This window comes from Selenomonas sp. KH1T6 (genome assembly GCF_900108415.1).
GTDB classification, from domain to species: domain Bacteria; phylum Bacillota; class Negativicutes; order Selenomonadales; family Selenomonadaceae; genus Selenomonas_B; species Selenomonas_B ruminantium_A.
In genome coordinates, this window is record NZ_FNWN01000023.1 from 1 (window position 1) to 49,354 (window position 49,354).

54 protein-coding genes, 1 pseudogene and 1 riboswitch are annotated in these 49,354 nt (G+C 51.7%); of the genes and pseudogenes, 47 read left to right on the forward strand and 8 right to left on the reverse strand.

Annotation, left to right across the window (positions count from 1 at the left end):
- A pseudogene (locus BLW59_RS18000) lies at positions 1-180 on the reverse strand (IS5/IS1182 family transposase); the annotation flags it as partial.
- 250 nt (positions 181-430) lie between these two features.
- Here BLW59_RS18000 and BLW59_RS12275 point away from each other — a divergent pair.
- Positions 431-2,458, forward strand: coding sequence for a S41 family peptidase (locus BLW59_RS12275; RefSeq protein ID WP_074698025.1), 2,028 nt, complete (start codon positions 431-433; stop codon positions 2,456-2,458).
- Positions 2,459-2,532: 74 nt separating this feature from the next.
- Here the strand turns inward: BLW59_RS12275 and BLW59_RS12280 are convergent, their stop codons facing one another.
- The gene (locus tag BLW59_RS12280) at positions 2,533-3,063 is read right to left on the reverse strand and encodes a hypothetical protein (protein WP_074698026.1); all 531 of its coding nucleotides are present in this window, start codon (positions 3,061-3,063) and stop codon (positions 2,533-2,535) included.
- A 134-nt stretch (positions 3,064-3,197) separates the two neighbouring features.
- Between BLW59_RS12280 and BLW59_RS12285 the strand changes: the two genes are divergently transcribed.
- The gene (locus BLW59_RS12285; protein WP_074698027.1) at positions 3,198-3,767 is read left to right on the forward strand and encodes an HD domain-containing protein; all 570 of its coding nucleotides are present in this window, start codon (positions 3,198-3,200) and stop codon (positions 3,765-3,767) included.
- Positions 3,760-4,287 (forward strand): GNAT family N-acetyltransferase, encoded by a 528-nt coding sequence (locus tag BLW59_RS12290; protein ID WP_074698028.1) that lies wholly within the window; start codon positions 3,760-3,762, stop codon positions 4,285-4,287. Before BLW59_RS12285 ends, BLW59_RS12290 begins: the two co-directional genes overlap by 8 nt.
- 14 nt (positions 4,288-4,301) lie before the next feature.
- Here BLW59_RS12290 and BLW59_RS12295 read toward each other — a convergent pair whose 3' ends face one another.
- On the reverse strand, positions 4,302-4,526 hold the full coding sequence (locus BLW59_RS12295) for a hypothetical protein (protein WP_074698029.1): 225 nt from the start codon (positions 4,524-4,526) through the stop codon (positions 4,302-4,304).
- 473 nt (positions 4,527-4,999) lie between these two features.
- Here BLW59_RS12295 and BLW59_RS12300 point away from each other — a divergent pair, with 473 nt between their 5' ends.
- Positions 5,000-6,085: a haloacid dehalogenase-like hydrolase gene (locus BLW59_RS12300; RefSeq protein ID WP_074698030.1), complete on the forward strand. Its 1,086-nt coding sequence runs from the start codon at positions 5,000-5,002 to the stop codon at positions 6,083-6,085.
- Positions 6,086-6,191: 106 nt separating this feature from the next.
- Here BLW59_RS12300 and BLW59_RS12305 read toward each other — a convergent pair whose 3' ends face one another.
- A complete protein-coding gene (locus BLW59_RS12305) occupies positions 6,192-6,797 on the reverse strand; it encodes a DUF1847 domain-containing protein (RefSeq protein ID WP_074698031.1) in 606 nt (201 codons plus the stop codon).
- A gap of 249 nt (positions 6,798-7,046) precedes the next feature.
- Between BLW59_RS12305 and BLW59_RS12310 the strand changes: the two genes are divergently transcribed.
- The 10 genes from BLW59_RS12310 to BLW59_RS12355 all read left to right on the forward strand — a co-directional run bounded on the left by BLW59_RS12310 (position 7,047) and on the right by BLW59_RS12355 (position 13,372).
- On the forward strand, positions 7,047-7,604 hold the full coding sequence (locus BLW59_RS12310) for a hypothetical protein (protein ID WP_318258554.1): 558 nt from the start codon (positions 7,047-7,049) through the stop codon (positions 7,602-7,604).
- 85 nt (positions 7,605-7,689) lie between these two features.
- Positions 7,690-8,136: a YaiI/YqxD family protein gene (locus tag BLW59_RS12315; RefSeq protein WP_074698032.1), complete on the forward strand. Its 447-nt coding sequence runs from the start codon at positions 7,690-7,692 to the stop codon at positions 8,134-8,136.
- Positions 8,137-8,144: 8 nt separating this feature from the next.
- A complete protein-coding gene (locus tag BLW59_RS12320) occupies positions 8,145-8,615 on the forward strand; it encodes a GNAT family N-acetyltransferase (RefSeq protein WP_074698033.1) in 471 nt (156 codons plus the stop codon).
- Positions 8,612-9,313: an MmcQ/YjbR family DNA-binding protein gene (locus BLW59_RS12325; RefSeq protein WP_074698034.1), complete on the forward strand. Its 702-nt coding sequence runs from the start codon at positions 8,612-8,614 to the stop codon at positions 9,311-9,313. Before BLW59_RS12320 ends, BLW59_RS12325 begins: the two co-directional genes overlap by 4 nt.
- A gap of 15 nt (positions 9,314-9,328) precedes the next feature.
- The gene (locus BLW59_RS12330; protein ID WP_074698035.1) at positions 9,329-9,949 is read left to right on the forward strand and encodes a CatA-like O-acetyltransferase, family 2; all 621 of its coding nucleotides are present in this window, start codon (positions 9,329-9,331) and stop codon (positions 9,947-9,949) included.
- A gap of 33 nt (positions 9,950-9,982) precedes the next feature.
- On the forward strand, positions 9,983-10,396 hold the full coding sequence (locus BLW59_RS12335) for a peptide deformylase (protein ID WP_074698036.1): 414 nt from the start codon (positions 9,983-9,985) through the stop codon (positions 10,394-10,396).
- A gap of 48 nt (positions 10,397-10,444) precedes the next feature.
- The gene (locus BLW59_RS12340) at positions 10,445-11,050 is read left to right on the forward strand and encodes an alpha/beta hydrolase (RefSeq protein WP_074698037.1); all 606 of its coding nucleotides are present in this window, start codon (positions 10,445-10,447) and stop codon (positions 11,048-11,050) included.
- Positions 11,051-11,125: 75 nt separating this feature from the next.
- On the forward strand, positions 11,126-11,815 hold the full coding sequence (locus BLW59_RS12345; RefSeq protein ID WP_318258556.1) for a PIN domain-containing protein: 690 nt from the start codon (positions 11,126-11,128) through the stop codon (positions 11,813-11,815).
- Between the two features lie 13 nt (positions 11,816-11,828).
- Positions 11,829-12,623 (forward strand): ElyC/SanA/YdcF family protein, encoded by a 795-nt coding sequence (locus BLW59_RS12350; protein WP_074698038.1) that lies wholly within the window; start codon positions 11,829-11,831, stop codon positions 12,621-12,623.
- A gap of 125 nt (positions 12,624-12,748) precedes the next feature.
- On the forward strand, positions 12,749-13,372 hold the full coding sequence (locus BLW59_RS12355; RefSeq protein ID WP_074698039.1) for an esterase: 624 nt from the start codon (positions 12,749-12,751) through the stop codon (positions 13,370-13,372).
- A 74-nt stretch (positions 13,373-13,446) separates the two neighbouring features.
- Here BLW59_RS12355 and BLW59_RS12360 read toward each other — a convergent pair whose 3' ends face one another.
- On the reverse strand, positions 13,447-13,902 hold the full coding sequence (locus BLW59_RS12360; protein ID WP_074698040.1) for a MarR family winged helix-turn-helix transcriptional regulator: 456 nt from the start codon (positions 13,900-13,902) through the stop codon (positions 13,447-13,449).
- Between the two features lie 157 nt (positions 13,903-14,059).
- Here BLW59_RS12360 and BLW59_RS12365 point away from each other — a divergent pair, with 157 nt between their 5' ends.
- The 4 genes from BLW59_RS12365 to BLW59_RS12380 all read left to right on the forward strand — a co-directional run bounded on the left by BLW59_RS12365 (position 14,060) and on the right by BLW59_RS12380 (position 16,330).
- On the forward strand, positions 14,060-14,599 hold the full coding sequence (locus BLW59_RS12365) for a glutathione peroxidase (protein ID WP_074698041.1): 540 nt from the start codon (positions 14,060-14,062) through the stop codon (positions 14,597-14,599).
- 182 nt (positions 14,600-14,781) lie between these two features.
- Entirely contained in the window at positions 14,782-15,114 is a 333-nt protein-coding gene (locus tag BLW59_RS12370; protein WP_074698069.1) for a hypothetical protein, read from the forward strand.
- 39 nt (positions 15,115-15,153) lie between these two features.
- On the forward strand, positions 15,154-15,771 hold the full coding sequence (locus tag BLW59_RS12375) for a flavodoxin family protein (protein WP_074698042.1): 618 nt from the start codon (positions 15,154-15,156) through the stop codon (positions 15,769-15,771).
- A gap of 16 nt (positions 15,772-15,787) precedes the next feature.
- Positions 15,788-16,330, forward strand: a complete 543-nt coding sequence (locus tag BLW59_RS12380; protein WP_074698043.1) for a rubredoxin-like domain-containing protein — start codon at positions 15,788-15,790, stop codon at positions 16,328-16,330.
- A 100-nt stretch (positions 16,331-16,430) separates the two neighbouring features.
- On the opposite strand, the gene BLW59_RS12385 is transcribed toward BLW59_RS12380, so the two are convergent.
- Positions 16,431-17,816 (reverse strand): pyruvate carboxylase subunit B, encoded by a 1,386-nt coding sequence (locus BLW59_RS12385; protein ID WP_029545060.1) that lies wholly within the window; start codon positions 17,814-17,816, stop codon positions 16,431-16,433.
- 347 nt (positions 17,817-18,163) lie between these two features.
- Between BLW59_RS12385 and BLW59_RS12390 the strand changes: the two genes are divergently transcribed.
- Genes BLW59_RS12390 through BLW59_RS12415 form a run of 6 tightly spaced genes read left to right on the forward strand, consistent with a single transcriptional unit; the run spans position 18,164 to position 22,926 of the window.
- Positions 18,164-18,436: an ACT domain-containing protein gene (locus BLW59_RS12390; RefSeq protein ID WP_029545058.1), complete on the forward strand. Its 273-nt coding sequence runs from the start codon at positions 18,164-18,166 to the stop codon at positions 18,434-18,436.
- Positions 18,437-18,469: 33 nt separating this feature from the next.
- The gene (locus BLW59_RS12395) at positions 18,470-19,831 is read left to right on the forward strand and encodes a PFL family protein (protein ID WP_029545056.1); all 1,362 of its coding nucleotides are present in this window, start codon (positions 18,470-18,472) and stop codon (positions 19,829-19,831) included.
- Position 19,832: 1 nt separating this feature from the next.
- Positions 19,833-20,471, forward strand: coding sequence for an endonuclease III (nth, locus tag BLW59_RS12400; RefSeq protein WP_074698044.1), 639 nt, complete (start codon positions 19,833-19,835; stop codon positions 20,469-20,471).
- 33 nt (positions 20,472-20,504) lie between these two features.
- Complete coding sequence (locus tag BLW59_RS12405; RefSeq protein ID WP_074698045.1) at positions 20,505-20,981, forward strand: N-acetyltransferase; 477 nt, start codon at positions 20,505-20,507, stop codon at positions 20,979-20,981.
- A 29-nt stretch (positions 20,982-21,010) separates the two neighbouring features.
- Positions 21,011-22,024, forward strand: a complete 1,014-nt coding sequence (gene aroF, locus BLW59_RS12410) for a 3-deoxy-7-phosphoheptulonate synthase (protein ID WP_074698046.1) — start codon at positions 21,011-21,013, stop codon at positions 22,022-22,024.
- Entirely contained in the window at positions 22,021-22,926 is a 906-nt protein-coding gene (locus BLW59_RS12415) for a prephenate dehydrogenase (RefSeq protein WP_074698047.1), read from the forward strand. Before aroF ends, BLW59_RS12415 begins: the two co-directional genes overlap by 4 nt.
- 71 nt (positions 22,927-22,997) lie before the next feature.
- On the opposite strand, the gene BLW59_RS12420 is transcribed toward BLW59_RS12415, so the two are convergent.
- On the reverse strand, positions 22,998-24,281 hold the full coding sequence (locus BLW59_RS12420) for a serine hydroxymethyltransferase (RefSeq protein ID WP_074698048.1): 1,284 nt from the start codon (positions 24,279-24,281) through the stop codon (positions 22,998-23,000).
- A 63-nt stretch (positions 24,282-24,344) separates the two neighbouring features.
- Positions 24,345-25,763, reverse strand: coding sequence for a GntP family permease (locus tag BLW59_RS12425; RefSeq protein ID WP_074698049.1), 1,419 nt, complete (start codon positions 25,761-25,763; stop codon positions 24,345-24,347).
- A gap of 349 nt (positions 25,764-26,112) precedes the next feature.
- On the opposite strand from BLW59_RS12425, the gene BLW59_RS12430 reads away from it, so the two are divergent.
- From BLW59_RS12430 to cas2, 23 genes are all read left to right on the forward strand, one after another.
- The gene (locus BLW59_RS12430) at positions 26,113-26,319 is read left to right on the forward strand and encodes a hypothetical protein (RefSeq protein ID WP_029545040.1); all 207 of its coding nucleotides are present in this window, start codon (positions 26,113-26,115) and stop codon (positions 26,317-26,319) included.
- A 77-nt stretch (positions 26,320-26,396) separates the two neighbouring features.
- On the forward strand, positions 26,397-26,696 hold the full coding sequence (locus BLW59_RS12435; protein WP_074698050.1) for an HMA2 domain-containing protein: 300 nt from the start codon (positions 26,397-26,399) through the stop codon (positions 26,694-26,696).
- Positions 26,697-26,700: 4 nt separating this feature from the next.
- Positions 26,701-27,480: an HMA2 domain-containing protein gene (locus tag BLW59_RS12440; protein ID WP_074698051.1), complete on the forward strand. Its 780-nt coding sequence runs from the start codon at positions 26,701-26,703 to the stop codon at positions 27,478-27,480.
- Complete coding sequence (locus BLW59_RS12445) at positions 27,477-29,591, forward strand: heavy metal translocating P-type ATPase (RefSeq protein ID WP_074698052.1); 2,115 nt, start codon at positions 27,477-27,479, stop codon at positions 29,589-29,591. The genes BLW59_RS12440 and BLW59_RS12445 overlap by 4 nt, the downstream gene beginning before the upstream one ends.
- Before the next feature lie 109 nt (positions 29,592-29,700).
- The gene (locus BLW59_RS12450) at positions 29,701-31,038 is read left to right on the forward strand and encodes an MATE family efflux transporter (protein WP_081348526.1); all 1,338 of its coding nucleotides are present in this window, start codon (positions 29,701-29,703) and stop codon (positions 31,036-31,038) included.
- A 59-nt stretch (positions 31,039-31,097) separates the two neighbouring features.
- A riboswitch (cobalamin riboswitch) is annotated at positions 31,098-31,302 on the forward strand.
- 126 nt (positions 31,303-31,428) lie between these two features.
- Positions 31,429-32,343: a nickel ABC transporter permease gene (gene nikB, locus BLW59_RS12455; RefSeq protein WP_074698071.1), complete on the forward strand. Its 915-nt coding sequence runs from the start codon at positions 31,429-31,431 to the stop codon at positions 32,341-32,343.
- Entirely contained in the window at positions 32,343-33,158 is an 816-nt protein-coding gene (gene nikC, locus BLW59_RS12460) for a nickel transporter permease (RefSeq protein ID WP_029545028.1), read from the forward strand. Before nikB ends, nikC begins: the two co-directional genes overlap by 1 nt.
- Before the next feature lie 55 nt (positions 33,159-33,213).
- Positions 33,214-34,782: an ABC transporter substrate-binding protein gene (locus tag BLW59_RS12465; protein WP_074698072.1), complete on the forward strand. Its 1,569-nt coding sequence runs from the start codon at positions 33,214-33,216 to the stop codon at positions 34,780-34,782.
- A 10-nt stretch (positions 34,783-34,792) separates the two neighbouring features.
- Positions 34,793-35,578 carry an ABC transporter ATP-binding protein gene (locus tag BLW59_RS12470; RefSeq protein ID WP_074698053.1) on the forward strand — a complete coding sequence of 262 codons (786 nt, stop codon included), beginning with the start codon at positions 34,793-34,795 and terminating at the stop codon, positions 35,576-35,578.
- Positions 35,571-36,353, forward strand: coding sequence for an ABC transporter ATP-binding protein (locus BLW59_RS12475; RefSeq protein ID WP_074698054.1), 783 nt, complete (start codon positions 35,571-35,573; stop codon positions 36,351-36,353). Before BLW59_RS12470 ends, BLW59_RS12475 begins: the two co-directional genes overlap by 8 nt.
- A gap of 148 nt (positions 36,354-36,501) precedes the next feature.
- On the forward strand, positions 36,502-37,200 hold the full coding sequence (gene cobI, locus BLW59_RS12480; RefSeq protein ID WP_074698055.1) for a precorrin-2 C(20)-methyltransferase: 699 nt from the start codon (positions 36,502-36,504) through the stop codon (positions 37,198-37,200).
- A gap of 117 nt (positions 37,201-37,317) precedes the next feature.
- Positions 37,318-38,268 (forward strand): ABC transporter substrate-binding protein, encoded by a 951-nt coding sequence (locus tag BLW59_RS12485; RefSeq protein WP_074698056.1) that lies wholly within the window; start codon positions 37,318-37,320, stop codon positions 38,266-38,268.
- 32 nt (positions 38,269-38,300) lie between these two features.
- Positions 38,301-39,272, forward strand: a complete 972-nt coding sequence (locus BLW59_RS12490) for a FecCD family ABC transporter permease (protein WP_074698073.1) — start codon at positions 38,301-38,303, stop codon at positions 39,270-39,272.
- A 3-nt stretch (positions 39,273-39,275) separates the two neighbouring features.
- Complete coding sequence (locus tag BLW59_RS12495) at positions 39,276-40,088, forward strand: ABC transporter ATP-binding protein (RefSeq protein WP_074698057.1); 813 nt, start codon at positions 39,276-39,278, stop codon at positions 40,086-40,088.
- A gap of 105 nt (positions 40,089-40,193) precedes the next feature.
- Entirely contained in the window at positions 40,194-40,979 is a 786-nt protein-coding gene (locus BLW59_RS12500) for a Fic family protein (RefSeq protein ID WP_074698058.1), read from the forward strand.
- 55 nt (positions 40,980-41,034) lie between these two features.
- Positions 41,035-41,304, forward strand: coding sequence for a type II toxin-antitoxin system RelB/DinJ family antitoxin (locus BLW59_RS12505; protein ID WP_074698059.1), 270 nt, complete (start codon positions 41,035-41,037; stop codon positions 41,302-41,304).
- A gap of 125 nt (positions 41,305-41,429) precedes the next feature.
- Positions 41,430-43,670 carry a CRISPR-associated helicase/endonuclease Cas3 gene (locus BLW59_RS12510; RefSeq protein WP_074698060.1) on the forward strand — a complete coding sequence of 747 codons (2,241 nt, stop codon included), beginning with the start codon at positions 41,430-41,432 and terminating at the stop codon, positions 43,668-43,670.
- A gap of 215 nt (positions 43,671-43,885) precedes the next feature.
- On the forward strand, positions 43,886-44,545 hold the full coding sequence (cas5c, locus tag BLW59_RS12515) for a type I-C CRISPR-associated protein Cas5c (RefSeq protein ID WP_074698061.1): 660 nt from the start codon (positions 43,886-43,888) through the stop codon (positions 44,543-44,545).
- Entirely contained in the window at positions 44,545-46,311 is a 1,767-nt protein-coding gene (cas8c, locus tag BLW59_RS12520; protein ID WP_074698062.1) for a type I-C CRISPR-associated protein Cas8c/Csd1, read from the forward strand. The genes cas5c and cas8c overlap by 1 nt, the downstream gene beginning before the upstream one ends.
- Positions 46,304-47,197 (forward strand): type I-C CRISPR-associated protein Cas7/Csd2, encoded by an 894-nt coding sequence (gene cas7c, locus BLW59_RS12525; RefSeq protein ID WP_074698063.1) that lies wholly within the window; start codon positions 46,304-46,306, stop codon positions 47,195-47,197. The genes cas8c and cas7c overlap by 8 nt, the downstream gene beginning before the upstream one ends.
- A complete protein-coding gene (gene cas4 / locus BLW59_RS12530) occupies positions 47,194-47,856 on the forward strand; it encodes a CRISPR-associated protein Cas4 (RefSeq protein ID WP_074698064.1) in 663 nt (220 codons plus the stop codon). The genes cas7c and cas4 overlap by 4 nt, the downstream gene beginning before the upstream one ends.
- Before the next feature lies 1 nt (position 47,857).
- Positions 47,858-48,889 carry a type I-C CRISPR-associated endonuclease Cas1c gene (gene cas1c, locus BLW59_RS12535; RefSeq protein WP_074698065.1) on the forward strand — a complete coding sequence of 344 codons (1,032 nt, stop codon included), beginning with the start codon at positions 47,858-47,860 and terminating at the stop codon, positions 48,887-48,889.
- Between the two features lie 8 nt (positions 48,890-48,897).
- On the forward strand, positions 48,898-49,188 hold the full coding sequence (gene cas2 / locus BLW59_RS12540) for a CRISPR-associated endonuclease Cas2 (RefSeq protein WP_074698066.1): 291 nt from the start codon (positions 48,898-48,900) through the stop codon (positions 49,186-49,188).
- The last annotated feature ends 166 nt before the right edge of the window (positions 49,189-49,354 follow it).

Genomic DNA, 49,354 nt, shown 5'->3' on the forward strand with positions numbered 1-49,354 from the left:
ATTTCGATCTATCCTTTGATAGGTCTCCTCCAGTGACTTTATATCCATACCTCCAATGCAGTGGCGAAGCAGGCGGACGGGGTCATCTTTGCTAACCTGAAATTCAAGATTTAAGGGAAGAAACAGTTGATAATTCTCTCCTAAAGACGTATACTCTTTCTGTGAATTTGGTTTTTGCATACCTAAATTCTACACCTAATCCCGGGGCTTGAATGTCCTGGGATTATCTTTTTGCATAAAAATGAGGCTGCTGCACGTTTGGATTACGTGCAACAGCCCCTCTTTGTCTTGGGGAGTTTGGATAGGTGTGTTTATGTATATTTTGCTGGTCAGGCAGGAAAAGCCAAGATCAGGGAGAAATGGCATTATAGGTTTCTATCTGAAATGTTGGGGTGGCAAATCTGCCCCTATTTTGCAGGAGGAATGAAAGATGCACAGGAGAAAACTGCCTAAAAAACTGCTATGCGGCCTGCTGACAGGCTGGCTGCTGCTGTCAGGGGCACCAGCCCTGGGGGAGGCCGCTGAGGTGACGGGGTCCTTTGATTCCCGTATTTATGCCAGCAGACTGGATAGATATGATACTTTGCGGGTCTACAATGTGGCAGGAGAAGAGACTGTTCCCTATGTCTCTGCGCAGGAGTATTTGCGCCTGTTGTATGATGGCAATGTGGCCTTCCAGATGGAGGAGGGCAGCAGCGTCCTTACGGCTGTCCGCAATGGTATCAGGGCGGAGTTTGATGGGGAGCAGGGCATCATTCGCTGTGAGGACTGGGATGCTTTCTTTGGTTCCTATGGGGAGCGGGCTTTGCCCAACGGTATCCTGCTGCCGGGTGAATTCAACGCCCAGGCTGTTTCCAAGAAGCATCCCTCCAGTGAAACCAAAGCAACTGGCTTTGATATCAATCTTTCCTCCTATGGCCTTGCCATGACAGCCTATGAGGGGCAGATGCTGCTGCCCTTTGCCGTATTGCAGAATGTCTTTGCCATGCCCAGTGGGGCCAGTGACCTTTCCTTCAATGGGGACCATTTCTACGATATAGCCCAGCCCATCGGTTATATTTACGGACATGATCTGAATCCTGGCATCCGTCTGAATCCCTATGCCACTGCCTATTATTCCGGCAAGTTTTCCAAGATGAAGGAGATTCCTTCCGCCTATGCGCACTATGCTTATGGTACCACCTGCCTGCTATTTGACCTCTATTATGGTCATAAGAAGGAAAAGGGCATCGAGAGCTTCGACAAATACTTTGAGCAGAACGGGCTGAAGGAGGGACTGCTTTCTACGGATGCCCGGCGCAATTCAGAGGCGTTCCTGGAGGTGGTCTACAAGCTCTTTGACAGCGGCCATGATAGTGTGCAGCTTAGCCATAGCGTATTTGACACAGGTTCCTATATCAATACTGCCAAGGTCATCACGGCCTACGGCGGCATGGAGCCAACTATGAAGGCTTTGCAGAAGCTCACTTACAAAGTGGCGGACAAAGGAGTAGACTTCCTGGCTGGGGAAACAGGCACTTATGGGCAGTATGAGACTGCCTGCAAGGAACTGCAGCTTGATCCCGTCCTGCTGACCTACATTTTCCGTGATGACAGCGGCCAGCCTTTCAAGTACTGGCTGGAGCAGGCTCAGGAATATGTGAAGATCAGGGGCACCAAAGATGAGAATTTCCAATTCAAGCCTGGAGAAGAGAGGAAGCAGAGCGCGGATACAAACCGCCTGTTCGAGATCAAGGAACACATAGAATCCCTCAAACCGGCGGACTTTGGCAACTCAAGGGTGGATATCATCGACGATACGGCCTTCATTTACTTTGAGGGCTTTGAGGAGAACCTTCAGGAGGCTTCTTTCTACTATCGCATGCCAGACGAGAGTGTATATGATACCAGCACCTTCGGGCTTTTCTATGATGCTTTTGCCAAAATCCAGCAGGACCCGAAGGTGAAAAAAGTGGTCATTGACCTGTCCAACAACGGTGGCGGCGCAGTGGGAGCTTTGACTGCTGTGCTTGGGTTCCTGGCTCCTGATGGGGAAGTGAACCTCACCTATTTCCATACCCTGAACCAGAATTACTGTTCCGAGTGGTACCATGTGGACACGAACCTGGATGGCAAATTTGATGCCCGGGACGGCTTTGGCGGCCAGTATGATTTCTACATCCTGACCAGCGGCTTCTCATATTCCTGCGGCAATGCTCTGCCCTTCTTCGCCCAGACGAACGGCCTGGCGAAAATCATCGGTGAGCAGCCGGGCGGCGGCGACTGTGCAGTGGCTCCCTTCCTGGATGCCTACGGCCATGTAGCTAATATGTCAGGCTGGAGCAAATTAGGCAGGATGGAAGATGGCAAGTTTGTCAGCGATGAACACGCGGTAAAGGTAGACTATCCTTTCGGGGATCAGGCTGACAAGTTGTATTTCAACTATAAATCTATTGCTGAATGGCTCAGTAAAAAATAAAGCTGGATAATGAAAAGGGCGGCTGCAGTCGGAAATGGACTGTCAGCCGCTCTATTTGTGCGGGGATTTGACTATCAGAAGTAAATCTTGCTCATCTCCACCAGACCGTTTTTCAGCAGGTGCATGAACTCCGGTTGGCCGATATAGTCGGCGCTGACGGAAAAGAGCATATTGCCGTGGCGCCAATGGGCGGCATAGCCATCCGGGTAGACCTTGCTTTCGGCAGGAACCTGGGCTATGGAGACATCGAGGCCGTCGAGGTTTTCCTTTTCCCATTTTACCCCGTAGATGCCGCTGATATCATCGTTCATCAGCTCCGTGCAGCGGGCAGTGCGCAGGCGGAATTTGGTGGCAATCTGGCCGTCAGCAGTGTATTCGATGTCTATGACATCTCCAGCGATAACCCACACCTGGCTCACATGATAGCCGCTGAGGGAGGGAAGGTACAAGGGGGTGAAACCTGCGGCTTCCTTGGCAGATCCTACATCAGCGTATGCAACCATTGGGTTAGGCATGCCTACAGCTGGCGTTGCAGCTTGGGCAGCAGGGAAGCTGAAGGCGGAAGCGCAGAGGGCGATGGTGAGGGCCAGAGTTCTTTTTTTCATGATCATGCCTCCTTGATAGTTTTCGGTATCAATGATATTATAAGGCCACTGTTCCAGTTTTGCCATAGGCAAAACTGGAACAATGGCCTTATAAGGCTAGGACATTGTAATTTCAACTTTCAGTAGGAGGAGTCATGGATACAAAGGAACTGCTGAAGATAATGCATACGGCAGAGAAACTCAAGGATGCCACCAGACATTGCTATACCTCCGGCGGCAGACGGGAAAGCGTGGCAGAGCACAGCTGGAGAATTTCCCTGCTGGCCTATTTCATCAGGGATGAATATCCAGAGGTTGACATGGACAAGGTCATCAGGATGTGCCTGATTCACGACCTGGGGGAAGCCTTCACCGGGGATATTCCCGCCTTCAAGAAAACCGAGGCCGATTCCCAGCGGGAAAAGCAGCTGCTGTTTGCCTGGGTGGATAGCCTGCCGCAGCCTTTCGCACAGGAGATGCGGGAGCTCTATACTGAGATGGAGGCTATGGAAACAGAGGAGGCAAAGATATATAAGGCCCTGGACAAAGTAGAGGCTATCATCCAGCACAACGAGTCTGACATAAGCACTTGGGCAGAGAATGAGTACGACCTGAACCTGACCTACGGTGTTGAGCAGGCCGCATTCTCTCCCTATCTGAAGAGTTTCAGGGAGGCTGTGCGTGAAGAGACATTGGCGAAGATGGAGGAACCTAAGCATGGATAAGGTACAGATAAGAAAAGCCGAAGTAGGGGACGCAAAAGATATTCTGGCTGTTTACAGCTATTACGTAGAGCATACGGCAATCAGCTTTGAATATGATGTGCCTACGGTGGAAGAGTTTCAGAAGCGTATAGAGAAAACACTGGCAAAATATCCCTATCTGGTGGCAGTGCGTGACGGGAAAATCGTTGGCTATTCGTATGCAGGCCCCTTTGTAGGGAGGGCTGCCTACGATTGGTCGGCAGAATTGACAATTTACCTCAAGCCGGAAGAAAAGGGTCATGGCACGGGCAGAAAGCTTTATGAAACCATGGAAAAAGAGCTGGCTGCTATGGGAATAAAGAACCTGTACGCCTGTATAGGCGACCCCCTGGTGGAGGACGAATACCTTACCAGAAACAGCGAGAACTTCCATGCTCACATGGGCTTTGTCAAAGTAGGTACGTTCCACAAGTGCGGTCATAAGTTTGGCCGTTGGTACAACATGATATGGATGGAGAAAATCATCGGGACGTATGAATGATACTCACCGCATTTTCAGCAGGAACTGTTTCCCAGCACAGGATGCTTGGTCTGTCGCAAGGCCCGCACTCTTATCAGGCGCAGGGCTTCCTGCAGATCTACGTCTGAACGCTGCCCCGTTGTTTCGTAGACGCACATGGGATCGTCTATGCCGATTTCGCTGGCAGGCATATAGACGTATTCTCCAGATTCGTTATCTCCGAAGATAAGGCCAGACTTCAGTTCAGATATGGTTATCATTTAGATTCGCTCCTGTTCAGTAGAATGTATGTCTTCCAGCAGTTTAGCCAGAGTTATCTTAATCAAAATAGGCGCTCATTGTAATACATCGTATGACAATGAGCCTATAACGAGTACAAGATGTACCCCACTTCCATAAGTGGGGGCGGCAAATTACTAACAGGCGGCGAGTTAATATCTCCCGCATCGTTGAAAGGCCAAGAGGAAGTTTTGCCTACGGCAAAACTGGAACAATGGCCTTATAATGTCAATTGAGAGTTGCTGTTCTGCTCCCTCATCATCAGCGGTATATTCTTCCAAGGGATTTTTCCCGCATTTTGCTGCGGCGGTTTTTTACAGGGGGCTTACCCCATAATTTACTCTGACTATGTCTCGTCGATAGATACAATGCTTAAGCAGCAGGATTTTATCTGGATACAGCGAAGAAGACAGCGAATAGTTTCTGCTGTAGTAGGGAATGGAGGATTGACTTCATGAAGAAAAAACTTTTAGCTTGTGCCCTGGCTCTGATGGCAGGGGTTATGGCTCCAGTAAATATGGCTGATGCCATAAGCCGGCAGGAAATAGCTGCGATTCAGGTAAACAGGAGCAGCCAGTTCAGATATTGGCAAAAGGATTCGGCAGCTTATCAGGCTTTGGTATCCTATGTGAAGGATGTGACCAATAAAAAAAGCCCTAACTTTATCCCCGTAAAGGATCGGGTGGCAGTCTTTGACTGTGACGGTACGCTGATGTGTGAAACTGCTCCCTACTATTTCGATGCCATGTTATCCCTTTACCGGGTATTGGATGACAGGAGTTTTTCGGCCAGTCCTCAGGCACGTGCTACAGCTCGGGAGGTCAGGTCATTGCTTTTGAAGCATGAAAAGCTGCCTGCAGATCTGAAGAAAAGTCTTACCAAGGATGTAAAGAGCAACGCTTTTGCAGGGATGACTCCCAGAGAATTTTCTGCTTATGTAAAAAACTATATAAACACAAATTATGAAGCAGGGCTGACCAATCTAAAGGTTGGCGAAGCTTTCTACCTGCCCATGATAGAAGTGGTGTCTTACCTGCAGGCCAATGACTTTAGCGTTTATATCGTCTCAGGCTGTGACAGAGAAATGTTGCGGGTGCTGGCTGATGGCGTTATGAATATTCCACCGGAACGCATCATCGGTACCAATTATTCCTATGTGACAGAAAATCATCCCAGCAGCAAGCTGGATGGCTATAATGTGCTGCCGGGGGAAAAGCTTTTGCGAGGAAATGAGCGTGTTTTCAAAAATACTGAAGCCAATAAAATAGCAGCTATCCAGCGTGAAATTGGCCGTCAGCCCGTCCTGGCCTTCGGTAATAGTGACGGGGATTATAGTATGTTTCAGTACACGATTCATGACAATCCCTATAGAAGTGCCGCTTTCGTGCTCCTTTGTGACGACCTGGAGCGGGACTTTGGCAACAGCAAAAAGGCGGCAGCTACGAAAGCCGCCGCCCAGGAAAATGGCTGGATTCCCGTTTCTATGCGGGATGATTTCAAGACCATCTATGGGGAAAATGTGATTAAGGTTAAGGAATGAGAGGGAGGTAGTTAAGGGGCTGTTGTACTTTGAGGATTGTGCAACAGCCTGCTTTTCCATCAGAAAGGATTTACCGCCTTCAGTATCGGTTTTGACAGACGAATAGTCACACTTCCCCTTCATCCATGATCCCAAGCTTCCTTTTCCAGTAGCGGGAATAGATGGCTCCCAGGGGATTATGTGACAGCAGCCTGTCCTTTACCACCAGGGTGGTGACGGGGCCGGGGCAGCTGGCGTTGAAGATGGTATCGTGGCCTACGCAAAGGCCGCAGGAGATGAAGAGCTCTGTGCCCTTTTCTGCCAGGATGCTGGCCTGGAATTTGGGATTGCACATGGCTTCGTGCTCCAGCTCGGGCTTGACCTGTTTCAGGTCGAGCTCTTTTTTGTTGAAGCTGCAATTCTTGCAGCAGACGCTGTAAAATTCGAAGCCCTGTTGCTCATAATAGCGGGCAATGTAGCGGGCTTCGGCGTTGAGTCCGATGCAGAAGGCCATGCCTAGCTTCTTGTAACCCATGGCCTTGGCAAATTCCGCTGTTTCCTGCAGGCGGGTGATATTACTGTAAAAAGTACCTTCCACGTAGGCAGCTGCCTTCATGATGAGGCGTTCTTCCTCATCATAGGCCCCCAGAATAGTTTCCCGGTCGATGCCGGTGCAGTTGACTCCCTTGGTATAGCAGGCGTGTGTTTTGCAGTTGGCACAATCAGCTTTCATGGTGAAGTCCTCCATTTCTATATGTTGTCAGATTTATTGTACAGGATTTTGTGAGAGTGGGCCACTAGAAAACATAATCGGATCATAAATAACCTGATAGTATTGTTGTGTCATGTTTGTACAGTTTGCCTTGGTTGGAAATATCATAATTTTCTTGTATAATGAAGATAATCTGCATTTCAAGGATAAGTGGGGGAGATTGCTTACGAGTTTATTGGAACAGGCTGCATGCTAGTTAGGAGAACCAATATGATGAACAAGAAAATGGTCAAGAGAGTGTTCCTGTCGGCTGTTCTTTGTACGTTGACTTTGATTGGTCTTGGTGAAGGTGTAGATGCGGTTCCTATTGATGGTGGCGTGACGGATAGGACAGACCACAAGGCATCTAAGGCAATCGTGTCCAAGGACATAACGGATTTCTATGCCAGGTTCTTTCTTTTTGATGAGGGGAGTGACAATGGCGGGGGGGATGTTTATACCTTTGAGATAAAAGAAACTGGCACTGTCCTGATGGCCTCCGAGTCTAGATCTGGCCTCAGTTTTCCAGCAGATAAGAAGCTGCTCCGAAAGCTGCAAGACATCATCGATAAGCATAGCCTGGTAGCATATAATGGTGTTTACGAGATAACTGCCGGGTTGCCCGTGGAGTTCCAGCCCTGCGATTTCACAGCAGGCTATGCCTCGGGAGAAGTGCTGCATTTCACCATGGACAATGATCCTGAGGCAGAATGGGCCAGGGAGGTATACCAGACTTTTGCTGAGTGGTTTGCAAAAAAAGGGGATGCTTCGCTGTTGACGAAGAAATAGTCTATGGTTTGCCATAGGGCGGGGATAGGATTTGGTGACAAAAATTGATGTATGGTAAATACATCGAGGGAGCAATGTACATTTTATGATAATATTTGTTGATGCGGACGCCTGCCCCGTAGTACGGCAGACGGAGGAAGTGGCAAAGAAATACAGCGTGCCGGTCACGCTGCTTTGCGATACCAACCATATATTGCAGTCTGATTATAGTGAGGTCAGGGTCATCGGGGCCGGAGCGGATGCAGTGGACTTTGCCTTGGTCAATCTCTGCCAGGCCGGGGATGTGGTGATTACCCAGGATTATGGGGTCGCAGCTATGGCTTTGGGCAAGCGGGCCTATGCCATGCACCAGAACGGCTGGCAATATACCAATGAAAACATTGAGCGGCTGCTGATGGAACGGCATCTGGCCAAGAAGGCTCGCCGGGCCTATGGAAAGCACCACCTGAAAGGGCCGCGAAAACGTTCGGAGGAAGATGATCTGCAATTCAAGGATAGGTTGGAGAGACTTCTCATGAAATTATTAGGGTAGGGGGATACATGAAGCGTATATCTTTAGAAACAGAGCGTTTACGGCTATATTTAGCATCACAAGCGGAAATGGAGCAATTTATCGAAGGACAGACCGATAGGGAACTTATAAAAGCCTATCAGGAAATGCTGGATGGCTATCTTGCCCATCCTGGGCAGGGAGAGTGGTATGCAATCTGGATGGTGACACGCCATGATGGAGTGCAGGTCGGAGATCTGTCTTTCAAGGGGCTCAATGAAGATGGCTCAGTGGAAATAGGGTATGGTATAAAAGCTGAATTCCAGGGCAGGGGATATGCTGCAGAAGCAGTCACGGCTGCTGTTGATTGGGCTTTGAAGCAGGCTGGAGTGTTGCGTGTAGAGGCCGAAACAGAGCCGGATAATACGGCTTCGCAGCGGGTATTGGCAAAATGCGGCTTTGTCCCCAATGGAATCATTGGCGAGGAAGGGCCTCGCTTTGTGAGGAAGCATTATCAATGATACGTATAGAAGAATGGCATGAATTGGCTGCGGGAGAATTGCCAAAGCTGCTGGCTGGTAAGCTGGAACCCTTTGGTTTTGCCCTTGAGGGTGATGCATATTTCTACGCAGAGGATTTGCTGGCAGGCAGCTTTAAGCTTTATGTGAGGGTTGGGAATAACGGTGTGGTGTCAACCATGCTGCTGGACATGGAATCAGAGGAGCCCTATGTGCTTCATCTGGTGAAGAATGCCCAAGGAGCTTTTGTAGGGGAGGTGCGGGCTGCCTATCAGGCGGTGCTTGACCGCATTGGCGAGGCTTGCGGTGAGCATGGCAGCTTTCATGGGGCTTATGTAGAGGAACTCCTGCGTTATGTGCAGAATACCTACGGCGATGAAATAGAATACCCCTGGAAGGATATGGATGCTGCGGTTATCCGCTCACACTTGTCGAAAAAGTGGTATGCAGTCTTTATGAAAGTACATCCAAGCAAGATTGGTCTTGGGGGCAGTCAGCCCATCCATATTATGAATCTGCATGGGACGGCAGAGCAAGTGACCGCCTTGGTTGATGGGGAGCGGTATTTTCCAGGCTGGCACATGAATCGGAAATATTGGTATACAGTCTGCCTTGATGGCAGCATACCGATGCTGGAGCTTCAGCGAAGAATCGATGAGAGCTTCGAATTGTCCCAGCCCAAGAAACGGTCTGGTGGCTGAAAGGCAGGAGGAAGGATGAAAACTGAGATCTTACCCCAGGAAAGCAGTCGTGCAGAGGCTTTTTCCCTATGGATGTCATCACCCATGCCGATGGTGACCTTGGTAAAGACGCTGAACGTCAGCCCTTTGCTGAAAATGAGAAAAAAGAGCGGCATGAAATTCACGGCACTGATGTGCTGGTGCATCGGCAGGGCCGCCAGCAGGATAGAAGAGTTTTACTTGCTGCCGGAAGCTGGAAAGCTATTTCGTTATGACAAGATGGCTGTAAATGTCATTGTGGCCAACAAACAGGGCGGGATTAACTCTTGCGACATTCCGTTTTCCGATGATTTGGAGCAATTCAATCGGGATTATTTGGAGCTTACCCAAAGGACTGCAGCAGAATGTAAAAGCAGTTTTATTGAGGAATGCATGATTATCGGCACGTCGGCCATGATACAGACAGAACTTGATTGTATTGTGAATCAGTATACGGAAAAGTTCTCCAACCCGCTGGTGATGTGGGGCAAATACCGCAAAGGGATTTTCAAAACGGTCTTGCCCGTGTCCTTACAGTTCCATCATGTGCAGATGGACGGAGGGCATGCGGCAAGATTTTTGGAGCAGTTGCAGGCAGAAATCAAAAAATGTGTTTGAATTTGGTGAGCTTGAGCCAGGCAGGAGGAGAAGATGGTAAAGGAAATTATGAAGGATTTGCTGTTTCTGGGCCAGAAGGCTGAAGCAGCGGCTAAAGAGGATATAGCTATAGCGGAAGATCTGCTGGACACCCTTCGTGCTCACAGGGAACACTGCGTGGGCATGGCAGCCAACATGATTGGGGAGAGGAAGGCAATTATTGCCATGGCAGAGGGAAACAGGCTCACGGCTATGCTGAACCCTGAGGTTGTGAAGAAATCGCCCAGGACTTACAAGGCTGTGGAGGGTTGCCTTTCCATTCCCGGTGAGCGTGAAGTTGAGCGTCATGACTGGATTGAAGTCAAATACCGTGATATGGACTGGCACAAAGCAAAGCGGAAATTCACAGGTTTCGAGGCAGAAATCGTGCAGCATGAGCTGGATCATTTGGAAGGGAAGCTTATCTGATCCGAAGCAGTGCATGGAACAATAGTATGAGTAAGATGGAGAGGGAAAATGCAGATATTATACGTACATGGCAAAGGTGGAACCGCTGAGGAATGCGAGCACTACAAGCCGCTGTTCCCCGGGGATGAAGTAATCGGACTTGATTATCAGACTTTTTCTCCTTGGGAAACGGGAAAGGAAATTCGGGCAGCAGTGGATGAGCTGGTGAAAAAGCATGAGGATATCTGCCTTATTGCTAACAGCATTGGGGCATTTTTCAGCATGAATGCGGAAATAGACGGGCTTATTCAGAAGGCATATTTCATTTCGCCCATTGTGGATATGGAAAAGCTGATTGAGGACATGATGAAATGGGCCAATGTGACGGAGGCGGAACTGGAGGCCCAAGGAATAATACATACCGAGTTCGGCGAGGATCTGTCCTGGGAGTATCTGAGCTATGTCAGAACCCATCCTCTCAAATGGAATGTGCCGACGCAGATCCTGTATGGGGAAAAGGACCAGCTGACGTCGTTGGCGGTTATGAAGGATTTTGCTGGCAAGCACCATGCAGGGTTGACGGTTATGGAAAATGGTGAGCACTGGTTCCATACTGAGGAGCAAATGGAATTCCTGGATGATTGGCTTCGGAGGTACAGTAATTTTGGACATTGAAAGTATGGCATTTGTTGGTCACAGGACGCAGAGAACTATGGCAGCATCATACAGGCTTATGTTGTATACAACAAGATGAAAGAAAAGTTTATTACCTTTGAGGTTATTCCTTACGATTACAGAGGTAAAACTAAAATGAATTATTATCTTATTGACTTTGAAAATGTAAAGTCATCAGGATTTGATGGAGTAGAAAAATTAACTGAGCATGATAAAGTAATAACTTTTTACAGCGTGAATTCAGACACTATTACCATTGACACACACATAAAGATAAACGAGTCAAAGGCGTACATCGAATTTCAAAAAGTAACCGTTGGCGGGAAAAATGCTCTTGATTTTCAACTGTCATCATACCTTGGTTACATCATTCGTGACACCTTGCCTACTGATGATATTGCAGATAGGTGCAATTATTATATAGTTTCCAATGATACAGGTTATGCTTGCCTGTGCAAATATTGGAAAAGCCGAGGTATTGAAGTAAAGATTGTCAGCAATATGTCAGGGGAAAATAAGCTAAAGACTGAAGAAGAAAAAACATCACCAGCCAACATAAATAATCCTAGTAAGAGTGATTTAGAAAAAATGCTGATATCCGTTTTGCCGGACAAAGCAGATGCCCCTGTTGTGGCAAAAATCATAAACCAATATAAAACTAAACAGGGCGTAAACAATGGATTGACCAAGAACTTCCCCCAGCAAAAAGTTGGCCCTATATACAAGGCAATCAAATGTTTAATCGCCGATAAAAAGGGAAGCTAAGGGGGTAAAATTTATGGGGCTGGAAGAGAGAATAAAAATTGCAGAAGCTATAAATATATTGGGCAATTTCTGCGGTCCAAGGGATATAGATGAACTGACTACGGCTGCCTTGCAGGATAAGTATCATTTTCCACGAGTGGATGCAGCTGTGCTTTTTGGCGGCAGTATATTGACAGGCGGTGAAGTCTTTGCGGAGATCATGAAAAAACAGCTGGCCGAAAAATACGTGATAGTAGGAGGGGCAGGACATACCACAGAAACCTTGAGGGAGAAAATGGCTGCCAGTCTGGGCAGGGAAGTTTCCCCATGTTCCTGTGAGGCGGAGCTTTTCAATGAGTACCTGCAAGAGAAGCATGGCCTGTCGGTAGATTATCTGGAGAAGGAATCCACCAACTGCGGCAATAACATCACCTTTTTGCTCGCCCTGCTGGAAAAGGAAAAATTGTCCCATGACAGTGTGCTGATGGTGCAGGATGCCACCATGCAAAGGCGCATGGAAGCTGGCTGGCGGCATCATGCAGGTGGTGGGCTGGTGGTAAACTACGCTGCCTACAGCGTGAAGATAACAGTCGGTGAAAAGGGTCTGGCCTACGAAGAGGAGCCGGATGGCATGTGGGATATGGACCGATATGTGGAACTGCTTATGGGAGATGCACAGCGGCTGCAGGATGCTCCCGATGGCTATGGCCCTAAAGGGAAGAATTTCATAGCCCACGTGGATATGCCGCCAGAGGTGCGGGAGGCATTCCTTTATCTGCAAAAGTTCTATGGTGTACGCAAGGCCAACCCGGCCTATGGCACGCCATAAAGAGTAAAAGTAATTCTGTAATATTACTCAAAATGATTTTACATAGATGATTTAAGTAAAATCATTTGAGCATGGATTCAATAGGGAAAGCAAAGCAACGGGCAGCTAGTATGGAGAGTTCACTGATGGTTACTTACCAATATGGTAATCCCGACGCGGACATCGTTCTTGTTCAGCCTGTTGGTGAGCATGATATGGCAGGGGTGGAGGCTGAGGTGGCTGAAATTCGAAGATTGGCAGATAAGGAGTTTTGCCTTCTGGCTATCAAGGTAGATAATTGGAACCTCGATTTATCCCCTTGGCAGGCCCCTGCGGTTTTTGGGAACGATGATTTTGGTGATGGTGCCAGGGAAACGCTGGCCGGGATATTGAAGCTGTGCCAGGAGGAGGGCAAGTCCTATTATCTTGGAGGGTATTCGTTGGCCGCCCTGTTCTCCCTTTGGGCGGCCTACCAGACCGATACCTTTGCTGGTGTGGCTGCGGCCTCACCCTCCATGTGGTTTCCGGGCTTCGTTGACTACATGAAGGGCAATGACATCCAGTGCTCCGACATTTACCTGAGCCTCGGGGACAAGGAGGAGAAGACCAGAAACCCTGTCATGGCCAAGGTGGAGGATTGCATTAGAGAAGGACATGCCTGGCTGAAGGAACAGGGCGCCAATTGTACTCTTGAGTGGAATAAAAGTGGGCATTTCCGGGAGCCAGAGCTTAGGACTGCCAAAGCCTTTGCCTGGCTGCTACAATCATGAAGGAAAACGAAGGTACAGACGTAAAACGAGAGGCTGCTGCACAATGCAATGTGCAGCAGCCTCTCGTTTTACAGTCACTCCAAGGTATGGATAATCTGGTAAAGCTGTTCTTTCAGCTTTTTTATCTCTTCACTGGAGAACATATCACCCTTCTGATTTACAAGGCAACCCATCTGGTAAGGCACCTTTTCTGCTTCTGCCCTGAGAGCCTGGCCTTTATCTGTAATGGATACCATCAGGATGCGCTCATCCTCTGGATTGCGGTATCTTTTGAGATAGCCCATGGCTTCCAGCTTTTTCAGCACCGGGGTCAGCGTCCCGGAGTCCAGATACAGACGCTTCCCCAGGTCACGCATGGCCACTTCCGTTTCCTCCCACAGCACCATCATGGTGATGTACTGGGCGTAGGTAAGGCCAATCTCTTTAAGGAAGGGGTTATAGGCTGCCACGATTTTCCTGGCACAGGCATATATAGGAAAGCACAGCTGGTTCTCAAGCAGCAACGGGTCGAAGGTCTTTTTCTCAGTCATTCTATGCACCTCTATCGAACATTTGAAACTTCTTGCTTCAATTTTACCATTATATTGCATAGATATCAAATACTATTTTCAAAAATTATATTTGACAAAATAGAATATAGCTGTATAATAAAGCCTGTAAGACGAAATGAAGGAGGGCAACCCAAAGATGATATATGATTATACCTTGAAGGCCAACAATGGCTCAGATGTTGCCTTGTCAGATTACAAGGGCAAGGTGCTTATCTTCGTGAACACAGCTACCCGCTGTGGTTTCACCCCACAGTATAAGGAACTGGAAAACATGTACGAGAAATATCATTCCCAGGGTCTTGAAATCATTGACATTCCCTGCAACCAGTTCATGGAGCAGGCCCCTGAGGATGACGCAGGCATTCAAAGATTCTGTTCGTTGAACTACAAGACGAAGTTCCCCAGGATGAAGAAAGCCGATGTCAATGGTGAGAACGAGCTGCCCCTCTACACTTTCTTGAAATCACAGCAGAGATTCAAAGGTTTCGGCAATGGCCTGAAGGCAACTGCCATGAGCCTGCTGCTGAGGAAGAGAGACTGGCACTACAAGGAAAATTCAGATATAAAGTGGAATTTTACGAAATTCCTTGTAGACCGCCAGGGAAATGTCATAGGCCGCTTTGAGCCCACGGATTCAATGAAGGATTTAGAGGCCGGTGTGCAGAACTGTCTGTAATAACTCGGAAGAAGATGTCTCCCACCTCTATAGGTGGCGAGTTCCTTGTTTACTAACAGGCGGCGAGCATATATCTCCCGCCTCGTGCGACGCGGAGCTAGTCCCCGCGGGGAAAACGCCAAGAGGAAGCTTTGCCTATGGCAAAGCTGGAACAATGGCGTTATAAAAGGAGAGCTGAAACTATGAACAAGCAGGAAATCATCAACGCCTTTCACATGATGTGGGACAACTTCCCGGAGCCAATCATGCTCATCACCAAAGACCGCCAGATCCACGCAGTAAACAAGAAAGCTGCTTCTTTCGGTCTCAACGACCAGATGAAGTGCTCCAGCATTGGCAGCCCCGAGAAACACAAAGGCTGTCTCTGCAATCAGGCAGCAGATACCAAGGAAGCTGCCTACAAAGCTTATGAGGGTCCCTTTGGTCGGGCCTACGGCTTCTGGATTCCTGTGGCTGGTGCTGAGGAATACATCATTCATTTTGGCATAGGCTCTACTTTTGAGTATCCGATGTAAGAGGAGCATACAAAACTGATTTGTATCGGGAGGTAGCCAATGAAAGTCATGATGGTCAATGGTTCCCCTAAACCGAAGGGGAACACAGCAGCTGCTTTGGAAGAAATGCGTAAGATTTTCGAAGCAGCCGGGGTAGAAACTGAAATGGTGCATGTTGGCAACAAACCCATCCGGGGCTGCATTGCTTGCCAGAAATGTTCTGAGACCGGGAAATGCGTATTCGATGATTTGGTGAATGAGACAGCTTCCCTCTTCGAGGAGTGCGATGGCTTGGTAGTGGGCACACCAGTTTACTATGCTTCGGCCAATGCGACTGTCATTGCCTACCTTGACCGCCTGTTTTTCAGTACCCATTTTGACAAAACCATGAAGGTAGGGGCTTCTGTAGTGGTTTCCCGTCGTGGAGGCAGTTCCTCGACTTTTGACGAGATGAACAAATACTTTACCATCAGCGGCATGCCCGTAGCTCCAAGCCAGTATTGGAATATGGTTTACGGGCTTGAGCCTGGAGATGCTGCGAAAGATGCTGAGGGCATGCAGACCATGCGGACATTGGCCAGGAACATGGTCTTCCTTATGCAAAGCATCGCTTTGGGAAAAGAAAAATATGGGCTGCCAGAAAAGGAGCCCTGGACGCCGACTCACTTTATTCGTTGATCAGGAGGAAAATATCATGAGCATTTATGGACAGACGAAGGGCACGGAACTTGAGAAAATCTTTAAGACTTTCATGCAGGCTGAAGCCAACGGCACCATGATGTACTACGCTCTGGCCCGTTTGGCCAAGGAACAGGGTTACGATGATGTTGCGTCTGAGCTCATCGAATCTGCCAACCAGGAAGCTGTTCATGCCGGGTTCTACGCTGTAATGAACGGCAAGTATCCCCAGGATTTCTGGAACCTCCTGCGTACGGTGCAGAAGGCTGAAACCAACGGCGAAGCCCAGGTCAAGGCCATGGCTGACAAGGTGAGGGCCGCTGGCTTTACCGAGGCTGCTGATGAGATGGAGATTTTCGCCAAGCAGGAAGGCCATCATGGCGTTGTCATCGGCAAGATTCTGGAGAAGTATCAGCCGGAGAAGAAAGCTCCCGTTGGAAAGGTCTATGTCTGCCCCGTCTGTGGCTTTGAGCATGAAGGGGATATCAACGACGAGCCAGAGGATTACGTTTGCCCCCTCTGTGGCCAGCCCAAGAGTGTTTTCAAGGAAGCAGAATAGATCCTTTTCCATGATCTTATCAAGAGAAAAGGACACAAAAACAGGAAGTGGCTGTTGCACATTTGTGCAACAGCCACTTCCTGTTTTATTGCGTGTTTGATCAGCGCTTGTAAGCGGTGACCTTCTGGTAGTGCTTCTGGAAGAATTCCTCTGCCACCTGGGGGAAGAGAGCGTAGGAAAGTACGTCTTCGTCGGTGGGGTTCAAGAAGCCCTTCTCGACGAGCTCGGCCTTGAATTCCTCAAAGGTCTCTGCCTTGGCATCTTCCACGGAGCAGTCATCAATGATGTCCACGGGAGCGATGCCGAGAGTCTTGGTGAGGAAATCGCGGTCGATAGCTACAGGAGTGCGGCCGAACTTGCCGCGAGCCAGATCCTTGAATTCCTTCGGTACCATCTTGTAGCGTTCGCCGCTCATGACGTTGAAGGTAGCCATGGTGCCCACGATCTGGGAAGACGGGGTGACAAGGGGCGGATAGCCGAGATCCTTGCGGACGCGGGGCATCTCATCCAGGAGATCCTGATACTTGTCTTCCATGCCGGCTTCTTTCAGCTGATTGGCCAGGTTGGAAAGCATGCCACCGGGAATCTGGAAGTCCAGCACGTTGGGGTTGATATCGAAATAGCCCTTGAGCTTGAATTCATCGATGATGCGCTTCTTCACGGAGAGGAAGTGCTGGGAAATGGGGGTCATGGCCTGACGGTCGAGGCCCGTGTCACGGTCAGTGCCTTCCAGAGCTGCCACCATGGTCTCGGTGCAGGGCTGGGAAGTGTCGCTGGAGAAGGGAGCCAAGGCGCAGTCGATGATGTCAACGCCTGCCTCCACGGCCTTCAGGTAAGTGGCATGACCGAAGCCGGAGGTGCAGTGGGTGTGGAGTTCCACGGGGATGGAGAGAGCTTCCTTCAGCTTCTTCACCAGATCCTCTGCCACATAGGGCTTCAGGAGGCCGGACATATCCTTGATGCAGACGGAATGGCAGCCCATCTCTTCCAGCTCTTTAGCCAGTTCCACGAATTTCTCATTGGTATGCACCGGGCTGATGGTGTATACCAGGCAGCCCTGGACATGGGGCTTCTCGGGGCAGGCGAGAGCAGCCTTGATGGCTACCTTCAGATTGCGCACATCGTTCAGGGCATCGAAGATGCGGAAGACGCCGATGCCGTGACGGGAAGCAGCCTGCACGAATTTTTCCACCACGTCATTGGAATAGTGGTTATAGCCGAGGAGGTTCTGGCCGCGGAGCAGCATCTGGATAGGAGTCTTCAGGTTGGCTTTCAGGGTATCCAGTCTCTCCCAGGGGTCTTCATCCAGGAAACGGAGGCAGGTATCAAAAGTTGCACCGCCCCATGCTTCCAGGGCGTTGTAGCCGATTTTGTCCAGGGCTTCCAGCTGGGGAAGCATGTCGCCGATGCGCATGCGGGTGGCAACCAGGGACTGATGGCCGTCACGGAGAACCGTTTCTGTGATCTTGACCGGATTCTTTGCCATAAATAACACTCTCCTCATACTATCATTCTATAAATGTGGCTTATAGATAAAACAGACGAAAATTGAAGAAAAAGATGCTCCTGCATGCGGGAGAACCCGCATAAAACCTACAGTTGTAGGGATTTTTCTTAAATTTACATCACAACTGTATTATAGGTACTAATTTGCTGATTGTCAACATGAATGTGATTCTTTTCCCATACCATAACTAAACAGAATTACAGCCAGACTATTGGTTTTTGTTATAACCCTTGTTATAATAGGAGTGTTGATTTTTTGTTTAGCCGTGTTGCTAAAGAGTTTACATTGGCAAAGTCATTTTATTATCTATGGGGAGAGATGTGTAAATGAAGCTGGTAGTTACCATTGTAGGCAAGGACAGGGTGGGCATTATCGCTATGGTGAGCCAGGTTTTGGCGGAAAACAACGTCAATATCCTCAATATCAACCAGAACATCATGGATGGCTATTTCAACATGGTCATGAGAGCCGAGATGGGCGAGGACGCCCGCATGAGCCTGGTGGACCTCCAGAAAGTGCTGAAGGAGAAGGGCCAGGAAATGGGGCTGGACATCAAGGCCCAGCATCAGGACATCTTCAACGTCATGCACAACGTCTGAGTTTCGTTCAACTGATTAGGAGGACCAAGACCATTGATCACTATAGATGATATCTTAGAAACAAACCGCATGATCACCGAGAACAAGCTGGATGTGCGCACCATCACCATGGGCATCTCCCTGAGGGACTGCGCTCATCCCAATCTCGAGAAATTCTGCCAGAATGTCTATGACAAAATCACCAAGTCTGCAGAGTTCCTGGTGAAGACCGGCGAGGACATCGAGGCAGAGTACGGCATCCCCATCATCCACAAGCGCATCTCTGTGACTCCCATTGCCATTGCGGCTGATGCCTGCAAGACAGACAGCTTCGTGCCTGTGGCCGAGGCTATGGACAGGGCTGGCAAGGCTGTGGGTGTCAACTTCATCGGCGGCTTCTCCGCTTTGGTGGAGAAGGGCTACACTCACGGTGACAGGGTGCTGATCGAGAGCATACCCCAGGCGCTGGCTTCCACGGATATAGTGTGTTCCTCTGTGAACCTGGGCTCCACCAAGGCGGGCATCAATATGGATTGCGTGCGGGAGATGGGCGAAGTGGTGAAGCGCACCGCCGAGCTCACCCGTGACACCCAGGCTTTGGGCTGCGCCAAGCTGGTGATTTTCTGCAACGCCCCCGGGGACAACCCCTTCATGGCAGGCGCCTTCCACGGCGTGTCCGAGGGTGACCGGGTCATCAACGTGGGTGTCAGCGGCCCCGGCGTGGTGAAGCATGCCCTGGAGGATCTCAAGGGGGCTGACTGCACGGAGATTGCAGAGACCATCAAGAAGACGGCCTTCAAGATCACCCGTGTGGGCCAGCTGGTGGCCCGCGAGGCTTCCAGGCGTCTGGGGGTGCCCTTTGGCATCATCGACCTTTCCCTGGCTCCCACGCCTGCCGTAGGGGACAGCGTGGCCCGCATCCTGGAGGAAATGGGCCTGGAGGCCTGCGGCGCTCCCGGCACCACGGCTGCTCTGGCCATGCTGAACGATGCAGTGAAGAAGGGCGGCCTCATGGCCAGCTCCCATGTGGGCGGTCTGTCCGGCGCCTTTATTCCCGTCAGCGAGGACGAGGGCATGATTGCTGCCGTCAAGCAGGGCAGTCTTTCTATTGAGAAGCTGGAGGCCATGACCTGCGTCTGCTCCGTGGGTCTGGATATGATTGCAGTGGAGGGTGATACTTCCGCAGCCACCATTTCTGGCATCATCGCCGATGAAGCTGCCATCGGCATGATCAACAACAAGACCACGGCTGTGCGCGTGATTCCCGTGCCCGGCAAGAAGGTGGGAGATGTGGTGGAGTTCGGCGGCCTCCTGGGCTACTGCCCCATCGTGCCCGTCAGGAACCAGTACAGTTCCTCAGCCTTCGTGGCCCGCGGCGGCCGCATTCCCGCGCCGGTGCGGAGCCTTACCAACTGATATGCGGGTGACCAAGGCAGTCAGGGAGCAGCAGATTGCCATTTTGGAGGAAATTTATCAAGGCGTGAAGCCTGCCCTGAAGTTCCGCAATCCCTTCGAGCTCCTGATTGCCGTCATCCTGTCTGCCCAATGCACAGATGTGCGGGTGAATGTGGTGACGGAAAGGCTCTTTGCCAAGGCTCCCACACCTGAGGCTATCCTGGCCTTGGGACTGGGGACGCTGGAGCAGGAAATCAAGGACTGCGGGCTTTTCCGCAACAAGGCCAAAAATATCATGGCGGCCTGCCAGCTGCTTTTGCAGGACTATGGCGGGCAGGTGCCTGAGGATTTCGAGGCCCTGCAGAAGCTGCCGGGGGTGGGCAGGAAGACGGCCAATGTGGTCATGAGCGTGGCCTTTGACTATCCAGCCATTGCGGTGGATACCCATGTCTTCCGGGTGGCCAACAGGCTGAAGCTGGCTGTTGGCACCACGCCTTTGGAAGTGGAAAAGGGCTTGCAGAAGGCCATTCCCAAAGAGAAGTGGTCTGCAGCCCACCACTGGCTGATTTGGCATGGCAGGAAACTATGCAAGGCCAGGAATCCCCTTTGCACTGACTGTCCCCTCCATGAGGTGTGCCCCAGTGCAGTGCCGGGGAAATAAACAGGGCCCTTTGGCGGGCCGGGAAGTGATTGTATGGAATACAGGAAAGCTGTTTTTGGCGATATAGAAGCCATCTATGAACTGGTGAACAAGTATGCGGAAGAGGGGGTCATGCTGGCCCGCTCCCGCAATACTCTCTATGAGACCATCCGCGATATGGTGGTGGCCATCGATGAGGAAAACGGGGGGCGTCTGGCTGGTGTCGGCGGCCTGCACATCATCTGGGAGAAACTGGCAGAGGTGCGCACCATGGCGGTGGACCCTGACTACATCCGCCGGGGCATCGGCGGGGAGATTGTCCGCCGCCTGATGGCCGAAGGTGATGAGCTGGGCATTGAGCAGTATTTCACCCTCACTTATAAGCCCGGTTTTTTCCAGACGCTGGGCTTCAGGATCATCACCAAGGAGGAACTGCCCCACAAGGTGTGGAAAGAGTGCATAGACTGCCCCAAGTTCCCCAACTGCGATGAAATCGCCCTCATGAGGGAGGCAGGCACGAAAGCGCAATAACAAATCATATAGGAGCAGGAGGTAATTAGATGATTATCGTAATGAGCCCCGGTGCAACCAAGGAAGATATAGCCAAGGTGGAAAACAAGCTGAAGTCTGTGGGCCTGCAGGCCCATCTTTCCGTAGGCGCAGAGCGCACCATCGTAGGTGTCATCGGTGATAAGAAAATCATAGGCAACCTGGAGATGAATATGCTGCCCGGTGTGGAAAAAACCGTGCGCATCACCGAGAAGTACAAGCTGGTAAGCCGTGAGTTCCATCCGGAAAACTCCGTGGTGGATGTGGACGGCGTGAAGGTAGGTGGCGAGCAGCTGGTGGTCATGGCAGGTCCCTGCTCTGTGGAGAGCCTGGAGCAGCTGCGTGAGGCGGCTCAGGCCGTGAAGGCCGGCGGCGCCCAGTTCCTGCGCGGCGGCGCTTTCAAGCCCCGCACCAGCCCCTATGACTTCCAGGGCCTGGCTGAGGACGGCCTGAAGCTCCTGCGTCAGGTGGCTGACGAGAACGGCCTCAAAGTTGTCACGGAAATCGTGGACAAGGACGATATCGAGCTGGTGGGTCAGTATGCCGACCTCTATCAGGTGGGGGCCCGCAATATGCAGAACTTCCAGCTGCTGAAGGCTCTGGGCAGGGCCAAGAAGCCTGTGATGCTGAAGCGCGGCCTTTCCGCCACCATCAGCGAGTGGCTGAATGCCGCCGAGTACATCGCCGCAGGCGGCAATGAGAATATCATCCTCTGCGAGCGCGGTATCCGCACTTACGAAACCTACACGAGAAACACCCTGGATCTCAGCGCCGTGGCAGCGGTGAAGGAGCTTTCCCATCTGCCCATCATCGTGGACCCCAGCCATGGCACAGGCCGTTGGCAGATGGTACAGCCCATGGCCAGGGCTGCTGTGGCTGCCGGGGCAGACGGACTCATCATCGAAGTGCATCCCCATCCGGAGATTGCCCTGTCCGATGGTGACCAGAGCCTCACGCCCAAGAAGTTCAATGTCCTTATGTCCGATTTGGAGAGGATCGCTGCTGTCATGGGGAGAACTGTATGAAGCCGGCAGGGGAGCCTGTACGCCTGGCCATTATTGGCGTGGGCCTCATTGGCGGCTCCCTGGGCCTCTGCCTGAAAAAGGCCATGGGAGAGGGCATCTATATCACAGGCCTTTGCCGCACCCAGGCTTCTATGGACAAAGCCGTGGAGCTGGGGGCTGTGGACTTTGCAGGCAGCGATATAGAGAAGGTGGTTTCGGAAGCTGATATTGTCTTCCTGAGCCCGCCGGTGCTGCAGATCGTGCCCATGGTGAAGAAGCTCCTGCCGTACTTGAAGCCCGGCACCATCATCACGGATGCCGGCAGCACAAAGCAGTATATCTGGCAGCAGCTGCAGGGGCTTTTGCCTGATGATATCTATTACATTGCAGGCCATCCCATGACAGGCCGGGAAAAGAGCGGCGTGGCGTCAGCCAAGGCCGACCTTTTCCAGGGCAAGGCCTATGTGATAGTTGAGGACACGGGAGCGCCTGCGGAAGCCCATGAGAAGCTCATGGAGGTGCTGAAGCATACCGGCGCCAATTTCACTACGCTTGATATCAGGAAGCACGACCGCTGCGCCTCCGTCATCAGCCATGTGCCCCATGTGACGGCAGCAGCCCTGGTGACACTTTTGAACCGCAGCGGGGACGACTTGGAGTCCTGCATCAAGCTCATCGGCGGCGGTTTCACCGATACCACCCGCATAGCATCTTCCAATGCTGATATGTGGGCTGACATCTGCATGACCAACGGCGAGGCTATTACCCGCCATCTGAAGGATCTCCAGTCCATCCTGGGAGAGGTCATCACGGCCATAGACAGCCAGGACCGCCAGGCTGTGCACGATTACTTCGCTGCTTCCAAGGCAAGGCGCGACAGCCTGCTGGAGAAGGCTGTGGAGAAGCGTATAGATCCCAACTGAAAAGACCAAGAACAAAAAGGCGCATGGCAGCTTTCGAGCTGACATGCGCCTTTTGGCGTGTCATAAGAGAATCAGTTGTTCCAGTACACCATCATCCGTCCCATCAGATCCTGCGGGCTGTCATCTGCTTCAGCGTCTGGCAGCCATTCTTCGGAGAAGAGGGGGAGACCGTCGATGAGTCTTTTGACCGTTTTGGCTATTTCGGCGATGTCGCTTTCCTTCTGGGGGGAGTTGATGAAATTGCCCAGAGCGCGTCCCACTTTGTGCATATCCTTTTCCTTCAGGGAGCGGGTGGTGGGGTCAAGGCTGGAGAGGCGCAGCACAGAGAAGCTGAGGTCACCGGAGGTGAGGAGTTGCTCGGGCTTCACCATGAGGCCTGCTACAGCCAGATTGTCCGTAAGCTTGTCGCCGTCAATGCCCTCCCGAAGCTGGGCCAGCACCAGATGGTTGGCAGTGGGCCCGCAGAGGGTGTTTACCCCTGCTTCTCTGAGGCCCTTTTCCAGAGCCTGGGCGTTCTTGATGGTCTGCTCGCAGTAGGCGATGAATTCGTCAGTGGCAGCTTCCCGGAAGGTGATGGCCAAGGCTGCCAGGACATTTTTCTTCAGGGAAACGTGTCCTGTGTCGATGACCGCCTGGTCCAGCCAGGGGGCCAGCTTCTCCGTGGTGAGGATAATGCCGTTCTGGGGACCGTGGAGAGCGTCGCTGGCACCGAAGGTCACCACGTCTGCATAGGGGACCGGGGACGGCACGAAGCCTGTGGCCACCAGGCCTGCATTCTGCCCGATGTCCACCCAGAGATAGGCGCCTGCCTCATCGGCGATCTGGCGGAACTTTTCGTAGTCTGTATTCTGGGGATAGTTCACCGGGGAGTAGATGATGATGCGGGGACGGTGGTTCAGGGCCAGCTCCCGTACCTTGTCAAAATCTATGGTGAGGGTGTCCGGCTCCAGGCTGAATTTCACGAAGTTATAGGTCATCCAGTCGCCGGTGCAGTGCTCCTGCTTGCGCAGATTGAAAGAGAGGATGGTGCTGTCCGGCTGGGCCAGGGCGTAGAAAACTACACGAGATGCCGCCACGGGGTTGCCCGTGCGGACGATGGCGTGGTCGCTGTGGAAGAGTTCCTTCACCCGGCGGCAGGCCATCTGCTCCAGGCGGCTGCGGCGCTCGATGGCGTGATGGTCCATGAAGTCATTGCCCAGCACGCTGCCCTTCAGATAGGCTGAGAAGGGAGAGACCGCATTGGCAGTCGGTATCAGGGACAGGGTGGAGCACTGCCTGTCCAGAGCGGAGAGCAAGAGGTCAGAAAGCTCCGGGTCGAAGGCCTCCATACGGCGGAGCAGAGTCTCATTATCCATAGGATCAGATCCTTTCTGGGAAATATTTGCTCATACATATATCTATTGTATTGCCATGCCTTATCAGACGATGCCCGTCAGCATGTAGAAGGCGATGCACAGGAAGGGCACGGTAAACTTCATGAAGAGCAGCACCACGATGTCGAAGTAGGACTGCTTGTGGGTGAGACCGCAAATAGCCAGCAGGGTCACCAGTGCGCCGCAGTGGGGCACCGGGTCGATGCCCACGGAAGCGATAGCCACGATGCGGTGCATGACCTCCAGGGGAATGCCCTGGGCGATGGCTGCCTGTGCCCACTGTTCGCCAAAGGCTGAGAGGGCGATGGTGAGGCCGCCGGAAGCAGAACCTGTGATGCCGCACATGATATTGGTGGCCAGCACGGCGGAAAGCAGCGGGCCGCTGGAGGCGGAAAGTCCCAGCAGGGCATCCTTGATGGGGCTGAAGCCAGGCATGGCCACCAGCACGCAGCCGAAGGCAAAGCCGGAGGCCACGTTCAGGGCCGCAGTGCCGGAGGACAAGGCGGCGAAGTTGATGGGATTCAAAAAGCCATCAGTAGCTTTGAGCCTTTTCCTGCCAATCCAGCCAGCGGCGACGCTGCTGACAATCAGGGCGATGGAAATGGACCAGATGGCGGATACCTTGCCGATATGGGAAGCAATGAGGGTGAGCTTCATGCCGGAGAGGGACTCCAGCATATCCTCAGCCCAGTGGAAACCCCAATCCCAGGCAAAGGGGTTGGAGAGAATCACGTTGATGATGACTACCATCAGGAGGGGCACCATGGCCAGCTGCCAGCTGACAGTTGCCTTGCCCTGGCCGCTCTGACGGTCGGCGTGGGCACCGTAGCCTTCGCCTTCGTTTTTGAGTTTCTTCATGCGGTAGGTGAGCCAGCCCCAGCCCATGACCATGAAGATGATGGTGGCGAAGAGGCCGATGCCGATGCCTGACCAGGAAGAAGTCTCGAAGTAGGCAGCGGGGATGATGTTCTGAATCTGGGGCGTGCCCGGCATGGCAACCATGGCAAAGGAAAAGATGCCTATCCACAGAGTGGCGGGCAGGAGCCTTTTGGGAATGTCAGCCTGACGGAAAATCACGGCGCCGAAGGGGTACATGACGAAGGCTACCACGAAGACAGAAAGACCGCCGTAGGTCAGGGCGCCGCAGCCCAGGATAACAGCCAGGATGGCCCGCTCCTCTCCCAGGGTGCTGACAATCTTGGCCGCTACAGCGGAAGCCAGGCCGCCTTTCTCCATGAGTTTGGCGAAGACGGCGCCGAAAAGGAAGATGGGATAGTAGGTCTTTACATATTCGGCCAATTTGGTCATGTAAAGCTCACTGAAAATGGGCAGGCCATAGTGTTGGCTGCCCAGGGCGGCCACAACCGCAAAGAAGGGTGCGACCAGGATGATGGAGCAGCCGCGGTAAGCGCAGAGCATAAGCCCTATGAGCGCAGCTGCCATAGCGATGGTTGCCAAGGGAATCTCCTCCTGAAATTATTGTTTGAAAGCATACATATATTATCATAACTAGCAGTTATGGTCAATAATATTCGAAGATGAACAAATATTATGATAATTAATAAACGTCGCTTCTGAGCTAATAAATAAAAGAATAATAATCAATAACAAATGTGTCTGATAATTACTTCTAATTGCCTTCCGGACCTTCTCTTACTATGTAATTTATGTTATACTTTAAGCAGTTAATATGTTTTTAGGCAAGGTTGATAATCATTCAATATTGACAGCTGTTCTCATTCGCAGTATAATGGGAGCAGTCAGTTAGGTTGTTTTCAGCTTGGCCTAAGTGTTTCACATGAGGAGGATATTTATGTTCCAGAAAACAGATTTTTGGATTGGTCTCGCAGTTGGTGCCGTAGCTGGTATTTTCGGCTATCGCTTCATGCAGGAGCGTGAGCAGCAGATGGCTGCCCTCCAGCAGGCTGCTCCTGCAGGTGAATTGCCCCTTGCTGAGCTTCAGCGCCAGAAAGAGGAGCTCGAGGACCTTATCGCTGCTCAGGAAGCTAAGCAGAAGTAATTTCTTATGAGTTTGGAGACTGCCATCGGCTTCGCCCCTGGCAGTCTTTTCTTCTATGTGAGAGGGAGGAAATATTCTTGAATCTGTTGGGGAACATACAGATTCCAACCAGCAAGTTGGATTTATTTATCCGTTCTGTGGAAATTGCGTCTTATCTGCCTGGGAGGGTGCGCCTGCGCTCCAGAAATCTCATCGGCAATGCGAATCTGGAGCACGAAGTGAGGTCCCAGCTGCTTTCCTTTTCAGAGATTGACTCAGTGGATACCAGCACCGCTACCGGCTCCATTCTTATCAAGTATGTGCCGGAGCGTCTCAGAGCCAATGCTGAACTGGCAAAAGTTGAACAGTATATTATGTCGCATGTAAAGGGGAGATGAAGTGATGGCTATGTCCGGAACAGGAATGATGATGGGTATGGCAGCAGGTCAGGCTTTGGCACAGATGCTTATTGGAGGCGGCTCCGGTGCCGCCAAAGGCATGATGGGCGGCCGCGGCGGTATGATGGGCGGCATGATGGGCAGCATGGGAGGCCGGGGCGGTCGTTCCGGCGGCCAGTCCGGCCTTTTGGACAGTGGCCTTGACATGATGAAGCAGGCAGGCCAGGGTGTGGCAAAAGCCGGGGCCAGGATTCAGCGGGCAGTGTTTGCAGCTCCAGTTGAACCTTTTGCCCTGGTTTCCAGGCAGCCGGGACGCCGCCGCTACAGGGCTTCCTTTGACAAGGGCTTGGAAAAGACTTTGGAAAAACTTGCTTCACTGCCCTTTTTGAAGGAAGTGAAGGTCAATGCCCTGACAGGCAGCATTCTCTTTATCTATGAGGCTGCAGAGGCCAACGAGGAAGAGATGGACAAACTGGCAGCTGCCTTGCGCGACAGGGTTTTCAAGAATAACCTGCCTCCCGCACCTCCTGCACCGCCCAAGGGGGAGGGCATGCCTTCCGAGTCCCATGCCGGAGCCATCACCAAGAGTCTCCGTGGCACCATGCGGGCCTTCAGTGCCTGGATCAAGGAGCACACTGGTGGCTGGCTGGATATCAGTTCGGCAGCCGCCCTCATCTTCCTGGTAAGGGGCTTTAGGAAGATGCTAGCCAACCAGCAGTTCCCCACCGGGTCACAGATGTTCTGGTGGGCCATTTCCCTCATGAGAGGATGGCGTACGGTATGAAATACGGTGTTTACAATATAAGGCTGGCGGTGGCCCTGCCCCGTGAGGAACGGGCCATCCTGGCAGCCAAACTGCGCAGCTTCCGCCAGATAGCAGCGGCAGTGGTGGAGGAGCGCCAGGCGCGCATCTACTACCGCGGCGTGCTGCCCCTGCAGCAGGTGCAGTCTCTTATTGTGCGCACCTTGGTGCGGGTGAAGGAAGAATCCGTCAGCCAGGCAGACCGCCTGGTTGAGTATCGCAGGGATGCCCTGATTTCCCTGGCCAGCTTTGCAGGCATGCAGCTCCTGCAGCGCACTTCTCCCCAGCTCTATGCCAGCATGAAAATCCTGCGCACCCTTCTGGTGCTGGGCATTGCCCGGAACTTCATCAAGACTGGCATCCAGGGCATGATCGAAGACCGCCGTCCCAATGCAGATACATTGACGGCTACGGCAGTCATCGCCTCCGTGCTGGCAGGCAAGCCGGAATCCAGCCTGACCCTGCTGGCCTTGTCCAATGGCGCGGAGATGCTCACCAGCTATGCGGCAGAGCGCGCCCGCACCCATATCTCCGGCCTCCTGTCCCTTGACCAGCGCTACGTCTGGCTGGTGGAGGGCCAGGAGGATGATGGAGATGTGGTGGAGCGCAAGGTGCCAATTGAGCAGGTGAAGGCTGGGGACATCATCGCTGCCCATGCTGGTGAGAAAATCGTCATTGATGGCCGGGTGATTTCCGGCGATGCTGCCGTGAATCAGGCCTCCATCACCGGCGAGTCCAATCCTGCCATGAAGCACGCAGGTTCTCCCGTATACGCAGGCAGCGTGGTGGAGGCAGGCGAACTGGTGATTGCGGTGGAAAAAGTAGGCTCTGATACATCCCTGGCTCATATCGTGCATCTGGTGGAGGAGGCCCAGACCCGCAAGGCGCCGGTGCAGAATTTCGCCGACCAGATGGCCAACCTGCTGGTGCCCATTTCCTTCATCGGGGCGGGCATTGTCTACGGTGCCACCCGTGACTGGCAGCGGGTGCTGAACCTGCTGTTCATCGACTTCTCCTGCGGCCTCAAGCTTTCCACTGCCACGGCCATTTCTGCTTCTATTGCAGCAGCAGCCAAGCGCGGCATCCTGGTGAAGGGCGGCAACTATATCGAGGCTCTGGCAGAGACTGACACGGTGGTGCTGGACAAGACTGGTACCCTCACCGTGGGCATTCCCCAGATTTCCTTCATCAAGACAAAAGCCGGGGGGGAGGAGAAGGAAGTGTTGCTCTTGGCGGCCTCTGCCGAGCAGCATTCCGTCCATCCCCTGGCGGTGGCCATCCAGAAGTATGTGAAGGCACAGGAATGGCAGGTGCCCCAGCATAAGAAATCCGAGACCGTGGTGGCCCGGGGCATGCTGGCAGAGGTGCCGGACTTCGAGGGCTGCAAGGGCGGCACTATCCGCGTGGGCAGCCTGAAGTTCTTGAACGAAAATGGCGTCAAGGATAATGAGAACCTTGATGCAGGCCTCAAGGGCAAGAACCTCCTTTATGTGGCCCGCGACCAGGAGCTTATCGGCGTCATCGGCATCGAGGACCCTGTGCGTCCCAATATGAAGAAGACCCTGAACCGCATGCGCCGCTATGGCATTGACGAGATTGTCATGCTAACCGGCGATTCCAAGGCGGTGGCAGCTGAGGTGGCAAATGCCATGGATATCGACTCTTACCATGCGGAAATCCTGCCTGAGGACAAGAGCACTTATGTGAACAAGCTCAAGCAGCGTGGCACGGTGATGATGGTGGGGGACGGCATCAACGATGCTCCGGCCCTGGCCTTTGCAGATGTGGGCGTTTCCCTGGGCGGGCGGCAGACGGATATTGCCGCCGAGTCCTCTGCAGTGACCATCCATTCCGAGGACCCCAACCGCCTTATGGAGGCCCTGCAGCTGGGCAAGCGCACCATGGATCTGGTGCACCAGAACTTCATGGCGACAATCCTGGTGAATTCCTCCGCCATGCTGTTGGGAGCTTTGGGGCGCATCAATCCTCTGTGGGCAGCGGTGATCCACAATACGGCCACTCTGGCTGTGGTGCTGAACAGCTGCCGCATCCTGCGGCCTAATGCGCCGTTGTTTGCCAGGAGGCGTCGCTGAGCAGTTTGACGAATGAGGCTGTCTATATCCCCCGGGGGGGCTTGCGCAGGCAGAGGCTGGTTGTTATCATCTAATTGATATTGATTATTAGATGATAAGGAGTTTTAGCATGCGCATGCCGGACGAGGACAGACATTATTTGAAAATAGCGATGCCTGCTGCCCTGGAGGGCCTGTTTATGGTGCTGCTGAGTTCTGTGGATATCATCATGGCAGGCATGCTGGGAACGGCGGCTATTGCGGCGGTGAGTATCTTTACCCAGCCCAGGATGATGCTGCTTTGTGTGGTTCGCTCCATAGCGGCGGTGCTGACGCTGCTCACTGCCAGGAAGTTCGGTGAGAATAATACACAGGAAGTGCCCGTGCTGCTTGCACGGACACTTTTTTGTGCAGTTATTTTCATGGGCATATTGCATGTCTTGTTCTTCTGGCAGCTGGAGCGCATTCTCTGCTGGATGGGGGCCCAGGAAGAGTATCTGGCAGCGGCTCTGTCCTATGGGAACATCGCTCTGCTGGGGGTATTCTTAACCACTCTGGCCACTGTCCTGCAGGCAGTGCAGCTGGGCTATGGCCACACCAAAGAGGTGATGAACGCCAACCTTCAGGGCAATCTGGTGAATGTCGTGGGCAATGCTCTGTTCATCTTTGGCCTGGGCCCCTTTCCTGCGCTGGGGGTGACGGGGGCTGCTGTGGGTACGGTCATTGGCACCAGCTGGACTCTGGCAGTTTCTGCCCGCCAGCTGGGGGGCAGCGCTATGCCGGGGGACTGGCGGGCTTTTTGGCCTGACAGGTCATATTTCCGGGAATTCTTGCCCGTCTTTGCCGGAGTCTTCAGCGAGCAGGGGTTCGAGCGCATCGGCATGGTGCTCTACACCCGCATGGTGGCAGAACTGGGCACGGCAGCCTATGCCGTCCATGCCATCTGCATGAATTTCTGCGATTTCTATTACTGCTTTGCCGGAGGACTGGGCAAGGCCAATATGGTCATGGCAGGCCACGCCCACGGGGCAGGCGACTGGGCTTACTGGCAGCGGCAGCTGCGGGCCGGGCTCAAATGGAGCTTGATTTTTTCCCTTGTTTCTTTTGTGCTGACCTTCAGCTTGCGGGAAGAAATCTTCAGCCTCTACTCCCATGAAGTGGGCTTACTGCCCTTAGGGAGCCTGGTCATGATTTTCGTGGCGGCAGTGAGCTTCCCGGAGGCCCATGCCCTGGTGTGCGCCGGCGTGCTCCGGGGCAGCGGCAGGACCAGCCAGGTGGCAGCCTATTCCTTTGTAAGCATTGCCTTCCTGCGTCCCCTGATCACGGCTTTCTTCCTGCAGGTGCTGGATATGGGCCTGCCTGGTGCCTGGCTGGCTCTGGCCATCGACCAGTCCATCAGGGCTGCCTGTGCCTCCTTCCTGCTGTGGCGCCTGTGGCAGAGGCGTCCCCAGCCTGCCTGCGAACCTTGACAGGCTTGGGGAGGTAGTGGTAAAATTTTGTCTGTTGCTATTTTTATTGAAAACAATTCTATATTGAGATTGGATTGGGTGTCGAAAGGAATGGCATAGTTCCTACGACTTAATAGAGAAGCCGGTAAAAGCCGGAGCGGTCCCGCCACTGTAACAGCGAGCTTCATTGCATTGATGTCACTGGAAAGAGCAAAGTCTTTCTGGGAAGGCGCAAGGAAGTGATGACCTGGAGCCAGGAGAACTGCCCGATTGACAATCACCGTTTGACCCGCGAGCGATGGGGATGGGGATTTTGCTGGAGAAGTATATGGTGAACCTGTCTGCATTTTTGCGGGCAGGTTTTTTATGTTTATGGGGAGATGAGAAACTTTGCAAAAACTTTTGGGCAAGATGTCGCAGATGCTGATTACCCTCATAGGTGTCAGCTTCCTGACCTTTTGCTTGACCTATCTGGCCCCCGGGGACCCGGCGGCCATGCTGCTGGAGGCGGGGGACACTATCGTGTCGCAGGAAACCCTGGACAAGACCAGGGCGGAGCTGGGACTGGACAAGCCCTTCCTGGTGCAGTATGTGAACTGGGCAGGAGGCGTGCTGCAGGGGGACATGGGCATATCCTACTCTGCCAAGAAACCGGTTACAGAAAAGCTGCTGGAGGGCTTTGCAGGGACGCTTGCTTTGGCGGCTGTGACCATCGTCTTCGTGCTGCTGATTTCCCTGCCGCTGGGCATTTGGTCTGCGATTCACAGGAATGGCTGGCAGGATCATCTGGTGCGGGGCATTTCCTTTATCGGGGTGTCCATGCCTTCCTTCTGGATAGGCCTGCTCTTTCTCTACGTCTTCGGCCTGAAGCTGGGCTGGTTCCCTATTGCCAAGTCGGCTGTGACTTTGGAGGGCATCGTGCTGCCTTCCCTGACCCTGGCCCTCTATATGTCCTCCAAGTATATCCGCCAGGTGCGCACTGTGTTCCTGGAGGAACTGCAGCAGGATTATGTGGTGGGGGCAAGGGCCAGGGGGCTTTCGGAGCAGGCTATCCTGTGGAAGCACGTCTTGCCCAATGCCATCCTGCCCCTCATCACCCTGCTGGGTATGTCCATTGGCTGGCTCCTGGGGGGCGTGGCGGTCATCGAAATGGTGTTCTCCTGGCCTGGCATCGGCAATATGGCGGTGCGGGCCATCTCCATGCGGGACTATCCTCTCATCGAGGGCTTCGTGCTCTGGATTTCCATAGTTTACATGGGCATCAACGCGCTGGTGGATCTTTCTTATGCTTATCTTGACCCGCGGCTGAAAAAGGAGGGGAACTGATGGCGGTTTTTCGTGAGAACAGGCTTTTCGCCTTCTATACAGCTCTGGTGGTATTTGTGGTGCTGCTGGCCATCTTTGCCCCTTACCTTGCTCCCCAGGACCCCATGGAGGGAAACATGAAACTGGTGCTGCAGACGCCGTCGGCAGAGCATATCCTGGGCACGGATAAATTGGGCCGGGATATTTTCTCCCGCATTCTCTGCGGCACCCAGGTTTCTCTCTTCATGGCTCTGTGCCTGGTGGCGCTGATTGCCGCTGTGGGCACGCTGGTGGGAGTGCTGGCTGGGTTCTTCGGGGGCTGGCTGGAAACCATCCTCATGCGCCTGGCGGATATGATGCTGGCCTTCCCGGGCATCGTGCTGGCCATTGCCATCGCAGGCATCCTGGGGGGCAGCGTGGTGAATACCATCCTGGCCCTGCTGGTGGTGAGCTGGGCCAAGTACGCCCGGCTGGTGAGGAGCCTGGTGCTGCGCCTGCGCAATCAGGATTTCATCCAGGCAGCCAGGATCCAGGGGGCCCGCACCGGGGCTATCCTCTGGCGCCATGTGTTGCCCAATGTGCTGCCCATGGTGGTCATCACGGGAGCCATGGACATCGGCACTATGATGATGGAGATTGCAGGTCTGTCCTTCCTGGGTTTCGGTGCCCAGCCACCCACCCCGGAGTGGGGGCTGATGCTGAACGAGGGGCGCCAGTATATCCAGTCGGCTCCCTGGCTCATGCTCTATCCGGGATTGGCTATCTTCAGCGTAGTGGCGATATTCAATCTGTGGGGGGACAGCCTGAGGGATGTCCTTGACCCGCGGCAGGAATAGATATGTTGTCTCTCTTATTTTTTAGAAAAGGGGAATGCGTGCAATGAAGTTCAACATGAAGAAAGTTTGGAAAGCTGTGGCTCTGGGCCTGTGCGGTGCAGCTCTGACGGCTGCCCTGGCTGGCTGCGGGGCAGACAAAGGGGGGAGCGCCCAGCAGGGTGTGCTGAAGGTGGGTGTCACCAACTTCGCCGACACTCTTGAGCCTACCCAGAATTACTTTGGCTGGGTGGTCATGCGCTACGGCCTGGGTGAGTGCCTTACCAAGTTTGACGAGAAGATGAACGTGCAGCCCTGGCTGGCCGAGAGCTGGAACATCAGCGACGACCATCTCACCTGGACTTTCAAGATCCGTGAGGGCGTGAAGTTCTCCAATGGCGACGAGCTTACGGCTGAGGCTGTGAAGGCTTCCATCGAGCGTGCCTTCGCCAAGAACAACCGTGCCGCTACTTTCTTCAAGTACAAGGAAATCAAGGCTGAGGGGCAGACCCTCACCATCGTGACGGAAAAGCCCATGCCCAATATGCCGGGCTTCCTGGCGGACCCCCTTTTCATCATTGTGGACACCAAGGCCGAGGCAAATCGCGACTTTGCCAAGGAAGGCCCCATCTGCACCGGTCCCTACATGGTGGAATCCTTCGTGAAGGAAAAGGCTGTCATGAAGAAGAACCCCTCCTACTGGGATGGGGAAGTACCCTTTGAGACGGTGGAGATTCCCTCCATTGATGACCCCAACACCCGGGCCATGGCTCTCCAGTCCGGCGAGGTGGATATGGCTGTGAACATCGCCGCAGGTGACATGGACACCTTCCGTGGCAATGATAAGTTCTTCGTGGACGAGATTTCTTCCCTGCGGGTGGTGCTGGCCCGCCTGAACCAGAAGGGCATCCTGAAGGACGACAAGGTGCGCGCCGCTCTCATTGCCGGCTGCGACAGGGAAACCTACAACAAGGTGCTCCTGAAGGACACTTTCCTGCCGGGCAAGGCTCCTGTGCCTCCTTCCATGGATTACGGCTTTGACCAGCTCACTGACCCCAACGCCTACAATCCCGAAAGGGCAGCTAAGCTCCTTGACGAGGCCGGCTGGAAGGATACCAACGGCGACGGCATCCGCGAAAAGGACGGCCAGCCTCTGAAGCTTGATTTCGTGGTTTACAACAGCCGCGCAGAACTGCCCCTCTACGCTGAGGCAGTGCAGGCTGACCTGAAGAAGCTGGGCTTTGACATCAACATCAAGACCGTGGATTACAATCTCGTTGACCAGATTGGCATCAAGGGCGAGTATGACCTCCTGATTTCCAATATCACCACCGCCAACACTGGCGATCCTGAGATTTTCCTCAACTGGTACTGGAAGTCCAATCTGAATGGCGAGAATCCCCAGAACGGCTCCGGCTACAGCAATCCTGCTCTGGACGCCAAGTTCGAGGCCCTGTCCGTGGAATTTGACAAGGAGAAGCGCCGCCAGCTCATCATCGAGATCCAGCAGATAATCATGAATGACGGGGCAGCCCTGTTCCTGGGCTATCCCCAGACCAACATCGTCAGCAGCAAGGCTCTGGCCAACGTGAAGATGTATCCTTCCGACTACTACTGGATCACCAATATCATCAAGCCTGCCAAGTAAGGGAGCGAAAATGCTTTTAGATGTAAAGAATCTTTCCATCGAGTATCAGGGAAAATCCACGGTGGAAAATGTTTCCTTCGGCCTGGAGCCGGGGGAGATACTGGCCATCGTTGGGGAGTCCGGCAGCGGCAAGACCTCCGTTATCCGCGCCATCCTGGGATGCCTTTCCGGCACGGGCCGGGTCAGCGGCGGGGAGATAGATTTTGCAGGGCGGAAGCTCCTTTCCCTCACCAATAAGGAATGGCTGGAGCTTCGTGGCAAAGATGTGGCCATGATCTTTCAGGACAGCGGCAATATGCTGAATCCTGTCCGCACCATCGGCAGCCAGTTTGTGGAATACATGCAGGTGCACAGCAGCATGGGCAAGGGTGAGGCAGAGGAAAAGGCCAAAAGCCTACTCAAGCGCATGAACCTGCCGGACCCTGCCAGGGTGATGGAATCCCATCCATTCGAGCTCAGCGGCGGCATGCGGCAGCGAGTGGGCATCGCCATGGCTCTCGCCTTCCAGCCCCAGCTGCTGCTGGCAGATGAGCCCACTTCGGCTCTGGATGTCACCACCCAAGCCCAGATAGTAGAGGAGCTGATGCAGGTGGTGCAGGAGGCAGGCTCTGCCATGATCATCGTCACCCACAATATCGGCGTGGCAGCCCACATGGCAGACAAGATCATGGTCATGATTGGCGGCAGGGTGGCGGAGTACGGCACTACTGCCGAGGTCATAGGAAGCCCCAGGGCTGACTATACCAAGACTTTGCTGGCTTCGGTGCCGGAGATTGGAGGCCGCCGCTATGTCTGAACAGGAAATACTGTTGGCTGCTGAAAAGGTCTGCAAGGTCTTCGAGCCGGAAAAGGGAAAGAAATTCACTGCCTGCCGCGATATCTCCCTGCAGCTGCACAAAGGGGAAACCCTGGGGCTGGTGGGGGAGTCCGGCTGCGGCAAGTCCACTTTCGTCCGCACCATCATGGGGCTGCACCCTGCCACCAGCGGCAGGATTCTCTTCAAGGGTGAGGATATCACCAACATCAAGGGAGAGAAAAGGCGGGAAATGGCCAGGCACATCCAGATGATTTTCCAGGACCCTGCCACGGCTTTCAATCCCAAGATGCGCATCAAGGACATCATCTGCGAGCCCTTGAGGAATTTTGCCAAAGTCTCAGATAAGGAAGCTGAAGCAAGGGCTGTGGAGCTCCTGCGGCAGGTAGAGCTGCCACCGGAGATGGCCCTGCGCTATCCCCATGAATTGAGCGGCGGCCAGCGCCAGCGGGTGGGCATTGCCCGGGCCCTGATACTGGAGCCGGAAATCATCATCTGCGATGAGGCCACCAGTGCCCTGGATGTGTCCGTGCAGGACAGCATCGCCAAATTGCTGGCGGAAATCCAGAAGAAGCGCGGTGTCAGCTATATCTTCATCTGCCATGACCTGGCCCTGGTGAGCCTGATCAGCCACCGGGTGGCAGTCATGCAGCAGGGAAGCATCGTGGAAGAACTGCCGGGGGATAAGCTTGCGGAAGCCAGGCATCCGTATACCAGGAAGCTGTTGAGCTCTGTTTTTGCGGTCAGGGCGTGCTGAATATGCAGGAAAAGGAGCTGTTGCATGGCAACGGCTCCTTTTGCTATGGAAAAATCAGACAGATTGGGTTAAAATAAAATCTGAATGAAATGATGAGCGCATAGATATATAACAGCGTAATCAACAGATTTGCAATGGAGGTCATATTATGAGCGGAATTTTTTACGGCATCGGCGTGGGCCCCGGCGACCCGGAACTTTTGACGGTGAAGGCCATCAACGCCATCAAGAAGGTGGATGTGCTCATCGCTCCCAAGACGGAGAAGAAGGACGGCAGTGTGGCTCTCTCCATTGCCAAGCCCTACCTCAAGGAAGATGTGGAGATCGTCTATCAGGTGTTCCCCATGGTTAAAGGCTTTGCAGATGATACCAAGGCCTGGGAGGAGAACAAGGCAGAGATCCTGGCGCTTTTGCACGCAGGCAAGAACGTGGCTTTCCTGACCCTGGGGGACCCCATGTTCTACAGCACCTATATCTATGTCTATCGCCTGCTGGAGCATGAGGACGTGGAAATCTGCACCATTCCCGGCGTGCCCGCCTTTGCTGCCATTGCCAGCCAGATTGGCGCCCCCATTGTGGAGGGTGATGATGTGCTGGCCATCATCCCTGCTACCGCCAGCCCGGACAAAATCCAGAATGCCCTGGCAGTGGCTGACAATGTGGTGATGATGAAGGTCTACAAGAACTTCTCCGATGTGGCCCATCAGCTGGCTGCCCACGGCCTGGCCAAGAACGCCGTGCTGGTAAGCCGCGCAGGCCTGGACGGGGAGCAGGTCATCGATGATATCATGGCCCATCGGGATGAGAAGCTGAACTATCTGTCCACCATTCTCACCAGAAGACATTAACGTAGAAAGAGTAATGCAGTGGTTGATTAGCCTCCACCGCTTGCGGGGGGCACGAAGTGCGGGAGCCCAGTGGGCTCCCTGGACAGGGACCGTCGAAGACGGTGGAAGGGGGAAAAGATGGGTGATATAAGAAGGCTCCTGTTTGCCACAGTGTGCGTTGCTTTTTTATTGGCTTTATCAGGCTGCGGCAGTCAGCAGTCTGTTGACAATTCCTCAAACCAGATGTTTGCCAAAGTGCAGGACGACCTGGGCCGGGAAGTGACTCTGGAGAAAAAGCCGGAGCGCATTGTGGTTACCTCTGCTTCCTTTTTGGAGCCTCTCCACGAGGTGGGGGGCGACGTAGTGGGCCGCCCGGACTCCAAGACCAAGATGCCGGACTATGCCAAGGATAAGGCCAGTGTGGGCAAGGTCTACCAGATTGATGTGGAAAAAGTGCTGGCCTGTGAGCCGGATCTGGTCATCATCAACAAGGGCATGAATGAGAAACTGGTGGAAACCCTGGAAGCCAGCGGCATCAAGACTCTGGTGGTGGATATGAAGAGCTACGAGGACGTGAAGCGGGAAGTGGCTCTCTTTGCCCAGCTTACGGGGGAGAAGGAAAAGGGAGAGGCCCTTATTTCCTCTATGGACAAGAAAATCCAGGCCGTGAAGGAGAAAATCCCGCAGGAGAAGCGCCGGGTGGCTGTCATCCACAGCACCAATCAGGGGCTCACTGTGCAGCTTTCCGGCAGTATAGCAGGTTCAGTGGCTGAAATGCTGGGCTGGGAGAATGTGGCAGGGGACATGACCCCGCTGGAAAAGGATCCAGATTCTGCTCCCTATAGCCTGGAAACCATGGTGGAGAAGAATCCCGAGCTGCTGTTCGTCACCAGCATGGGCAAATTGGAAGAAATCAAGGCCAGCATGGACGCAACCATGGCGGAGAACCCCGCCTGGCAGTCCGTGGAGGCGGTGCGCCAGGGCAAGGTCTTCTACCTGGCCCAGGACCTGTTCCTCCTGAGTCCCGGCCTTCACTATCCGGAAGCCGTGGAAATGATGGCCAAGCTGGTCTATCCGGAAGCATTTTAAGGAATGAGAATTGACAGGAGGTCGTCAATATGATGATAAGAAAGGTCGTCTTATTGGCGGCCTTCTTTGTTTTGGCAGTGCTGGGCATGCTCACCAGCATCAGCCTGGGTTCTGTGGAGATACCCGCTTTGGAAGTGTGGCAGACCCTCTTTGCCGGGGGCAGCGGCACCCATGAGCAGATCCTGATGAACATACGCCTGCCCCGCACGCTGGTAGCGGCGCTGGTGGGCATCAATCTGGCCCTGTCCGGGGCTATTTTACAAGCGGTGATGAGGAATCCCCTGGCTGACCCCCATATCATCGGCATTTCCTCCGGGGCGGGGCTCATGGGCATACTGGTGATGCTGGCCCTGCCGGGGTACGGCTTCCTCATTACCCCTGCGGCCTTTGTGGGGGCCATGGGGGCGGCGGTGCTGATTTACCTCTTGGCCTGGAAGAACGGCATCCAGCCCATACGCATCATTTTGGCAGGTGTGGCAGTGTCGGCCTTTTTGGGGGCGGGGATTTCCGCCCTGATGATTTTCTACAGTGACAGGGTACACAGCGCCCTGATCTGGATGGTAGGTGGCCTGTCTGCCCGCAGCTGGCCCCATGTGGCTATGCTCTGGCCCTATACTCTGGGCGGGACGCTTCTGGCCTTTGCCTCGGCACGGCATATCAATATCCTGCAGCTGGGGGACGAGCTGGCGAAGGGACTGGGGCTGCGGGTGGAGCTCACCCGCCTGCTGCTCACGTCCGTAGCGGCCCTGCTGGCCGCCAGCGCCGTTTCCGTGGTGGGGCTGCTGGGCTTCGTGGGCCTCATTGTGCCCCATGCAGCCCGGCTCATGATAGGCTCTGACTACCGCTTCCTCCTGCCGGGGACGGCCCTTTTGGGAGTGGGCATGGTAACCTTCAGTGATACCTTTGCCCGGGTGGCCTTCTCTCCCGTGGAACTGCCTGTGGGCATTATCATGGCGGTGCTGGGCGCCCCGTTCTTCCTGTTCCTGCTGAGAAGGGAGCTGTGACCATTGAGCGAGCAAAGCAAAAAGCCTGACGGGTTCCGCGTCAGCCATTTGAAGGTTGCCATCAAGGGCAAGGCCATTCTTCGGGACATCTCCCTGGAATTCACCCTGGGCAGGCGTACTGCCATCATCGGTCCCAACGGCGCAGGCAAGTCCACTTTCCTGCGGGCCATCTCCGGCCTGAACCACGCCTACGAGGGGGCCATCAGGCTGAACGGTGAGGAAATCCGCAAGATGGGCAGGCAGCGGCTGGCCCAGAAGCTGGCCATCCTGCCCCAGGGCCTGCAGGCTCCCCCTGACACCACGGTGGGCACGCTGGTGGACTACGGCAGATTCCCTTACCGCAGCTGGCACGGCGGCAGCCAGGATGCCAGGGCAGACCGGGAAGCCGTGGCATGGGCTCTCTCCGTGACAAAACTGGAGTCCTTCAAGGACAGGCAGGTCATGACCCTTTCCGGCGGCGAGCGCCAAAGAGCCTGGATAGCCATGGCCCTGGCCCAGAAACCTGAAATCCTGCTGCTGGACGAGCCCACCACTTATCTCGACATAGCCCATCAGCTGGAAGTCATGAACCTGATTGAGTCCATCAACAGGGAATACGGAATGACCGTGATCATGGTGCTCCACGATATCAACCACGCCCTGCAGTATGCAGATGAGCTGGTGGTCATCAAGGAGGGAGCCTTATTTGCCCAGGGCAGCCCGGATGAGATCCTTACAGTAGACCTCATCAGGAATGTCTTCGGCGTCAGGGCAGATATCTTCAAGAACAGCCAGGGGGCAGCAGTGCTGTCGCCGGTGGAATTGGTGAAGAATTGAACATGGAAGAAGCAAGAAGTTTTTACGGTTATATCCGCAAAACTTCTTGGATTTGGTGACTATTGCGGATACAACAATACTTGCAAGAGGAGAGAGGTCAGTCTGATGAACAGTGTTTACGAGAAACTGAACCAGGCTTTGCAAAAATTCAATTCACTGGGCATAGGGGAGCAATTTGACTTCCATAAACTGTACCTGTATTCTCTGGTCACGCATTCCACCGCTATCGAGGGGTCTACGGTCACGGAAATCGAGAACACCTTGATGTTTGACGAAGATATTGTGCCCGGTGGCCGTACGTTGACTGAGCAGCTGATGAATCTTGACCTGAAGCGGGCTTATGATTTTGTTGCCAGGCAGGTGCCTGAGAAGCCGGAGATTACCGTGGATTATCTGAAGAAACTCTCGGCGCTGGTGATGAGGAACACCGGCAGCGTCTATAACACTGCCCTGGGGGATTTCGATTCTTCGGCAGGAGATCTGCGGCTGGTGAATGTCAGCGCCGGACGGGGCGGCAAGACATATCCTTCTTATCAGAAAGTGCCTGGGAAACTGGAGAAGTTTTGCTCATGGCTGAATGAGGCAAGGCAAAGCAACTATGAGGATGAGGCTTCTGTGTACGCCTTTTCCTTTGAAGCCCACTACCGGCTGGTGTCCATTCACCCCTGGGTAGATGGCAATGGCCGAACCTACAGGCTGCTGATGAATATGCTGCAGATGGAGCGGGGGCTATTGCCCAGCATCTTGCTGAAGGAGCATAAGGCTGGGTATATAGAGGCTCTGGCCAAAAGCCAGGATGAGGAGGACAGCAGGATTTTCGTTGATTTTATGATGGAGGAAATGACGGGGTTTTTGTTGCGGAGTGTAGAGGAGTTCGTAAAAACATCTTGAATAATACAAGTGCAGTGAATATGCAACGCTATGGTATGAGAATATGGTGGTGTCTATGAAAACTGTATCTGTAACTATGAAGGTGGATTCAGAACTGAAGGCACAGGCAGAGGTGCTTTGCGAGCAGATGGGACTGACACTCTCTACGGTCTATACCATGCTGCTTAAGGCTATCGTGCGCACTGGCTCCATTCCTTTTGAGATAAGGGCAGACAGTTTCTATAGCGAAGCGAATCAACGTCATTTGAGGGCGGCTATAAAGAGACTTGAAGCAGGTGAGGGAAAGGTGCAAGGAGACCAAGCTGTTTTACAAAAATGTCAATGATTATTTCGAAAATAGCGCATTGTAAGGAACATTATTAAGGCTGCGGGGAGACTGCAGCCTTCTTATGAATATAATGATTGCAATATTGTGAAATTAATATGGATATTTTGTGAGGATATATTTTTATGGCATATCTAGCTCATAAAAATCAAGAAGATGGCCGGGAGCAACTGCTGATAGCTCATTTGCGGGGAGTAAGTGAGAGAGCGGGGGAGTTTGCGGAGGCTTTTGGAGAGCAAGAGGCAGGAGAACTCGTTGGTTTATACCATGATATAGGCAAGTATTCGGCGGAATTTCAAGAATATTTACAACGTGGTGGCGGCAGGAAGGTAGATCATTCTACTGCAGGCGCTATAGAGTTGATGGCAAAGAGGTGTCAGATTTCTGTACCGTCAGCGTTTTGTGTGGCAGGGCATCATGGCGGACTTATGGATGGCGGGAATGCAAAAGTCGATACGACTGAGAGTAGAAATTTTTTTGGACGCATGAAGCGGAGACCGGGTAAAGAAATACCTGACTATAGGTCATACCGCGAAGAGTTTCAAGAAACGGAGGATAGAGGGCAATCTTCGCTTATTGGCACTTTAGGGCGTGATAAATTCGCAGGACAGTTTTATATCCGTATGCTTTTCTCCTGCCTTGTGGATGCGGATTTCCTTGACACGGAAGATTTTATGCAAGAGGATAAGGTGACCAGAGGTGGGTTTGACACAATAGAAACGTTGAAAGGGAAATTGGATGAATATATAGCGAAACATTATCTTGACAAGAATGGAAAACGATATGGGGAACCAATCAATCAGCGCCGTCGCAAGATATTGGAAGAGTGCATAAGTAATGGTGATTTGGTTGCGGATGAAGGACTGTGGAGCCTTACTGTACCAACAGGGGGCGGGAAAACCGTGTCCTCACTGGCTTTTGCGCTTCATCATGCGGTGCGCATGGGAAAGAAACGTATTATATATGTGATTCCCTATACAAGCATCATTGAACAAAATGCAAAAGTATTCAGAGATATACTGGGGAATGAAAATATTATTGAGCATCACTGCAATGCGGAATATCGTCGTCAGGATAATAAAGGTGAAGAGGAAGTTGTTGAGAGTGACAACTTGATGCGTTGGCAATTGGCTACAGAAAATTGGGATGCTCCTTTGATTGTGACAACTAATGTCCAGTTTTTTGAATCTTTGTTTGCAAACCGTACATCCAGGTGCCGTAAATTGCATAACATAGCAGGAAGCGTTGTTATATTCGATGAGGCACAAATGTTGCCCGTTGATTATTTGCTGCCTTGTGTGGCAGCTATAAATGAGTTGACCGAGCATTATGGGGTGACGGCTGTGCTTTGTACTGCTACACAGCCATCCTTGGATAAGATATTCTATAAGGAGTATCAGCGTGACATCAGGGAAATATGTCATAATGTGGTTGAAAACTATGATTTTTTTAGACGAAATAGGATTCAGTTGCTTGACGAGATGGTGACTGTGGAGGATATAGCCTCAAGGTTATGTAAGATAGAGCAGGTGCTGTGTATTGTCAATACGAAAAAGGCAGCGAGACTGCTATATGAAGAACTACAGTCTGAGGATGGAGTATTTTACTTGTCAACTAATCTTTGTCCTAGGCATCGCAGGAGCGTACTGGAGAAAATTCGCGAAGCGTTGGCAAGTGGCAAACCATGCAGGGTAGTATCTACCAGTTTGATAGAAGCTGGTGTAGATGTGGATTTCCCCTGTGTGTATAGAGAACTGGCAGGTCTGGACAGCATTGTCCAGGCTGCAGGTCGTTGCAACCGGGAGGGGCGTAATGATAGGGATGATAGTTGGGTGTATGTGTTTGCCTGGGCAGACAAGGCTTTAAGAAATGCGCAACAGAACATAAAGGCCTGCCGTGGTGCCACGGAATATGTGGCTGAAACCCATGGCGAGGATCTGGGGGCTTCGACAGCCATAAGTAGCTATTTTGAATTTCTTCACAAACTCGATGGAGGTGGTTTGGATAAAAAGAAGATAATGGAGTTGGTTAGAAAGGAGAATATGCCTTTCGCCAAGCTGGCAGAAAATTTTGTGCTGATCGAGACTCCAACCAGGCCAGTGCTTATTCCTTACGATGAGGATGGCAGGGAGATGGAACGTCAGCTACGTGCGGGCATAAGGTCGCGCAAGCTGATGCGTGAGGCTGGGCAGTACATGGTAAATGTGTATTGTGGCAAAGTGAGCAGTCCATTTGAGAAATTGGTGGCAGCCTGTATGGTAGATGTGCTGGATGAAACTGTGGCTATACTTGCTCACACGGATAGATATGATGAATCTGTTGGGTTGAAACAGGAGGTTGAAGACGGGCAGGGCATAATGTTCTAGCTACAAAAGTAGGCGGGGTGTAGAGTAATCTCCACACCCCGCTGTGCCGTGATACAATAAAAACGCAAATATTTCAATCCACATCGACATTGTCGATGACACTTCTTATATATGATACCAAATTTTTTTAATTTTGGCTATTGACAGATGAAATAGCGGGTAGTAGTATCATATACAATAAAACACAAATGAAAAATGATACGGGGGTGACGTAAGTGAGTTTCGGATTCCGAGTTGATGTGAGGGGAAAATATGCGTTGTTTTCACGACCGGAAATGAAAGTAGAAAGAGTTAGCTATGACTGCATGACTCCTTCGGCTGCAAGAGGAATCTTGGAGGCTGTTTTTTGGCACCCAGGTATGCAGTTTAAAATTGACAGAATTTATGTTCTTAATCCAATCAAGTTTGACAATGTGCGACGTAATGAAGTCAAAGCAAAGATTTCTGCTGCGAATGTTCTGAAAACTATGAATCAAGGGGGGGGAGAATTGTGTCTTGCTACATCTGAAAATATCCAGCAGAGGGCAGCGATGGTATTGAAAGATGTGCATTATGTTATTGATGCACATTTTGTTATGACAGATAAGGCTAACGCAACAGATAATACGGCTAAGTTTCATGAAATATTTCAGCGCCGCCTGAGAAAGGGGCAATGTTATCATATGCCCTATCTGGGGTGTCGTGAATTTGTGGCAGAGGTTCGGCCCTACGAGGCAAATGATATACAAACAGCTTACCCCGGTCAGGAAAAAGATTTGGGGTTTATGCTATACGACATGGACTACTCTAATCCTGATGATATCAAACCATTATTTTTTAGAGCCGTGTTGAAGAATGGTGTATTGGATATAACAAAGCCGGAGGTGTATGAATAATGCTGGAGGCTTTGGTTAGACACTATGAAAATTTGGTGGAGGAAGGAAAAGTACCAAGGAAAGGGTGGAGTTTGGCCAAGGTATCGTTTGCTCTGCGCTTGGACATGGATGGAAATATAATTCAGGTTTTTGATTTGCGTAACGAAGAGAAGCGGGGCAAGAAGATGTTGCTAGTTCCGCAGGAACTATTGGTGCCAGAACAGTCAAAGAGAGCAAGTGGGATAGTGGCACAGTTTATATGTGATAATTCCGGATACTTATTGGGGGTGGATAATAAAGGAAAGCAAGAACGTAGTGAGAAGTGCTTCCAGGCTTCATCTAAATTACACCAAGAAGTATTGTCAAATTGTTCGTCCGATATGGCTGTTGCAATTAAGAACTTTTTTTCTAATTGGGAGCCAGACAAAATATCTTCCTGTACGGCATTGAATGATGAATTAGAAGAAATCATGCAGGCAGGTAATTTAACATTTATGCTTGGAGATGAATTGGCAAATAACGATGAGGGAATTAAACAGGCATGGAAAAAATATTGTGAAGTACAAGCTGAATCTGACAAAAGGCAATGCTTGGTGACAGGTGAGATAGGTCCTATAGCACGTTTGCATCCCTCGATTAAAGGTGTGCGAAATGCCCAATCATCTGGTGCATCGTTGGTTTCGTTCAATGCGCCGGCATATGAATCATATGGCCATAATAATGGGCAGGGGATGAATGCACCTGTATCAGAATATGCAGCTTTTGCCTATGCTACAGCATTGAACACCTTACTAGCAGATAGTCGTCATGTTAAGGTTTTCGGAGATACAACGGTTGTTTATTGGGCGGAAAAGAATAATGAAATTTATCAGGACTGTTTTGGAGGCTTCGGTTTCCAAGATGATGATATTATGGATGAAGAAACTTTAGACTACATTTTTTCATCTGTAAAACAGGATAAACCTATAGACTATAAAGGGTTGTCAATAGATTACGATAACAGGTTTTATATTCTTGGTTTGTCTCCTAATGCTGCGAGATTGTCAGTTAGATTCTTTTTTGTCTCAAATTTTGGCAAAATATTGAAAAATATAATGAGGCATATGGAAGACTTGCAAATCATATGTCCGGCATATAGGAAGAAAAAACATATTCCTTTATGGTTGATGCTGTTGGCTACTGTGTCGCCTAAGTCTAAGGATAAATCGGCATCGCCATTATTGTCAGGAGCCGTACTAAAATCAATATTGATGGGAGGAAATTATCCAGCATCACTTTTTCAATATGTTATTTTGCGTATTCGGGCTGAACAGGATGATTCTGAGGCAAGTCCTCCACAGTACAAAATAACTTATGAACGTTGTGCGATAATAAAGGCGTATTTATGCCGCCGATACAGAAAGAGGGGGATAACTGTGGCATTAAATGAGAACGAAAATGATGTTGCTTATGTTTTGGGACGTATATTTGCTGTTTGGGAGCATATCCAATCAGAAGCTAATAATGGTATAAACACAACTATAAAGGATAGATACTTTGATTCTGCTTGCGCAACGCCAGCGAGGATTTTTCCGATTTTGCAGAAATTAGCGGGGCATCATCTCCGTAAATTGGAGGATTGGAAAAAAATACGCTTTGAAAAGCAGCTCACTTCCTTGATGGATAAACTGACAGCTGGAGAAATACCTAAAATGTTGCCATTGGAAGAGCAGGGAATGTTCATTTTAGGCTATTATCACCAAACACAGGCTAGGTATGCAAAAAAGGAGGAGAATGACAATGGCTGAAGTTATAAAAAATCGGTATGACTTCGTTGTGGTATTTGAGGTCGAAAATGGAAACCCTAATGGTGATCCGGATGCAGGTAATATGCCGCGTATAGATCAGGAAACTGGGCATGGATTGGTGACGGACGTATGTCTGAAGAGGAAAATTCGCAATTATGTGGAAGCTGCCTGTGATGGTAAGGCGGGGTATCGTATTTATGTAAAAGAACGTGTTCCGTTAGAAAGGAATAATAAAGAAGCGTATGATTATTTAGGGATTAAGGAATCTGAGATTAAGGATATTAAAAAGAAAGACCCAGATGTTGATGTCAAGATACGAGATTTCATGTGTCAGAATTTCTTTGATATCAGAACTTTTGGTGCTGTTATGACAACATTTGTCAATGCGAAATTAAACTGCGGTCAAGTGCGCGGACCTGTGCAGTTCGGATTTGCACGTAGCATTGATCCTATTATGCCACAAGAAATCAGCATTTCACGCCTTACTGTAGCTACGGAAGGAGAACTGGATAGCGGTAAGAATACCATGTTGGGGCGTAAGTTTGTTGTTCCGTATGCTCTTTACCGTGTAGAAGGATATATATCTGCTAATCTGGCTATAAAAACTACAGGTTTTAGTGAAGATGATTTGTCTTTGTTGTGGAAAGCTATAATCAATATGTTTGATATGGATCATTCGGCAGCTCGTGGTAATATGGCTGTGCGAAAACTGATAGTATTCAAGCATGAGAGTGAGCTTGGTAATGCTCCTGCATACCAGCTTTTTGAGAAAGTGCATATCCAAAGACGCGACACTGATAAACCGGCACGCTCTTATGGAGATTATGAGATTAGCATCGACAAAGAGGCTATGCCGACTGGTGTTACTTGTACGGAGATGATATGAGAAGATACAATGAAGAAGATTATCTGATGATTTCCGGCATACAGCATTTCGTCTTCTGCCGTCGTCAGTGGGCTCTCATTCATGTAGAGTGGCAGTGGCAGGAAAATCTTCGGACTGTAGAAGGAAAAATCGTCCATGAGCGTTGTCATGATGAGAAGTTTACTGAGAAAAGGCAGGATTTGCTGATTTGCCGGGGGATGCGTTTATTTTCTCCTAGCATGGGGGTGACTGGACAGTGTGATGTAGTGGAATTCACACAGGGAGAATCAGGGGCAGTGCTGCTTGGGCGTGAGGGCTTATGGCAACCCTGCCCTGTGGAGTATAAACGTGGCAAGCCTAAAATGGATGAATCAGATGCTTTGCAGCTTTGTGCACAAGCTATGTGCCTTGAAGAAATGCTTTGCTGTGAGATTTCTGAAGGGAATCTCTTCTATGACGAGATTCATAGGAGAGAAAAAGTTACTTTCACAGAGCAGATGAGACAGGATGTCAGAGATATTTTTGAGGAAATGCATGGCTACTATGAGCGTGGATATACGCCTAAGGCGAAATCGAGCAAAAAATGCACTTCGTGCTCATTGAAAGAACTTTGTTTGCCGAAGTTATCCAAAAAGCGGTCGGTAGAATCATATTATGAAGCCTGTGTGGAGGATATGTAGTATGAGGCGGCTTTTGAATACGCTGTTTATCCTGACGGAAGACACTTATCTTGCCCTGGAAAATGAAAATGTCGTGGTAAAGCGGGAAGATGAGGTCCTGGGAAGAGTTCCGTTGCTTACATTGGAAAACATCTTGTATTTTGGATATAAAGGTGCCAGTCCTTTCTTGATGGGAGAATGTGCCAAGCGCGGAATCGGCATGTGCTTTTTATCCCCACACGGCAGATTCTTAGCCAGAGTTTGCGGTGAGAATCCAGGCAACGTGTTGCTGAGAAAGAAGCAATACCATATATCCGAAGATGAAGAAGCGAGCTGCCTGTTAGCCAGAAATTTTATCGCAGGGAAGATGTTCAATGCACGAACTGTTTTGGAGCGTGCCAAGAGGGATCACCCTCTCAATGTGGATGTAGGCAAGATACAGGACGTAAGCAATGAACTGAAGTCTGCAGTAAGGGAAGCCAGGCGAGCACAGAGCGCAGAGATATTGCGTGGGATAGAGGGAAATGCGGCAAGTGCATATTTCTCTGTCTTTGATGACCTGATTTTACAAAATAAGGCGCAGTTCAAATTTGTAGGTCGCAGTAAGAGGCCGCCCATTGGAAGAGTGAACGCCATGCTGTCCTTTGCCTATACCATATTGGCGCATGATTGTGCATCGGCACTGGAAGGCGTGGGACTGGATGCTTATGTGGGATTTCTCCATTGTGACCGTCCGGGAAGGTTCTCACTAGCGCTGGATCTGATGGAAGAGTTACGGGCTGTGTATGCTGACCGATTTGTTCTGACACTTATCAATAACCGCGTGGTGAAGCCAGCGGACTTTGATGAGAAGGAAAATGGTGTTACCCTACTTAATGAAACTGGCAGGAAAAGATTCTTGCAGGAGTGGCAGGAGAGGAAACGCGACACTATGCTACATCCATTTTTAGAAGAGAAGATTTCATGGGGACTGGTGCCCTATGTGCAGGCATTACTGTTGGCCAGAACACTTAGGGGCGATTTGGAGGAATATCCGGCGTTTTTGTGGAAGTGAGGTAGAAAATGCTGGTACTGGTAACTTATGATGTGAATACGGAAACAGAAGGCGGCAAGAAAAGGCTACGTAACGTAGCTAAGTGCTGCGTCAAGTATGGGCAAAGAGTACAGAATTCTGTTTTTGAATGTGTATTGGATGAGGCTCAATATAAGTTGATGCAGCATCAACTGTTGGAAATAATTGATACAAACAAGGATAGTTTGCGTTTTTACAACCTTGGTAACAAGTATCAGGAGAAGGCAGAACACTTTGGTGCAAAGCCTGGATATCAAGCAGAGGGGGTGTTGATTATGTAGGGCGAAGATGTATCAAACATGTTTTATGGCAGCCGATTTATGCGGGCTGCTGTATATATTTTTGTCCTGGCAGGGAGGTTCGCGAAAAGTAAGTCGGGAAGCGTTGGGAAATAAGGACTTCTTCGCTAGGTAGTCGCCCCCTGTGTAGGGGGCGTGGATTGAAATA

What these genes read in the sequence shown, in the direction of transcription:
- BLW59_RS12470 (WP_074698053.1), top strand. Translation starts at nt 34,793, where the DNA reads ATGCTTTTAGATGTAAAGAATCTTTCCATCGAGTATCAGGGAAAATCC.
- BLW59_RS12290 (WP_074698028.1), top strand. Translation starts at nt 3,760, where the DNA reads ATGGATAAGGTACAGATAAGAAAAGCCGAAGTAGGGGACGCAAAAGAT.
- BLW59_RS12320 (WP_074698033.1), top strand. Translation starts at nt 8,145, where the DNA reads ATGAAGCGTATATCTTTAGAAACAGAGCGTTTACGGCTATATTTAGCA.
- cas8c (WP_074698062.1), top strand. Translation starts at nt 44,545, where the DNA reads ATGCTGGAGGCTTTGGTTAGACACTATGAAAATTTGGTGGAGGAAGGA.
- BLW59_RS12510 (WP_074698060.1), top strand. Translation starts at nt 41,430, where the DNA reads ATGGCATATCTAGCTCATAAAAATCAAGAAGATGGCCGGGAGCAACTG.
- BLW59_RS12440 (WP_074698051.1), top strand. Translation starts at nt 26,701, where the DNA reads ATGGCTATGTCCGGAACAGGAATGATGATGGGTATGGCAGCAGGTCAG.
- BLW59_RS12325 (WP_074698034.1), top strand. Translation starts at nt 8,612, where the DNA reads ATGATACGTATAGAAGAATGGCATGAATTGGCTGCGGGAGAATTGCCA.
- nth (WP_074698044.1), top strand. Translation starts at nt 19,833, where the DNA reads ATGCGGGTGACCAAGGCAGTCAGGGAGCAGCAGATTGCCATTTTGGAG.
- BLW59_RS12285 (WP_074698027.1), top strand. Translation starts at nt 3,198, where the DNA reads ATGGATACAAAGGAACTGCTGAAGATAATGCATACGGCAGAGAAACTC.
- BLW59_RS12485 (WP_074698056.1), top strand. Translation starts at nt 37,318, where the DNA reads ATGGGTGATATAAGAAGGCTCCTGTTTGCCACAGTGTGCGTTGCTTTT.
- BLW59_RS12280 (WP_074698026.1), bottom strand. Translation starts at nt 3,063, where the DNA reads ATGAAAAAAAGAACTCTGGCCCTCACCATCGCCCTCTGCGCTTCCGCC.
- BLW59_RS12380 (WP_074698043.1), top strand. Translation starts at nt 15,788, where the DNA reads ATGAGCATTTATGGACAGACGAAGGGCACGGAACTTGAGAAAATCTTT.
- BLW59_RS12465 (WP_074698072.1), top strand. Translation starts at nt 33,214, where the DNA reads ATGAAGAAAGTTTGGAAAGCTGTGGCTCTGGGCCTGTGCGGTGCAGCT.
- BLW59_RS12370 (WP_074698069.1), top strand. Translation starts at nt 14,782, where the DNA reads ATGAACAAGCAGGAAATCATCAACGCCTTTCACATGATGTGGGACAAC.
- cas1c (WP_074698065.1), top strand. Translation starts at nt 47,858, where the DNA reads ATGAGGCGGCTTTTGAATACGCTGTTTATCCTGACGGAAGACACTTAT.
- BLW59_RS12355 (WP_074698039.1), top strand. Translation starts at nt 12,749, where the DNA reads ATGGTTACTTACCAATATGGTAATCCCGACGCGGACATCGTTCTTGTT.
- BLW59_RS12315 (WP_074698032.1), top strand. Translation starts at nt 7,690, where the DNA reads ATGATAATATTTGTTGATGCGGACGCCTGCCCCGTAGTACGGCAGACG.
- nikC (WP_029545028.1), top strand. Translation starts at nt 32,343, where the DNA reads ATGGCGGTTTTTCGTGAGAACAGGCTTTTCGCCTTCTATACAGCTCTG.
- BLW59_RS12390 (WP_029545058.1), top strand. Translation starts at nt 18,164, where the DNA reads ATGAAGCTGGTAGTTACCATTGTAGGCAAGGACAGGGTGGGCATTATC.
- nikB (WP_074698071.1), top strand. Translation starts at nt 31,429, where the DNA reads ATGTCGCAGATGCTGATTACCCTCATAGGTGTCAGCTTCCTGACCTTT.
- BLW59_RS12295 (WP_074698029.1), bottom strand. Translation starts at nt 4,526, where the DNA reads ATGATAACCATATCTGAACTGAAGTCTGGCCTTATCTTCGGAGATAAC.
- BLW59_RS12330 (WP_074698035.1), top strand. Translation starts at nt 9,329, where the DNA reads ATGAAAACTGAGATCTTACCCCAGGAAAGCAGTCGTGCAGAGGCTTTT.
- BLW59_RS12305 (WP_074698031.1), bottom strand. Translation starts at nt 6,797, where the DNA reads ATGAAAGCTGATTGTGCCAACTGCAAAACACACGCCTGCTATACCAAG.
- BLW59_RS12420 (WP_074698048.1), bottom strand. Translation starts at nt 24,281, where the DNA reads ATGGATAATGAGACTCTGCTCCGCCGTATGGAGGCCTTCGACCCGGAG.
- BLW59_RS12385 (WP_029545060.1), bottom strand. Translation starts at nt 17,816, where the DNA reads ATGGCAAAGAATCCGGTCAAGATCACAGAAACGGTTCTCCGTGACGGC.
- BLW59_RS12375 (WP_074698042.1), top strand. Translation starts at nt 15,154, where the DNA reads ATGAAAGTCATGATGGTCAATGGTTCCCCTAAACCGAAGGGGAACACA.
- cobI (WP_074698055.1), top strand. Translation starts at nt 36,502, where the DNA reads ATGAGCGGAATTTTTTACGGCATCGGCGTGGGCCCCGGCGACCCGGAA.
- BLW59_RS12340 (WP_074698037.1), top strand. Translation starts at nt 10,445, where the DNA reads ATGCAGATATTATACGTACATGGCAAAGGTGGAACCGCTGAGGAATGC.
- cas7c (WP_074698063.1), top strand. Translation starts at nt 46,304, where the DNA reads ATGGCTGAAGTTATAAAAAATCGGTATGACTTCGTTGTGGTATTTGAG.
- BLW59_RS12365 (WP_074698041.1), top strand. Translation starts at nt 14,060, where the DNA reads ATGATATATGATTATACCTTGAAGGCCAACAATGGCTCAGATGTTGCC.
- BLW59_RS12275 (WP_074698025.1), top strand. Translation starts at nt 431, where the DNA reads ATGCACAGGAGAAAACTGCCTAAAAAACTGCTATGCGGCCTGCTGACA.
- BLW59_RS12490 (WP_074698073.1), top strand. Translation starts at nt 38,301, where the DNA reads ATGATAAGAAAGGTCGTCTTATTGGCGGCCTTCTTTGTTTTGGCAGTG.
- BLW59_RS12345 (WP_318258556.1), top strand. Translation starts at nt 11,126, where the DNA reads ATGAAAGAAAAGTTTATTACCTTTGAGGTTATTCCTTACGATTACAGA.
- BLW59_RS12415 (WP_074698047.1), top strand. Translation starts at nt 22,021, where the DNA reads ATGAAGCCGGCAGGGGAGCCTGTACGCCTGGCCATTATTGGCGTGGGC.
- BLW59_RS12475 (WP_074698054.1), top strand. Translation starts at nt 35,571, where the DNA reads ATGTCTGAACAGGAAATACTGTTGGCTGCTGAAAAGGTCTGCAAGGTC.
- cas4 (WP_074698064.1), top strand. Translation starts at nt 47,194, where the DNA reads ATGAGAAGATACAATGAAGAAGATTATCTGATGATTTCCGGCATACAG.
- BLW59_RS12505 (WP_074698059.1), top strand. Translation starts at nt 41,035, where the DNA reads ATGAAAACTGTATCTGTAACTATGAAGGTGGATTCAGAACTGAAGGCA.
- BLW59_RS12500 (WP_074698058.1), top strand. Translation starts at nt 40,194, where the DNA reads ATGAACAGTGTTTACGAGAAACTGAACCAGGCTTTGCAAAAATTCAAT.
- BLW59_RS12310 (WP_318258554.1), top strand. Translation starts at nt 7,047, where the DNA reads ATGATGAACAAGAAAATGGTCAAGAGAGTGTTCCTGTCGGCTGTTCTT.
- aroF (WP_074698046.1), top strand. Translation starts at nt 21,011, where the DNA reads ATGATTATCGTAATGAGCCCCGGTGCAACCAAGGAAGATATAGCCAAG.
- cas2 (WP_074698066.1), top strand. Translation starts at nt 48,898, where the DNA reads ATGCTGGTACTGGTAACTTATGATGTGAATACGGAAACAGAAGGCGGC.
- BLW59_RS12300 (WP_074698030.1), top strand. Translation starts at nt 5,000, where the DNA reads ATGAAGAAAAAACTTTTAGCTTGTGCCCTGGCTCTGATGGCAGGGGTT.
- BLW59_RS12450 (WP_081348526.1), top strand. Translation starts at nt 29,701, where the DNA reads ATGCGCATGCCGGACGAGGACAGACATTATTTGAAAATAGCGATGCCT.
- BLW59_RS12335 (WP_074698036.1), top strand. Translation starts at nt 9,983, where the DNA reads ATGGTAAAGGAAATTATGAAGGATTTGCTGTTTCTGGGCCAGAAGGCT.
- BLW59_RS12430 (WP_029545040.1), top strand. Translation starts at nt 26,113, where the DNA reads ATGTTCCAGAAAACAGATTTTTGGATTGGTCTCGCAGTTGGTGCCGTA.
- BLW59_RS12405 (WP_074698045.1), top strand. Translation starts at nt 20,505, where the DNA reads ATGGAATACAGGAAAGCTGTTTTTGGCGATATAGAAGCCATCTATGAA.
- BLW59_RS12445 (WP_074698052.1), top strand. Translation starts at nt 27,477, where the DNA reads ATGAAATACGGTGTTTACAATATAAGGCTGGCGGTGGCCCTGCCCCGT.
- BLW59_RS12350 (WP_074698038.1), top strand. Translation starts at nt 11,829, where the DNA reads ATGGGGCTGGAAGAGAGAATAAAAATTGCAGAAGCTATAAATATATTG.
- BLW59_RS12360 (WP_074698040.1), bottom strand. Translation starts at nt 13,902, where the DNA reads ATGACTGAGAAAAAGACCTTCGACCCGTTGCTGCTTGAGAACCAGCTG.